Raw genomic sequence first — 40,929 nt, forward strand, 5'->3', positions numbered from 1 at the left:
ATGTAGAGGATGTTACGGTCCTACTGCTAAAGTATTAGATCAAGGAGCAAAAATGATCAGTGCGATTGCATCTGACTACGGTGTAAACGAAGATAAAACAGTTGATCCTGAAACTGTAGCTGATCAATTAGATGATATTGTAGGTACTTTCTACTCTTACACATTACCTGCAGCTTTAGTACCTATAAAAATGCAGAAAGGAGGAGAATAAAATGGTTAAACTTACTATGGAGCCTGTCACTCGTATTGAAGGACACGCTAAAATTACAGTACATCTTGATGATGCTGGAAATGTAGAAGAAACAAGATTACACGTTATGGAATTCAGAGGTTTTGAAAAATTCTTAACAGGCCGTCCTGTAGAAGAATTACCAAGATTAGTACCTCGTATTTGTGGTATTTGTGATGTACAACACCACTTAGCAGCTGCTAAAGCAGTTGACCAAATTTTCGGTTTCGATGATTATGAAATCTTACCTGCTGCATACAGAATGAGAGAAATTATGAACTGGGGTTCATACATGCACTCCCACGCACTCCATTTCTACTTCTTAGCTGCACCAGATTTAATCATTCCTAACGGAACCAGAAAAACAAGAAATGTTTTCCAAGTTATTAAAGATATGCCTGAAATTGCACTTCAAGCAATTAATATCAGAAGAAACGGTTTAGAAATGGTTAGAAAAATAGGTGGTCGTCCTATTCACCCTACCTCATCCACTCCTGGTGGTATTTCTACCGAATTAGATGCTGATACTCAAAAAGACTTACTTGAAAGAGCTAAACAAAACGTAGAATTAGCACAAGCTACTCTTGACTTAGCTATTCCAGTATTTGAAGAAAACATTGACTTAATTTCCTCATTAGGTAACTTCGGTGACACTAGACACTGTGGTACTGTAAAACCTGATGGAACTTGGGATGTATATAACGGTAACATTAGATTCAAAGATAAAGACGGCAGTGACATGTTCGAATACAGAAACGAAGAGTACACTGACTATGTTGCAGAACACGTAAAACCTTACTCCTGGTTAAAATTCCCTTACATTAAAGAAATGGGATACCCAGAAGGTATTTACAGAGTTGCACCATTATCTAGGATTAACGTTTGTGACCAAATGCCTAAAGAAGCACCTCTTGCTCAAGAAGCTCTTAAAGCATTCCGTGATGCATTCGGATACGCTCAAGCACCATTATTATTCAACTATGCTAGACTTATCGAATTATTAGCATCAGCTGAATGTGCTGCAGCAGCTTTAGAAGAAGATTTATCCGGTAAAAAATTCCCAGATGAATTAGAAAGAACTGAAGGTAAAGGTGTAGGTATTGTAGAAGCTCCTCGTGGTACTTTAATCCACCACTACGAATCTGATGAAAATGGATTATGTAATTATGCTAACATTGTTGTAGCTACAATCCAAAACAACCCAGCTATGGAAATGGGTATTCACCAAGTTGCTAAAGATTACATCAAACCTGGTGTAGAAGTTGATGATAGTATTTTCAACTTAATGGAAATGGTTATCAGAGCTTACGATCCATGTTTATCTTGTGCTACCCACTCAATGGATAGCCAAATGAGATTAGCTGAAGTAGATATTGTAGACAGTGAAGGAAACCTCATTAAAAAATTCTAAATTTAAGGGGGTTTTTTATAAATGATAGTATTTAATGAAGATGGCTGTATAAAATGTGGTGCTTGTCAAGGTACTTGCCCTACATCAGCTATTGAGGTAACACCTGAATCTATTATTCACTGTGATACTTGTGGCGACGAACCAAAATGTGCAGATGTTTGTCCACAAGGCGCATTAAAAGTTGAAGATTACGAAATCGCTGAGGGTATCACCCAAAAAAGATTAGTATTCAACTCAGTATTATGTGACTCTTGTGGTAAATGTGAAGAAGTTTGTCCTCAAGAAACAATCACTGTCACAGGCGAAAAATTAAAAGAAGTTGAAGGATTCTGTGTAATGTGTCAAAAATGTGTTGACATTTGCCCAGTAGATGTAATTGGAGTTCCAGGTATTAAAGAACCTGCTGAATATGAGTTAGATCTCAAAGGAAAAGGTCCTGTATACATCAAAGATTGTGTTGGATGTGGAACTTGTGTAGATCCTTGTCCTGTAAACGCAATTACTCTTGAAGAAGTTGGAAGTCCTGTTACTGTAAACGATGACTGTATTAGATGTGGTTTATGTTCACAAACCTGTCCTTGGAATGCAATTTACATTGCTGAAAAAGTACCAGTCAAACGTTCCAAAGAAATCCAATCTTTCACTTTCGATTCCGCTAAATGTATCGGTTGTAACACTTGTGTAGAAGCATGTCCTGGTGATTTCATTGCTGCTAACAGTGCTAGTTTAACTGTTGCAATCCCTAGCGTATGTGCTGCATGTGGTTTATGTGTAAAACTTTGTCCTGTTGATGCATTAGAAATTGATGTAGAATGGGGTGAAGGTGCACCTGTAGATGCAGAAGGTATCGGAAGAGATGTTGAAAAATGTGATTTCGTTGGTGCATGTGCTAACAAATGTCCTACTCAAGCAATTCGTGTAGTTACCAAAACTGGTATGTCATGCCCTGCTTTAGTAGAAACTGATGCAGAACCATCTTTCACAAGTTGTATTAGATGTGGAGCATGTGCTTCCATGTGTTCTAACGATGCATTGAAAGTAGAACAATATGAAATAACTATTGATGGCGAACCTGTTGCTAGAGATAGGATTTCATTCAACCCATCTAAATGTGACCAATGTGGTGACTGTATCGAAGCATGTCCATACGATATGCTCCACGAAACAGACAATCCTAAATTACCAATTGCAGGATTCTGTACTTTATGTGGTCAATGTATGGAAGCATGTCCTGAAGACGCATTATGTTATAAATAGGTGTGAAAACACACCTTATTTATTTTCTTTTTTTTTAAAATTAGTTATATTTTATTCATTACTGTTTTTCCGTTGACTATTGTCATTACTGGCATTCCAATATATTCCATGCCGTCAAATGGTGAATATTCTGCTTTTGTTTTGAATTCTTCAATATTGAAAGTGCCTTCTCTTTTCAAATCAATTATGGTAAAATCAGCATCTTTTCCAACAGACAGTTCGCCCTTGTTTTTTAGGCCATATACTTTTGAGGCGTTTTCAGAAAATATTTTTGGAATCAACTTGAAATCCAGGTTTCCCTTATTGACTTCGGTTAAAAGCAGTGGTACAACAGTTTCCAGGTTTGGTATGCCTGGTGATGAATTCCAAACTCCTTTTTGTTTATCTTCCATTGTGTGAGGTGCATGGTCGGTTCCAATAATTGAATTTTCATCCAAATCATTGATGTTTATGCTGTCCTGTTTTTCTCTTAGTGGTGGATTGGTTTTTATGAATGTGCCATATATATTGTATGCTGAATTGTCTAGCAATAGATGGTGTGGTGTAAATTCCCAACTTACAGCATGTGTTTTGCTTGCATTTTTTGCAAGACTTAATGATTTCCTTGAGCTTAGATGGCAGATATGCAAAGATAAATTATTTCTGATTGCAAGGTCGATGGCTTGTTTAACTGATTCGTCTTCAGATTTAGCAGGTCTTGCATAACTATAATCTATGGCTTGATTTTCATCTTTTTCTTTTAATCTGGCTGTTTCTTCTTCAACAATGGATTTCTTTTCACAATGGGTTGCCACAATGCCGTTGTAATTGGTTTTTTCTTTTAATATTGATAAATTATGAAAGTTCTCTTCAAGGCTCTCATCACTTTCCAAATCCATGAATATCTTGAAGGCTATTGGATTGAGCTTCATCATTTTTTCCATTTCTTCAAGAGTGTTTGTTCCCACCAGAAGTTCAAAATTAACGACGGATTTATCTTCGGCTATCCTGATTTTCTCTTTAAGTGCCTTGTATGTGTTTGTCTTTGGAAGTGTATTTGGCATGTCGAACACTGTTGTGAATCCTCCGTTTGCAGCGCTCAAGCTTCCAGTTTTAAAATTTTCTTTTTGAGTTAAACCAGGATCTCTAAAGTGTATGTGGGGGTCGATGAATCCTGGAAGAACATAATTGTTTTTAACATCAATTGTTTCGCTTGCTTCAAGTGGTGTTTTTGATATGTCGGTAATTTTTCCTTCATCAATTTTAATATAAAATTCTCCAGTTTTATCAACTAATTTGCAGTTTTTAATTACTAAATCCATGTTTTTACTCCTAAAGTGTAGATTGATAATATATTTTGAATTAATAAAACATAAATTTTTTTTAATTTGATGGTTATATGTTAATATATGTCTCAAGTTTCATCTATTCTAAAAAGGGATAAGAAATTGTTTTTCAAAGATTTGGAATGTGAATGCAAAATTTCCGATACCACTTCTGATATTGATTTGGTGGCCGATTTTACTGAGTACAATCCTTTGCATAACGGTCATTATCATTGTATGAAAACAGCAAAACATCATTTTCCTGATTCATTGTTTGTTGCTATTGTGCCCGGACTTTTTGAAAGGAGTGGCCGAGGCATTCCATATATACTTCCAAGGGAACTTAGGGCTGAAATTGCCATTTCTGTCGGTGCGGATGTTGTTGTCGAAGGGCCTCCGATGGGAATCATGGGTTCGGGTCAGTATTCCTTATGTCTTTGCAAGATGTTTAAAGCATTAAACACGTCTTATATTCCAAGAGGTTATAAGAAGGTTGAAGGATTTGATGAAATTTTAAAAAGGATAAATATGGGCCATCACGTTGCTCCCAAACCATATAAGATAGTTGACAAAACTACAGGTGAAATTCTTTTAAGAGATAAACTTGAGGAAGACAATTATGTAATCGCATCATTTGCAAATTCTTTATCAAAAATAGGCTTTGATTATAAAGACAAGTTTCTGTTTGTTGAAAGAATAGGTGGTGTCAGCGGTACATTGATAAGACAAAGCATTCTCGAAGACAATTTTGATGATGTCTTGGATATGATGCCTCAAAAGACTATTGATGTTTTACGGGATGCCATAAAAAATGATTCCATAATCTATGGCATTCGAGATGAGAAATCCATATTGCAGACGGCTAATGATTATGGTTTTGATGAGTTGGCTGGTCTAAATCTATTCAATGAAAAATTGGCAAGCAACATTATTGAAAACAGATCTTTTGATGATATTGCTGAGTTAAAAGAATCAATATTACGCGGATTTTCAACTCATTTTAAGGAACGTATATTAAGCATTTTAGAAAATCCGATTAAAAAAAGTGATATTTCCGAATATATTGACAGGTACCCATCAAATATCCGGATTTTAGGATATAAAAATGAAGAGTGTTTGGAAAGTTTTAAACAAAAAATAAATAATGAAAATATTTCATTATTTTGGAGTTCCGCTTAAAATGTTGTTAATAACATTTTGTGGATTTGTGAGTCCGAATAGAGCATCCATGAATGTTGGATAAGTTGAATGTAATACGAACAAGTAAATCAAGTAATATACAACAATTAAAATGACAATTACTAGAACTACTGTTAATAATATGTCAACAACACCCATTGGCTCTTTTTCATCCTGGTAGTTTAAATTATGTATATTTTCGTTGGATTGTTTGCCGCTTCTGCCCAATATGCCTTTCTTGCTTTCCTTTTCTACAGGTTCAATACCTTGCTCTTTTAAAATTTCGGCTCTGATTCTAGCTTCCATTTCTTCTGGAGTTTCGGATCTTGCTCTTTTTTGGTCTTTAGCAGGAGCTTCACTAGGTTTGTATTCTCTTCTGGTTAATGATCCAAATTGTTCTTCATCTTTTGCAAGCTGTTCGTTTAGAGGAACTTCTTTTTCATCAAAGTATAAATCATCCAAATATTTTTCGTATTTGTCTTCTAAATCCCTTCTAGCACTGGTAGTTTCAGGTTCATAGGAGTGGTCAGGATAGATAAATTCCTCTTCTGTAGCGTTTTGTGTAACAGGTTGTTCTGCGAAGTATTCAACTTCTTTTGGAGAAGGTTGTGGTTCATCTGCGAAGTATTGAACTTCTTTTGGTGCATTTTGTTGAGGCACTTCAGTTTCAGATAAGTAGGATGATTCCAAACCTCCTGCATACTCAATGTTGTCTTTAATATTATATGGTGAATCATCACCGACTTTTTGTGTTTCCTGTGGAGCAGGTTCTTCTGAAGCGTAAATGACTTCTTCTTTGGTGTCATAAATATTTTCAACTGGTTGTTCTTCAATTACTGGTTTTTCAACAGGTGCTTCTTTAACTGGTTGTTTTTCAGTAGGTTCATTGTTTTTATCTAATCCTATACCTACAATCTTTTGTAAACAGTCTTTACAGTAAATTTTGCCTGCAATTTCTAAACCACATTCTTTACAGATTGGTTTTCCACATATCGCACATGTATCAGTACTTTCTCTTTCTGGATGATAATGACATGCCATAATTAAACACTCTCTCAATTTCATTTAAAATAATATTTTAATATATTTTTTTTTATTTATATAAAACTTGCTATTTTTAACTTTTTTTCATGAAAATTTCTTTACAAATGTTTTTTATTTTTTTATTTTTTTGAAGAAAAATTTACTTTTTTTAGAATTTATTGTTATAAATTTGAGCACTTATTCAAAAGTACTAAATATATTATAAAATCTTATTTTTGAGTATTTTCGATAATTTTTTCAGAAACAATTTCGGAAGCTATTAAATCGTCTGCTGTTGTCAGAAAGCTTCCCAAGTTTTTTGAAGTAATTTTGTAATTGATCTTGTTTTGTGATAAGTCTGATTCAAGATAATTTTCATTATCGACTTCCAAACTATCGAATATGAGCTTGGCGTCTTTTTCATTTTTGAAGTTAAATGTAATATTTCCGGATACTTTCATGATATCACTATAAATTAATATAGTTATTATGTTTAAATATAATTTTGTTATTAAATTTCAAAAATAGGGTAACCTTTATTAATAACTAAATTAATATATTTAAGTATTCTATTATATTACGATATATAATTTTTATATAGCTATTTTCAAATTTACTTATTCATAGCTATTTTTTTAATTAAAACATGTTAAACATGTTATTTTTATTTCGGAGGAATAATAATGGTTCGTGCTTATACTAGAAGAGATTATATTAGAAAAACCCCAAATTCAAGAATCGTACAATACGATATGGGAAACTTAAAAGATGAATTCCCAGTTACTGTAAGTTTAGCTGTTAAAAAGCCGGCTCAAATCAGACACAATTCTTTGGAAGCTGCAAGGATCGCTTCCAACAGATTGATGCAAAGAGCTGCTGGTAGAATGGGTTACCACTTAAAATTAAGAGTTTACCCACACCAAATCGTAAGGGAAAACCCAATGGCTACCGGTGCAGGTGCGGATAGGGTACAAAGCGGTATGAGAAACGCATTCGGTAAACCTATCAGCGTTGAAGCTATCGTTAAAAAAGGTCAAAGAATTATCACTATTGACTGTCAAGAAAAAAACTTTGAAGAAGCAAAAACTGCATTAAGAAGAGCAGGCATGAAATTGCCAGTTCCATGTAAAATTGTTGTCGACAAAGGTGAAGATTTAGTTAAATAGATGGTTTTAACTAAACTTTTTTCTACTTTTTTTTTATTATTTTTTTTAATTCGTTGTTTTTTAAAATTTTTTTCATTAAATATTTAAACATTAAAAATCATATTAAAATATAATATTGACTTTTTAAGTATTGTCAATGTAATATATTTTTAATCCAAGAGGTTATATTTCATGTATGTTGTAAAATTTGAGGATTTAAATAAATCCGATATTGGGATTGCAGGTGGAAAAGGTGCTAATTTGGGTGAATTAACTCAAGCGGGCATTCCAGTACCGCCAGGTTTTGTAGTAACTGCTCAAGCTTATGAAAAATTCATGGAAGAGGCTGGAATTAATAATAAGGTCATGAGTATTCTTGAAGAAATTGACATAAATGATACAAAAGCTCTTCAAGCTGCCGCTGAAGAAATCAAGGCTATTATTAATGAAGCTCCTATTCCTGAAGACATGGTTGTATTAATTCTTGAAGCATATAATCAGCTTTGCCAAAAAGTTGGTGAAGATGATACTGATGTAGCTATTCGTTCTTCAGCTACCGCAGAAGATTTACCTGAAGCTTCTTTTGCAGGTCAACAAGATACATTTTTACATGTTTCTGGAAATGAGGAAGTAATAGAATATATCAGAAAATGTTGGGCTTCTTTATTTGAAGCAAGAGCAATTTTCTACAGGGAAGAAAACAATTTTGAACACTCAAAAGTATATATTGCTGTTGTAGTTCAAAAAATGGCAAATGCTGACAAAGCAGGTGTAATGTTTACCGTAAACCCATCAACTGGTGAAGAAATTGCTTTAATTGAAGGATCATGGGGACTTGGTGAGTCCGTAGTGTCCGGAGATGTAACTCCTGATAATTATCAAGTCGACAAAAAAGACAATGATATTATCAATGTAACCATCAGTGACAAAAAGGTAATGTACACTAATGATGAAAACGGTACTAGTGTAAAAGTCGAAGTTCCTGAAGAGAAAAGAAACGAAAGAGTATTGTCTGATGAAGAGCTCATTGAATTAACAGAAATGGGTAAAAGAGTTCAAGCTCATTACGGTGAACCAATGGATACTGAATGGGCATTTGAAAGAGATAACTTATTCTTATTGCAAGCTAGACCTATCACTACTTTAGGTGATGTTGAAGCTAAAGCGGATGATGATGAATCATCTGATTTAGGTGATGTTTTAGTAAGGGGTCTTGGTGCAAGTCCAGGTATGGCCTCCGGTAAAGTTAAGATTGTTTTTGATATTGATGAATTGGATAAAATTAAAGACGGCGACATCATGGTTACAACTATGACCACACCTGATATGGTTCCAGCTATGAGAAGAGCAAGCGGTATCGTAACCGATGAGGGTGGTGTAACATGCCATGCATCCATCATTTCCCGTGAACTAGGTATTCCTTGTGTTGTAGGTACTGGTAGTGCTACAAATACTTTGGAAGAAAATTCCGGAGTCACATTGGATGGTAAAAAAGGTTTAGTATTTGAAGGAATTTCTGAAACCAAAGAAGAAGCTGTTGCTGTTCAAGGAACTGTTGAAGCCGCTCCGATTATTACTGTTACTGAAGTAAAAGCTAATGTAAGTATGCCTGAAGCTGCAGAAAAAGCAGCTGCAACAGGTGCTGATGGTGTAGGACTCTTAAGAACCGAGCACTTGATGTTGACATCAGGTATTCACCCAGGCAAATTCATTGCTGATGGAAGAGAAGATGAATTAATTGATACAATTGCAGAAAATGTTCAGATTGTAGCAGATGCATTCTATCCAAGACCTGTATGGTATAGGACTTTAGACGCTCCAACTGATGAATTCATTACCTTAGAAGGTGGAGAAAACGAACCTAGAGAACACAATCCTATGCTTGGTTGGAGAGGTATCAGAAGAGAACTCGACCAGCCTGAAATCCTTAAATGTGAATTCAAAGCTATTAAAAAGTTACATGAAAAAGGATACACAAACATTGGAATCATGATTCCATTATCCCAAAGTCCTGCTGAATTGGTACAGGCTAAAGCATTATGTTCCGAAATTGGTTTCGAACCTCACAAAGATGTTGACTTCGGTATGATGGTTGAAATTCCTGCAGCTGCAATAATGATTGATGAGTACATTAAAATTGGAATCGACTTTGTAAGTTTAGGAACCAACGATTTAACTCAATACACTCTTGCTGTTGATAGAAACAATGAATTTGTAGCAAAACACTACTCTGAAGAACACCCTGCAGTAATGAAATTAATTGAAAGAACAATTAGAAAATGTGCTGAAGCAGGTGTTAAATGTAGTATTTGTGGTCAAGCAGGCAGCGTACCTCACATTGTTGAAAAACTTGTTGGATTCGGTATTTCAAGTGTTTCATCAAATACTGATGCTATTGCCGATGTGAGAAAAACTGTTGCTAGAGCCGAACAAAAAATTATTCTCGACGCTGCTCGTAAACGTTTAGAATAATTTTATTCTTTCTTTTTTTTTATTTTTATTTTGATTAATTATTTTTAAGTTAGGGTATTTTATGCAAGATGAACCGATAGATAAGGAAACTATTCTAAATGAATTGTCAGAAATCCATAAATTAGATTATAATTATGCAGATGGCAGAATTTTAGGGTCCATGTGTACTGAAGCCCATCCATTTGCAAAAGAAGTTTACTGCAAATTTCTGGATACTAATTTGGGAGACCCTGGACTGTTTAAAGGAACTAAACATATTGAGGGGGAAGTGATTAAATCTATTGGTAATCTGTTGTCTCTTGAGAATCCATATGGAAATATCGTTACAGGGGGCACTGAAGCCAACATTATGGCTATTCGTGCTGCAAGAAATCATGCAAGGAAATATAAGGGCATTGTTGACGGTGAAATAATCATTCCAGATTCTGCTCATTTTTCATTTAAAAAAGCAGCAGACATGTTAAATTTAAAAATAGTTGAAGCTAAGCTTGATGATGATTATAAGATTAATGTCGAATCATTAAGGGAAGCTATTTCAGATAAAACTGTCGCTATAGTTGCAATTGCGGGCACTACTGAATTGGGATTAATTGATCCAATTGAAGAGATTTCGAAAATTGCACATGAAAATAACATCTATTTCCATGTTGATGCTGCTTTTGGAGGATTTTCAATTCCATTTCTAAAGGAAGCGGGTTATGACTTGCCTGTTTTTGATTTTTCTCTGGAAGGGGTTTGCTCAATTACTGTAGACCCACATAAAATGGGCCTGGCTCCTATTCCTGCTGGCGGAATTATCTTTAGAAAAGAGGAATATCTGCAGGTAATGGCAGTCGATTCTCCTTATTTAACTGTAAAAACTCAATCCACAATTGTTGGAACTCGTTTAGGCGCATCTTCTGCAGCCACTTATGCAATCATGAAATATTTTGGCAAAAAAGGATATTCAAAAATTGCCCGAAATTTGATGGACAATACCTATTTTTTAAAAGAAGGTTTGGAAGAAATCGGATATGAACTTGTTTGTGAACCGGAATTAAATATTTTGGCGTTCAACCATCCTAAAATTGAAGCTCATCAGTTTGCAGAAAAATTGGATAATCTAGGATGGAAAGTTTCCGTTGCAAAATGTCCCGTTGCAATTCGCATGGTGCTGATGAATCACATTAAAAAAAGTCATTTAAAAGAATTGTTAGAAGATTTGAAAAAAATCTACTAACTAATCATTCTTCTATATTTTCTACATACATTAATGGATAATTGAGTTCTTCTATAAATTCTATTCTTATAGTTGCCTTGACATTATCCACTTTTGTAAAAATTTTAACGTCCAGCATGTCACCGGTAAGCGAAGTATAGTCAAATTCGGTCATTGACTCTTCAAGTTTGTCAAATCTTATTTTGACTTTCACATCTTCGATTGCAGGCTGCAACTTTAAAGATTCTTCCATGCTTGTTTCTAAACTTTTTTTTGAGTGCTTGTTAACGGGAGTTCCCACAAATTGGTGGAATAAAGCTCCCATACTTATTGCACCCTCAAATATTGCTCTTTCCCGTTTAGTTATATTTGAAAAGTATTTTTCATCCACATCCATGTTTATCCTCCATTCAGCAGGATTATCTTCTCATATATAATCTCCGACGGTATCGGGAAGATACAGAAGAATACCAGCACTAGTGTGATTATCAGGACTGTAGCCAATATGTATCCCCTATTGTCTTTAGGGTAGAAAAAGCTAAATATGAGTCCGAAAACTAAAAATAGTGCTGTTAAGAACAAACCATATGATTCTTGAGGATTATTTTTGATGATTTCTGTATTAATTGGTTGTGTATCAGTTAATTCTCCTTTAACAATCAGCCTATTTTCAGTAGATCCTATAGGGTCGCATGTAATCAGATAAACATTTTTGCCTCCCTCTTGCGCATTAAGTTCGTATGATGCAGGAACTATGAATGAATCCACTACTTTATAATGCAATTCTCCAATTCCAGGCCATTCTAGCATGAAGCTGTCTCCAATGTGTACATCATTAAGCCTTAAAAATGGGGAACCCTGCAATGTTCTATGTCCGAAAATCAGCACATCCCCACTGTCTGGATTATATGAGTCTAATTCATGAAAAACTCCTTGGCTGAGAGATACATTATTTATTTTCTCTTGAACGCCTATTGATGGGATTACAATAGTTGGAGCTTCAACATTTCTTTCAATACTTATTTTGGATGAGAAATAATTAACCTCCCCCATGGCATATAATCCAATTATCAATAGACAAATAATAATAATTATAGTCATGATGCTTGGTTTTTTCATAATATCACTTTTGTTATATCTTTGTCATCTCTATTAATAATAGTTTTCTTAATCATATGTTGAACTTATTTCATTTATCATCCAATCGGGGGCATTGGTTGTAGGAATTGTAAGTACGATATTATCCATATTATTCAGCATAAAATTAACTTTGTCCTGTGGGGTTTCAATTAAAAGCATATATTGGGCATCCAAATCGCCTAAGTTAATTTGCCTTTCATAATTTGACAGTTTTATGCCGTAATTCTTAAGCAGTTCGAAAGTTTCCTTCTCATTGTATCCGTTCATTATGCTGCCTTTTATCATTTCCAGTACATTAGATGAAAATTTTCTTGAATTTTCCTGAGGGTTGGTACTGTTTCCATGTACTGTCATTTTTGATTTCGAGTATTCTGAATCAACCTCTCCGTTTTCTTCATATCTCATTATTGACAAAACTGTGCATCCGCTAATGTCGGGATTTGTGTTGGTTGTGTTTAATTCTTCTCCGGTATCGTTTAGATTGGAATATATGTCTACTATACTTCCAACATTTACCAGTCCTGCACCTGCCTGGAGCCTTGAAACCAATACCGGAACTGAAACTGTATTTGGTTTTTCAAATTTGATTTTTGATAAAATTCGGGCATCGTTTTCATTGACGATTTTTGTTGCATCATTCTGAGACATTATTACATTTTTGCTTTCATTTGAATAGACGGCCATTGTTCTGTTATACTTGTCAATGTTCGATTTTATTGATTTGTGATGATATGATTTCCAGTCCTTGGTGGCAGGGCCGATGATGTCAATTCTTTCGATTTCACCGATGTCTTTTCCGTTTTTAATTTCGTTTTCTAAAGCCATTTCATTCGGTGATGTTGCAAGCGCGCCTGTATAGTACTCGTGAAGCTCGTTTATTTTTGTTGTTTTCTCTAGGGATAGTTCTTTTTGACCAGGTTCATAGATTAAAAAATAGTATGATGAAATTATTAATGTTAATAATATGAAAATGGTTATTATCACGCCTATTTTTCTTTTTCGTTCATTTTCTGTTATGTCCGTATCGTTTGGAGTTAAATAAACTCCAAGTTTATGATTAAACTTTTTCAATAGTGATAGTTCATCGTCTTTTGGTTTTGGTAAAATTTCATTGAATTCTTCTTCAAAACCATTCGGATATAATCTATCTTTTGGTTTTTTATTATTCATTTTCAATACTCCTTTTAATTTTGATGGTTAATTTAATTAATAGGAGTAAATTGATCTCATTTTTTAATTAAATTAATTATAAGGTAGTATAGACAGAATAATAGTAATATTAAAGCGGGCACGTTAATACCATATACTATTGTTGGAATTGGAAGTATTAGCAATATAATCAATATGCAGGATATTGCAATTATTGGCATATTTGAGAATTTCGGATATTTTATATTGCTTATCATTAGAATTGAGACTATTGAAGCCAAAATCAATGCTGAATAAATATTAAATAATCCGCTTAAATATAATGTGGCTAATATAAAGGATATTCCTGGAATCGGAAAGCCAATAAAACCGCTTGTTTTAATATGGTCTGCTATCACATTATATCTGGTTAATCTCAGGATTCCACAGACAACAATTAATAAGCTGACAAGTATTACAATTGTTTGCAACGGCATTGGTGTGGTGTTAAGTGATGTATAAAGGAATACTGCAGGAGCTACACCAAATGATACAATATCAGATAAGGAATCTATATTTTTTCCAAATCCTAAACTGTCATTTCTATTTGTTTTTCGAGCTACCCAACCATCTGCGGAGTCAAACATAATAGCAACAATCATTAATAATGCTGATAATTCAAAAAAATGATTTATGGCAAGTATTATTGATAAAAATCCTGAACTCATATTCAATAATGAAATGAGGTCGGATATTGCTACGAAACTTTGGATATCAGTTCTTTCAATTTCCATATTTTAACTCCGGTAATACTTTTTGTTTCATTTCTTATTAACTTTATCTTGCAAATCGCTTAATTATTATCTATATTTATTTTTAATTATTAATAAGTATTATTTTTTGTCATTTGTGTTTATTTATTTATTCTTTTAAAATTTAATTACATATCAATTAGTTTTTTTCTATTTTAATATTGATTTTAGTAAGTAACCTTTTAAAAATTGAAATTTATTTATTTATTTTCTAAAATAACACTAAACGATAAAATATATATAATAATAGTTTGAAAAAATATTAATTGTTAGACTTTAAAAACAGGTATGTAGTTAACATTTTAAATGATTAATTTTAATTATTTTTTAATTTTAACTCCTATTTTTGAAGTTAATATGACTTAATTAATATAATGTGTGTAGTTCGATGATTGAAGATAATATACGTGTCCTTAGACAAGCTGCAATGGTTACCACTGATGATTCATATAAAGTTGAGAAAAGTTGGTGTATTATTGCAGGAAATGCTGATTTAATAGATGCTATGGCATATAAGGCTATTGCATCAAATCATAATGTCAAAATATTGTTTAGAGAACATGTTATATTAAATGAAGGAAAATTAGATAAAAAATTTGATTTTATCATGCTTTATGGTAATTCAATTATAATAAATGACTTCAAAAAGGATACTAAACAACGTGGAGGAGCTTGTGTCAGTATACCTCCAAAATATTTGGTTGAAGAACCTAATTTGATGGCTTTCGTAGCTCCCGAAATTTCTTTTGCAATCGTGCAGGAATCTCAAACTACTAGTTTCATTAATATTGATATAAGTAATGAAGTAAAATTACCAAACTTCATCAAATCTGCTTTGAAACCGTTTTACAACGCTAATGAAGTTGTATTGTCAACAATCTTAATATCTGTTGATGATGACTTATTTGTAAATAAGGTTCAAAGTATCGCTACATCAAATAGAATTTTCGTTATCGATTTTAAAGACATTGTAACGGAGGATTAATCATGAATATTTTTGGAAAGGATGAGGAAGAACCACAAGTTACTAATACTAAAGTTATTAGTAATAGTTTAGGAATTGATTTAGGAACTTTAAACACTGTTATTGCAAAACCTTCAGGGGACAAATTTGATTTATATCAAATACCATCTGTTGTTGCAGTAAAAAAAGATGACCCATCTGAAGTGTTGGCTGTTGGGGAAGAAGCTAAAAGAATGCTTGGAAGAACTCCTGAGGACATACTCGCTGTAAGACCTTTGAAAAAAGGAGTTATCGAAAATGTTGTTCAAGCACAAGCATTACTCATTAAAGCAATGCAAATTGGTATTAATGAGGGAGAAAGTGTTGGAAGAATAGTTATCGGAATTCCTGGAGATGCATCTGAAGTGGAAAAGAATGCTGCTGAAGAAATTGGTAGAAAAGCTGGTGCTCAAAATATTTTAGTTATCAGTGAAGGATTAGCAGCAGCTATTGGTGCTGGTTTACCTATCGCCGAACCAAATGGTACTATGGTTATTGACATCGGTGCTGGATCAACCGATATTGTAATTATATCTCTTGGTGGTATTAATGACATTGAAACCGTCAGATGTGGTGGAGATGACATTGACAATAAAATAGTGGAAATTGTCGCAGAAAAATATGATGTAGCTATTGGTATTCATGATGCAGAATCCGCAAAAATGGAAGTTGGTATGGTTCACTGTTCCGAACAACTTGAAAATTTAAGTGTTGAAGTTATTGGTAAATCTTTAGAAACTAACCGGCCTAAGAAAGTTGTTATTGACTCAATGTTGGTTGCTGATGCTGTAGAACCATTCATGCAACAAATCGTTGACGGATTAAATGTAATTTTAGAAAGATTATCTCCGGAGTTAATGATGGGAGTATATAACAATGCTGTTGCTGTTGGTGGAAGTTCCAGACTTCGTGGATTAAAAGAAAGAATTTTCGATGAAATTTCTATTCCTGTTGAAATTTCTGAAGATCCTATGACTGTCGTTGCAAAAGGTACTGCTATCGTTGCTGCAGAACCTCTCGCATTAGAACCTGAAGTCCGTCTTAGGGCTATGAAATAAATATTTTTATTTATTTCCTTTTTACTTTTTTTTACTGATTTTTATGGATATCTTGGGTATTGATGAAGCCGGAAGGGGCTCTGTTTTAGGACCTATGGTTATTGCAGGAGTTATCGTCCCTGAAAAAATGGAAAAGGTCCTTGAAAGAATGGGTGTTAAGGATTCAAAAAGATTAACTCCAAACAGACGTACTATTTTATCAAGAAAGCTGAGGAAAATGTTCGAGTATGAAATAGTTGTTATTTCTGCTTTGGAAATTGACCAGATGAGGGCTGATGGAATCAACCTTAATGATATTGAGAAGAATGCTATGAGGGATTTGATAATAAAATTGAATCCTGAAAAGGCGATTGTTGATGCTGTGGATGTAAAGGCGGAAAGATTCCAGAATAATCTTTGTGAATCAACCGGTGTAAATGTAATTGCCGAACATAAGGCAGATGATAAATACATTGAAGTAAGTGCAGCTTCTATTATTGCAAAGGCCGAAAGAGATGCTCAAATTGCAGAAATTAACAAAGATTTTATTAAAATGGGCGGAATTGGTTCAGGATACCCGTCTGATCCTACAACAAAAGAGTTTTTATCTAATTATACTTATGATGAGATGCCAGAATTCGTTAGAAGGTCATGGGCTACGGTTTCAAAAATGAAATGATTTCTTATTTTTTTAAATAATATTTAAGTATATGTATTAATAAATTTATTTTTATAAATATTTTATATAAAATGTAATTAATTAGAGGATGAATATGATTATAGAATATATCGGTCCATTTTTTGACAGTATTATAGATATTTTCACTCAAGGTGGGATTATCACATATATAATTCTTTTTATTGGTATTTATGGTTTGATTATTGCTATTAGAAAAATTGCATACCTTAGGAGAATTAGTAAAGTTGACACTACAGAAATTTTTGGTGTCGTAACTGCTTCTATGGAACGTGGCGGTGCTGTTGAAGCTTTAAAACAAATTAATGGTTTTAAAAACCCTATCTCAAGAATTATTTCTGAAACTTTAAAGATAGGCTATAAAAATAAAACTGAAGTTGAAGAAAGTATGGAACAAATTTTCATTGTTGAAGTGGCTAAAATGACTAAAGGTCTGGATACCATTAAAACTCTTACAGAATTGGCTCCTTTTTTAGGTTTGATTGGTACTGTAATTGGTATTTGGATGACATTCAAGGCATTAGGTGTCCATCCTGATTCTGCAGCTATGGCTGAAGGTATTTATGTCGCTTTAACTACTACAATCATGGGTTTGTTGGTTGCTATTATTTTGCTTCCTCTTCACACATATATCCAAGGTTTAATTGAAGCTGAAATGGATAAAATCGAGCTTGCTACTAAAATGACCAATTGGGGTTATGCTGTAGTTAAAGTTAGAGTTGATTCTAATGTGGAATGCGCTCTTGAGGCTCTTCAAGAAGCTGATGGAGTTGTAAATACTAGGTTAATTTCTGATCCTTATGCTAATATTAAGGTTTCATTCAAGCCAAGTATGTTGAATAAAAGTATTTCAAATATTATTTTAGAGAAATGTAATGTTAATGCTGAAATTACTGAGAGTAAACTAAGACAATAAGGTGATTAAATGGCAATTGATGTAAGAAAGCATAAAAAGAAAGTTCTTGATCAAAAACCAAGCATTAATTTGGTTCCATTTATTGATATTTTATTTACTATACTGATTTTTTTAGTAGTTACAAGTAATTTTTCAGCTGACGTTCAGACTGATGCAACAGATGATGTTACACAGAATGCATCAGGAAAACCGAATGTAACAGATGTTTCTGGTGACCAGGAATATTATGTCGTGCCTGTAGCAGGGTTACATAAAGTTACAGTCAACGGCCAAGATCGCTCGGATGCCATTGCGGGTAGTGCCGTGGGAGTGCAGGCAAAAGTCGTAGATCAAGGTGAAATAAAAATCAAACCAGGTCTTGTTGAAATCACTACTCCACCAGGAGTGCCTCCAGAAGTGGCAGTTCAACGTCCGGAGATTTAAATAGAGGGATAAAAATGTATACGGGGAGAATTTTATCAATTGGTATGAATAATGATGGTAAACCTTTTGTGGCATACCGTGTATCAAGTAGGTCATTTCCGAATAGGCAATGCTTAAAATTTGATAATCGCGCAGCAATTGTTCCAAAGGAAGGTTTTGAAAAGGATATCTACGAGAATACATATATTACATATAATTGTATTCGTATTGTAAAAGACATGGCAATCGTATCCAACGGTGCCCATACTGATGTTATTGCAGACAAGATATCATTGGGAATGAACATTAAGGATGCTATTGCATATTCATTGCTTACTATGGACTATGAAAAGGATGATTATCATACTCCTAGAATTGCGGGTGTTGTTACATCTACCAATAAGAAAGATGAATATGGATGTTATGTTGGAATTGCCAACGATAAAAAATTGTTAGTTGAAGCAGTTCCTTACAGTGAAGCAGTATTCATTTCCACTTACGGTAGTCAGTTACCTGATGTTGTAGAATTTGAGGCGAAAACTGCTGCTGATTCTGCTAAATTTATTTTTGATGAAGGTACTTTTGCTAATTATAAAAAGCCAGTAACTTCTGGAGCAGCTGTTTTTGATGGAGAATGGACTATTGATGTCTATAATCCATAACTTTTTTTATTTTTTTTTAATTTTTGTGTTGATATTATGACAATTGAATTGATTGGTTTAGACAATATTCCCATTGTTGATGCTTCAAGCGATATTTCACAGATAATTAAGGATGCAATAGATAATCAGGGCTGCTCTTTAATTCATGGGGATATTATTTTAATCGCTGAAACTTTAATTTCAAAATCTGAAGGTAATTTCATAAATATTGATGAATTAACTCCGTCCAAAAAAGCATTGGATTTGGCTGAAAAATCTAAAAAAGACCCAAAGTTAGTTGAAGCAATTTTAAATGAATCAAATGAAGTTGTTGAAGTGGGTCCCAATTTCATAATAACTGAAACCAAGCACGGTTTTGTCTGTGCTAATGCAGGTATTGATGAATCAAATGTGGCTGAAGGATTAGCAACTCCAATGCCGATTGACCCTGACAAGTCCGCTTTTGAAATTCGCGAATTTTTGGAAGATGAATTTGGCGAAGAAATTGCGGTAATAATTACAGATACTCAGGGAAGGGCATTTAGGTTCGGAGCTATTGGAACTGCAATTGGATGTTCAGGAATTTCCCCTCTCTGGAGAAGGGTTGGAGAAAAGGATTTGTATGGTCGTGAATTGGAAACTACTGAAATTGCAACTGCTGATGAATTGGCTGCTGCAGCATCCCTTATTATGGGACAAGCTGATGAAGGTCTTCCTGTTGTTCTTATTAGAGGATTCAATAGTTTTGACACTTTAAGGAATGTTGACTCTAATATGAATTCCATTATCATGCCGAAAGAATTTGATGTATTCAGAAAATGAGTTTGATATTATGATTACTGTTTTATCCGGAGGCACAGGTACTCCAAAATTACTGCAAGGGCTAAAAGAAATTGTTGATCCATCTGAATTGACAATTATAGTTAATACTTTGGAAAATGATTATTTTTCCGGTGTTTATGTATCTGCAGACATTGATACCGTTTTATACACCATGACTGGCATGATTAATGATGAATTTTGGTATGGAGTTAAGGGAGATACTTTCATTACTCATGAACGTCTTGAAGAGATTGGATGTCCTGAGTTGCTTAGAATCGGAGATATTGATAGGGCAACTAAGATTCAAAAGACTCAACTGATGAAAGAATATGGTCTTACAAAGGCGGTTGAGATTCAGGCTGAAAAAATGGGCATTGTGTCTAAAATAATTCCTATGAGTGATGAAAATTCAGATATTAAGATAATTACAGATATCGGTGAATTGGAATTTCATGACTTTTTAATAAAATATCAATCCCAACCTGAAGTTCTTGACGTCAAATTTTCCAATGTTTCACCTGCACCAGGGGTTGTTGAATCAATAAAAAAATCCGATGCGGTTATTATTGGCCCGTCCAATCCCATCACTTCAATTTCACCTATATTGTCATTGGATGGTGTAAAAGATGCTTTGAAAGATACTTATGTTGTTGCAGTATCTCCAATTATTGGTAATGATTCAGTTTCAGGTCCTGCAAGCAAGTTTATGAAAGCGTTGGGTATTGAAGTTTCATCAGTTGGTGTGGCATCATTATATGAAGATTTTCTAGATAATTTTATCATTGATAACAAAGATGATGATAAAAAACAACAAATAAATCAAATAGTTAATAAGGTAACAGTTACAAATACTATAATGAATAATTTAGGTGCTAAAAAAAATCTGGCACAAATTATTATGGGTAGTATTCTTTAATTAAAAGAGGCGAATATTAAATGATACAAATGACATTAATACAAATTGACAATTACGGGCCGTGGACTGTAACTCCAAGGCCACGTACTGAATCTGATTTACAAATGCTTCAAGCTAGTTTATTTGCTGATTTAAATAATCATTTCGGTAATAAGAAAGGTTTAGTATTCTTTACCCGATTTGATAATTTGCTTGCAATTTCAAATGGTCTTGATGAGGAAGATCATTTAAGAATCCAAAGGTCAATCAGAAACAGATATCCTATTACCATAAGTATGGGTGTTGGAGCTGCAAAAACTCCTCATGAAGCTCAAAAATTAGCAACTATTGCTCTTCAGAAAGCAGGTAGTGCACAATCTGGTGAAAGAAAGGAAATTTTAGCTATTGACAGTTTAGTCAGCGAAGAAGACAGTTATGTTCAAGCAGCACATATTGACATTAACAGTGTAACTGAAACATTAACTGACATTGAATCTGCTTTTGATACAAGTTTCATGGTCAATAAGGCTCAACATTATTTGATGACTAAATTAATTAAGAAAGGAGCATTATTATTCTTCATTGGTGGAGATAACTTCATGTCACCATGCAACGGTTTATCCGAAAAGGAAATCGAAGAAATCATGGTTGAAATTGATGAAGAAATTGGAATTAAACTTAAAGCAGGTATCGGCAGAGGTAAAAATGCTGAAGATGCGGCATATATGGCAGATATTGGTCTTGAAGAAATCAGAGCAAATAACAATGAAATGTGGACCTGGGTAATTGAAAAAGAATACTAAGTGATTTTATGATGAAGGTAGTTGCGCCAATGGCGGGAATTTCAGATTCCGAATTTTTAAATCGTGTTATTCCATTGGGTTTTGATGTGGCTACTTTAGGCGGATATAGTTTGGATGAACCAACTATTGAGGCAAGTAAAAGAATTATTGAAAGGGGAAGAAAGGAATTTGATTTTCCTTTAAATGAGATTTATTCATACATTGAAAATGAAGTTGAATCTATTAAAAAAGTTCATAGTGATGTAAAAGTATCTGCAAACGTTAGGGCAACAACTCCACAACCTATTATTGAAGTTGGTAAAATTAAAAAGCTTGATATTGTTGAAATTAATTGTCATTGTCGCCAAGATGAAATCAGGTCTATTGGTTGTGGACAGGAAATGTTGTTGAATCCTGATTTGGGAAATTTTATATCTGATGTTGTTGATGATGTCGAATGTGAAGTTTCAGTTAAGATTAGGGCTAATGTTGATGGGATTGATACGGTAGAAATCGCTAAAGTAATTGATGATGCCGGTGCAGATTATTTGCATATTGATGCTATGAAAAAAGGTATTTTTGATGCTGATTATGACCTCGTAAAAGAGATTTGTGACAATACGAATATTAAAGTAATTGGAAATAACTCCATGAACTGTGAAAAGAATATTAAAAAAATGATTAATTCTGGCGTTTATGGATTTTCAATAGCGAGGGCAGTTATTTCGGGCAATCTGGATTTTAATATTTCTCAATTTTAATATTTTTAAAACAATTGTTATTAGAAAGTATTATTAATAGTTTATAATATAAATTATGTCAATAGGTGATTTCATGGATTTTATTACACTTAAGAATATTACAAAAAATTTCGATGGTGTTGATGTTCTTAAAGATATTAATTTGAAGATTAGTGAAGGGGAAACTTTAGGTATTTTAGGACGTAGTGGAAGTGGAAAATCTGTTTTAATTAACATGCTTAGAGGTACATTGGACTATAAGCCTGATGCAGGTAATATCATAATGAACCTTGCTGTCTGTCCTGATTGTTTGGCTGTGGACTCTCCATCTCATATTGGTGAAAGATGCAGTTGCGGTGGAACTCTTGAAGCTAAAGAAGTTGATTTCTTCAATGCTGAAAGAAAGTTATTTGCAAGTATCAAAAGAAGAATAGCTATTATGTTACAACGTAACTTCGCATTATATGATGAAGAAACTGTAATCGAAAATGTAATGAGGGCAATGCCTGATGATATGGATTATGAAGAAGGTTTATATTTTGCTTTGGAGTTACTTGAAATGGTTCAAATGAATCATAGGATTACCCATATCGCTCGTGACTTAAGTGGTGGGGAAAAACAGAGAGTTGTACTTGCAAGGCAATTGGCTAAGAAGCCAATGACATTTTTAGCTGATGAACCGACTGGTACATTGGACCCTCAAACTGCGGTAAAATTACACAATACTCTAAAAGAAGGGGTAAAAGATGAAGGAATCACCATGCTAATCACTTCTCACTGGCCAGAAGTAATGACTGAACTTGCAGACAATGTTATTTGGTTAGAGGATGGTCAAATCAAAGAGGAAGGCGAACCTAATACTGTTGTTGACCACTTTATGGAAACAGTACCAATTCCTGAAAAACCGGAAATTCCGGAATTTGGTGAAAAACAGGTTATTCTTGAAGATGTTAAAAAACATTACTACTCAATAGAAAGGGGAGTAGTAAAAGCGGTTGACGGAATTAGCCTAGACATCAATAAGGAAGAGATTTTCGGTATTGTCGGTTTAAGCGGTTCTGGTAAAACTACTACTACAAGAATGCTGATGGGACTGACTGAACCAAGTAGCGGTGACATTCAAATTAAGCTTGGTGATGAATGGATTGACATGACTAAAGTAGGTCCACTTAATCGTGGCCGTATCATGCCTTATATTGGTTTATTACATCAAGAATATTCATTATATCCTCACAGAACTATTTTAGGTAACTTGACTGATGCAATCAGTTTGAATTTGCCTGCAGAATTCGGTAAGATTAAAGCTACACATGCATTGACCACTGTAGGATTTTCTGATGCAACAGCAAATGCGATTCTTGACAAGTATCCTGATCAGTTAAGTGTAGGTGAAAAACATAGGGTTGCTCTTGCTCAAGTTTTAATTAAAGAACCAAACCTTATTGTTTTGGACGAACCGACAGGTACTATGGATCCTGTCACTCGTGTAGTTGTAACTGATTCTATTTTGAAAGCACGTACTGAATTGGAACAGACATTCATTATCATCTCTCACGATATGGACTTTGTACTGGATGTTTGTGACAGGGCTGCTTTAATGAGAGGAGGAAAAATATTGGATATTGGTACTCCTGAAGAAATAGTTCAGCAATTAACTCCTGATGAAAAAGAAGATATGCTCAAAGAAAGATAATCTTCTTATTCATTTAATATTTTTTTTATTTTTTTCCATTCCGGACAATGTATGTCCATTAATTTTTTAAATTTTTTCCCATGATTGAATTCTATCAGATGACACAGTTCATGTATCATTACATATTCAAGACAAATTGGATCTTTTTTTGCTAATTTTAAATTTAATGTTATTCTTTTGTCCTGATATCTGCAATTTCCCCAGTTTTTCATATTTCTCACTTTTACTTCGGAGGGTGTTTTTCCAACACGTTTGCTGCATTTTTCTAAAACAGGAGGTATTGCTTTTTTAAGCTCTTTCCTGTATAATTCATTTAATATTTTTTCACGGGTTTCCTTTCTGCTTCTTTTTGGGACTGGAAGATAAATGATATTTTTGTCATAATCAACAACTGTTTTTTTTAAATCCTCTTTGGAAACCAATTGCAGAGTGTATTCTTTTCCCCAAAGGTAGTGTGTTTCACCGCTTTTGTATTTCAGCGGAGCATTGATTTCATTGCTTATAATCAGTTCCTGTTTTTTCAAAATCCAATCCTTTCTGTCTCTGACGAAATTAACAATTTCTTCATGGGGCAGAAAATGTGGTGCTGAGATTATGATTTCTCCATTTGGCGGTAAAACCCGAAGATACATATTTTTAATGTTTTTTCTGTGTAATTTTATGGTTAGGTCGTCAATTTTTACTTCTTTTGTAATCATAGGAATCTGGTTGATGTTTGTATTTTAAATTTATATTACATTCTTTAATGCTTAAATAGTTTTCTTACAAAAAAGATTATATATTCATTGTTTAAATAAATTATATTAATATTTTATATTAACTACTTATTATTGAATAATTTAATTTATTGGAGGATTATTATGACTTGGGAAGATGCGCCGTCTCATATTTGTAGGGGTGGTGATATAAGAGGACTCGCTTTTTGTTGTCCGCCAGTTAAACCATGCCCAGTTTTAAATGCATTACAGGAAATTAATTTAACTCCTCAGGAGTTCATTAACATTAAAGTTCAATTTGGAAAAGAAACCAGATTAGGTGAAGGAGCAGGGACCTGTTTCGGGTCACTTGTATGGTGTTGTAAACCATCAAAACCTTGCCCATTGAGAGATATGACTTTAAAGAATATGGGAATGAGTCATGAAGAGTACTTGGATTTAAAGAAACAATTGTCAGAAAGGCTGGTTGGAATTAAAAAGCCTGATCCTGATGAAAGGGCTGAAGCATTGGCAGAAACATTTCATGTTAGCAAAATTGAAGCTATGAATGTTTTGACTGAATGCAATAATGATTTAAGGGCTGCAGTTAAAGTATTGCATTCCCGTTCACTTGAAAAATCTGATTAAAATGGATTGGACTTCTCTATATTTAAAAACATCTGATTTGAATGTATTTATTTTAGGCACAGGGGAAGTTGCAACCCGGAGGGCCAATAAGTTTTTAGACCACGGGGCCAATGTAAAATTGGCTGGAAACACCTTATCTGAAGATTTGTGTGATAAGGGTGCGGTTTTATGTTCTGTTGATGATGTTGATGAAATGGTTTCATGGTCGGATTTGGTTGTAGTGGCCAGTGGTGATGAAAAGTTGTGCGAGCATGTTTCAAATATTGCTCAAAATAAATTGGTTAATAGGGCTGATTTACCACAAAAGGGAGATATTATTGTTCCTACAAGCTTTGAAATTGGAGAAATTGAAATATCTATTTTTACAAATGGCAAAAGTCCATTAATGGCTCGTCAATTGCGCAAAAAGATTCAATCTATTATTACTGAAGAGGATATTCTCGAAATTGAACTTCAGGATTATGCACGTTCAATTTTAAAAGAGGTAATTGATGACCAAAAGCAACGCAGAAAGTATCTTTATGATATTTTTGAAGATGAAAGGATTAATGACTTTATTAAAGATAGAAAAATTGAAGAAGCTAAAATGTATATTAATAACTTGATAAGGGGATTAGAGTGATACTTAATTTAAGGGTAGACCATAAAATTGCGGATATTCAATCAATGGAGAATATTTCAAAGGATATTGACGACTTATTTTGGAATTTGCAGGAAAAATATTCCGTTGGTGAATATGTTGAAATTTCCACATGTAACAGAAAAGAGTATTATATTAAAAACGATAATATTTCCGAGGATGATGAATTATTGTCTCATGAAAATCAAAGCATTATAATTGAATATGGCAATTCTGCAGTTATGCACCTCCTGCGTATGACTTCCGGTTTGGAATCAATGATTGTTGGTGAGGACCAAATCCTGGGTCAGGTTAAAGATGCTAAACACAAGGCAATGAAGGAGCATCACTGTGGTAAAGCATTGGATGCTGTTTTTACAAAAGCTATTCATGTTGGTCAGGTCGTTAGAAATAAAACCAATATCAATAAGGGATCTGTTTCAATTGGGTCTGCTGCAATCGATTTGGCTGAAAAACACATGGGAAGTTTGGATGATAAATCTGTTCTGGTTATCGGTGCGGGCAAAATGGGAAAATTGGTCGCCAAAGCACTTGCTGAAAAAGACTTGAATGCTATTTTTGTTGCCAACAGAACTTATTATGTTGCTGTTGAGCTTGCCAAGGATTTGGGTGGTGAGGCCATATTGTTCAGTGAACTTGAAAAATATTTGGCAACAGCCGATTTGGTCATCAGTGCAACAAGTGCTCCTCATGCAATAATCACTAAAAAACGTTTATTGGGTATTGAAAGGGATTATGATGATTTGATGATGGTTGACATTGCAAATCCCCGCGATATTTCAGAAGATGTTAGTGAATTGGGTGTTAAATTGTTCAATATCGATGACTTGAGGGAGATTGCTGATGAAAATACTAATCTCAGAATCAAGGAATTTGGTCAGGCAGAAAACATCATCGATGAAGAGTTCATTTTACTTAAAGAATCCTTTAAAATAATGGAAGTTGAAGAAACACTCGCCAGTTTAAGGTCATCTATGGAAGAGATAAGACAACGTGAAACTAAAAAAGCATTAGTTAAGTTGGCTGATGTAGATGGTAGCGCAAAAATTTTAAATAATTTAACAAATTCCATTGTCAATAAGATATTTTTCGATATTTCTAAAAATGTTAAGGATGCTGCAAAAGATGAAAATAAGGAAGTTATTGCAGCTGCGGAATATCTGTTTAATTCAAAGTAATTATTCAAACATTCCTTTAACATCTAAATTTTTAATTTTACAGGATTGCATTGAATATTCAATGTGTTTCATAGTTAATGTATTGTCATCATTAGCTATAGCATTATGAAGAGCAGTTTTAAGTATTTTTTCTTTAATGTCTCTTCCTGACATTCCTTTAGTCATTTTGGTAATCTTATTCATGTTCAAATCATATTCTAAAGGTATGGTCTTGAGATTTTTTTCTAATATTTCCTTTCTCTCTTCATCATTTGGCAGGATGAATTCAATTTCCTCTTCGAATCTGCTTCTGACTGCATAATCGAGGGATGTTGGATTGTTGGTAGCTCCAATAGTTATGACTGATTCGTTTTCACTGATTCCATCCATTTCGGTCAAGAGTGAATTTACTATTTCGGATACGTCTCCCCTTAATGATTGAAATGACCTGTGAAGTGCAATTGCATCAATTTCATCAATGAATATTATTGAAGGTGTTTTTTCACTGGCCTTTTTAAACAAATCATGAATTTTGGATGCACTGTCACCGACATGTTCTCCAATTAATGAAGTTGCTTTTATTAAATGAAGCGGTACTTCAAGCTCATTGGCTAATGCCTTTACAAGCATGGTTTTGCCGGTACCTGGAAGTCCGTAAAATAAAATGTTTTTTGGAGCCCATGGTCCAAACTTATCCGGGTCGTCAAGATATTTGATTAGAACCTTGACTTTATTTTTAGCATTTTTCTGTCCGACAATGTCTGAAATTTTCATTGACTTGTCTATTTTAATTTCGTCTGTAATATTGTTTATTTCTTCATCGATGAGCTTGATTTTAGTATTTTCAGAAATTATTGAGCCGTCAGGTCTTGCAGTTATAATTTCAAAACCGTAATCAGGTATGATTTTTTGATCAAAAAGATAGGAATTTTCTTTTACTTCTAATCCTAACCATTGTTCACGGGCATATTCTTCAAATAATTTTGAATTGGTAATCTCAAAATCGTTTTCCATTAAATTAAAATCGAATGGATAGCCGACAGCTTTCAGAACAACACATTCGGCATATTCTTTATTTTCATTTTCTTTTTTTGCCGATTTTTGGGTTGGAGATTTTAGTTCTTGTTTTTTGTTATCTGTTTTCAATAAATCAGCTCCCGGATTTTATAATTTTTAACATTTCTTTTTTTTGTATGTTTTATTATTTATATTAGTCGTGATAAATTTAAAAGTGGTGATAATATCATGAGTTTTAGAACTAGGAGAGTATTGCTTAGCGCCCCATTCTATGCGGTATTTCAATTTTTCCTTTTAAAATACATGTTTTTACTGATTTGTGAAGTAAATGATATTTATTTTGCTTGTGCAGGTATTTTAATTGGTTTGATGCGTTGCATCCCTGTATTTTTCGAAGAAAAAAAGTCAACCGTTGGCGGAAGATTTATTCAGACTGTTGACGGTATATGGATGTGGGCTTCCTTAATGTTTTTAATTGATGTCGTAATGATTTATATGTTCAATACTTTTGTGGCTATTCCGAAGTTTGTTATTTGTCTGTTACTAGCTATTGTTCCTGTTCTGGGCGTTTATAATTATCATAAGGCTCACCAGCTGGTTGTCAAGGAGAGAGTATTGGAACTGGAAAATCTGACTCATGATATTAATATTGTTCATTTGTCTGATGTTCATTTCGGGTCTGTAAGGCATAAGCAGATTATTTCACAAATTGCAGATAAATTAAAAGAATTGGAAGATACCTGCAGTTTGGCAATCATTTCAGGTGATTTGGCGGATGGCTCTTCAGTTGTGGAATTCGATGACTTTGACGGATTAAAGAATGTTGAAATGCCGATAGTTTTCACACCAGGAAACCATGATTTCTATATTGGAATCGACAGTGTTGTTGAGGCATGTAAAAATGCAGGAATTATAGTTTTGGATAATGACAAACTAGAATTTGAAAATTTGAATATTTATGGTCTGACATATAGTTTTGATGATATTCTGATGCCGACCTCTGATGAAATAAAAAATAATTTAAATCCTAATTCAGTAAATATTATTAATTATCATGTTCCTTATCGCTGGGACGAATTTTCATCGATGGGCTTTGACATTCAATTGTCAGGGCATACTCACGGAGGACAATTTTATCCTGTAGTCCAGATTGCAAATATCCTGTTTAAATATAACAAGGGGCTTTTTGCAAACGAATCCGGAAAATATATTCATGTTACGACTGGTGTTGGATCAATGGACACTCCGATGAGATGGGGAACTGATTCTGAATTAGTAATTTTAAAATTAAGAAGAAAATAGATATTGGGTGTTTGGTAATGGTTGGATTTAATTATTGCATGAATTGCGGCTCTAAAGTGAGTCCTCTTGACAAGTTCTGTGCAAACTGTGGCGCTAAACTTGAAGAACCTGATGGGGAATTCATTCAGGATGAAGATTTCTTTTTGAAGTATGATATAAAAATTGAAAACTTAAAAAAAGAATATGATTTAAAAGTAAACCGGGCAATTGAATTAATTCAAAAGCAATTTAATTCATCAGAAAACAGTTATAGGGTATTTATTTCGACAATCAATGAAAGCAATAATGTTTTCTACAACAATATTGAAGTTTCATCAGATATTATAAAATTGGCCACCAGACCCTCTGAAAAAATTAAAAAAGAGCTGGAAATTAAGATTTATACATTGGAAAAAATCATCGACAAATTAGAGGATTTCATCGATGAATTAATTATCCACATGTCTGATGAAAGTGAAAAGGAAGTAAAGACCTTAACCCGGGAATTGGATGACCTAATAGATTCCGTTAAGGATTATTAAATCATCTCTTCATATATATTTTTCATCTTCAAAGAATCCAAATCCCTCTCTGGTGTTTCACAGATGATGTTTGCTTTCCATCCGTTGTCGATTAAATTTGATAGCAAATCTTTCACGTCAGGTCCGTATTCATCGCTTTCTTCGAGGGTATGATGTTTTACTTCGCCACCCCTACCATATTCTATGGTGGTATAATGGCAATGCAGGATGTCAATGTCCAAATTGTCTTCAATTGTTGAAAAAATACAATTGTAATCTTCTTTTTTATTCAAAAATCCACGACCTCTGGCATGGACATGAGCAAAATCAATTGTAGGTTCAAAGTGGTCGAATGTTGCACATAATTCAACAACTTCACTAACGTTTCCGAGCTGTGTTCTTTTTCCAGTGGTTTCTGGAGCAAATGTGTAATTTTCAATTCCTTCAGCTTCAAGCTCCTCAAATAATCTGTTGACAGTATTTTTTGATATTTCCATTGCTTTAGCAGGTTTTCTATTTAGGTATGCTCCGGGATGGAAAACCAATCTGTAAGCACCCATCCATTCGCCTGCACGGGCGGCGGCTATTAGATGGCCGATGCTTTTATCAAGTTTTTCCTCTTCTTTAGCGCAGAGGTTGATATAATACGGTGCATGCATTGAAACCAAAATGTCATGTTTTTCAGATTCTTCTTTAAGTGTGGTTGCAGCTTTTTCGCCAATTCTCACGCCATAGGGTGATTGGTATTCATAGGAATCAAGATTTTCTTCTGAAATGTATTTTGGAGCTTTATATGCTGCACCTTTATAATTGATAGGACTCCCTGCAGGTCCAAAAAGTACATTATGTTTCATTTAAATCAGTTAAAAAAATAGTAAAAAAAGGGGAATTTAGAATATTCCCATAGCTTTGTTAGTTTTTGCAATTGATTTTTCGTTATCGCTTTCCATTTCAAGAAGTGCACGAATAGCGTCAATGTTTTCTGGAATTACGTCAGATTCCTGATGCACTGCTTGCATATAGAATAATTCATTATCTACAACATTGATGGATTCTCTCCAGACTGGAATTTCATATAAATCGTTTCTGTTTCTTCCAAGTTCTTTAGCATATTCCATTAACTCAGCAGTGGAACCTAAACCTTCTTCTGCAGAAACAACAAGCACTCTTGAACGTTTTTCCAAAGCTTCAATGATTTCTTCGGTTTCAACATCGTTGTTTATTTCAACCATGATGTTGTGTTGGTGCATTAGGGTAGTAGGCACGAGCAATGCCATGGTTGTTACATCAATGCCTTTCATTACGGTTTTTACATCCGGCCCGTGGTGGGACGGTACTTTTGGAGGATTTGGAACAATTGCGTTGATTGGTCCTTTTTTGATTTCGGAAGGGTCTGATCCTCTTCTTACCATTACTGCCCTAACTTTTTTAATGTCTGCAATAGGGTCAATTGTAGATAGTGTACGGGTTAATCCGGTGGTGTTACAGGATACTACTCTTGTGTAGTCTGCACCATAGGAGTCATCATAATTACCAAAAGCATTAAATGAAAGGCCTGTTAATTCGTGGTCTTCTCCACCTTGATAAATTGCTTTTACACCTGCTTTTTTATACATTTCAAGGTTTTGAGGACCTATACTTCCAGGAGTACAGTCAACAACAACATCTGCTTCTTGAATCATTTCTTCAACAGTACCGGCTATTTCAATTCCAGCATCTTTGAATAATTGTTCTCTTTCTGGAATTCCAATGTATAATGGGTAGCCTTTTTCTTCAACAGCGGTTCTTGCTTCATAGTTTGGTCTAGTTTTACTTACACCAATAACTTTCATATCATCTTGAGCGGCAACAGCGTCAGCCACTCTTTTACCGATGGTTCCATAACCATTAATTGCAACAGTTTTCATTTTAATCCCTTTTTTAAATTATAATAATTGAATATTATATGGATTTAAATCTGTTGTTTAACTTATATAAAATTTGATGATTAATTTTTGGAAATCTTGATTTGGATTAATCGCTCTGGAAGCAATTTTGATTTTTCAATAACTATTTTAATTATAAGTCATTTAGAATAATTTATATGAATTATAAAATTGATGGTGCCGGTGAAGCGATAGTTTTTATTCATGGTCTTTCGGATAGTTTATTGTATTGGGAATTTTTAGCTAATAATCTTAAAAAGGATTATCAGGTATTGAGAATTGATTTAAGAGGTCATGGTGAAACTGAACGTGGAAATAATGAAATTACAATAGATTTGTTATGCGAGGACTTAAGAAATCTTTTGGATGAGCTGTATATTGAAAATATTAATTTGGTGGGATTTTCTTTGGGTAGTGCTGTTGCTCTTGACTTTACAATCAGATATCCTCAGATGGTTTCTTCGTTAGTGTTGATGTCAGGTTTTTATAAGCCTGATGAACAATCAAAAGATATTTTAAGTCAGTTTAAAAGTGCATTAAACAGCAGTTTTGATGAGTTTTATGATTTATTGTTTTCTATGAGTTTATGTTCGAGTGTAATTGAAAATAACAGAGAAGAATTGGCATTTTTAAAAAAATTTGCTTCACAAACTGCAGATATGGATGCTTACATCCAATCTGTTGATGCCTGCCTGAATTTTGATGTGGAAGATAAATTGTCACAAATTGATCCTCCAACATTAATTTTGGCAGGAAAATATGATGAAATATTACCATTAAGTTCACAGCAAGATTTGAAAAACAATATTAAAAATTCAAAACTGGTAGTCTTTGATGATGTGAAGCATAATCTGTTGGTTGGAAAAAATAAAGAGAAAATATTGTCGATTTTAAAAAGTTTCATAAAAAAAGAAAGGTAAGTAGAATTATTCTACTTTGAATCCGGCTTCTTCAACAGCGTCATTTATGTCAGCATCGCTAACATCGTCAGACATGGTAATTGTGGTTATTCCAGAATCCAAATCCGCCTTAGCATCTTCGATTCCGTCAACATCTTTCAAACATAATTCGACAGCATTAACACATGAAGGACAGTGCATACCAACTACTTTAATTTCTTTTTCAGCCATAGTAATTCACCTAATTATTGATATTTAATATTTTACTTTTGATTTATTTAAAGTTTTTTTTACACCTATCTGTAATTTATTGTAGTCCTTATTTGAAATTTTATAACGAACTAGCGTTGAAGAATAGACGATTACAATAATTGACCCGATATTGTGGATTAATGCACCTTCAATCGGATTTAAAACTCCCAAAATCGCCAATGCCATAGCTAAAATATTCAAAACCAATGCAAATCCTATTCCTATATTTATTATTTGCACTGTTTTTCTGGCTATTCCAATCAGATGGGGAATGTCTCCTATATTGTCGTGGATTAATGCAATGTTTGCTGCTTCAACGCTGATGTCACTTCCAATATCGCTCATTGCTATTCCGACATTGGCCTTCCTTAGTGAAGGAGCATCATTTAATCCGTCTCCAATCATGGCGACTTTATGTCCGAGTATCTGTTCCCGTTTGATATATTCAGTTTTATCTTCCGGAAGGCAGTTGAACTTGACGTTTCTCACTTTGACTTGATCGGCAATGAATTTTGTTGTTTTTTCATTGTCTCCGCTAAGAAGTGCTGTTTTGATTCGCATCCTTTTCAGATTTGTTATTGTCTGTCTGGAATTTTTACGCAGGGTGTCTGCAAGATGTATTTTTCCAAGAATTTCGTCGTCTTTTGATACAAATATTTCAATCTCTCCGTTTTGAGGTTCTTCGTTGTATTTTGAGGGGATGTTTTCCTCTTTTATGAGTTTTTTGTTTCCTGCAAGTATTCTTGAATTGTTTATGGTACCACTAACTCCCATTCCTATATGTATTTTAAAGTCGTTGACTTCTGCAAGTTCGATGCCGGTGTAGGATTTGACTATTGCCTTTGCAATGGGGTGTTCGGATTTTGATTCAAGTGATGCAAGTAAATGAGTCATTTCGTCGAGTTTGTCTGAGATGACATTGACAACTTTCGGCTCGCCGTTTGTCAGGGTTCCTGTTTTATCAAAGACAAGTTCGTCAACATGGGCCAGCTCTTCTAAAGATTCTCCATCTTTTACTAGGATGCCGTATTTTGTTAAATTTCCGATGGAAGCCATGATTGCAGTGGGTGTGGCCAGTATTAATGCGCATGGGCAGAATACCACAAGGATTGTAACTGATCTGCTTATTTCAAATGTATATAAATATGTCAATATTGCTGCTGTAAATGCTATTACGACGATAATTGCTGCCCATTTGTCTGCAGTTTGGACAATTTTTGCATTTTCTGGCTTTGATGATTCAACCAATCTTATTAGCTTTTGAAGAGAACTGTCTTGGCTGATTTTTGTTGTTTTCATTGTAAATGAACCATAAAGATTGGTTGTTCCACTAAAGACTTCATCGTTTTCTTTTTTGTCTGCTGGAACGGATTCTCCAGTTAATGCTGATTGGTCTATTGAGGTTTCACCATTTAATATTATTCCATCGGTTGGAATACTTTCACCGGGCAGTACCTTTAAGATATCTCCGATTTCTATATTTTTAACAGGTATTTTTTCTTCAATTCCATTCTTGACTCTTGTTGCGACTTGAGGTGTCATTTTAACGAGTTCTTCAATTCTTCCCTGTGTTTTTGACACAGTATAATCTTCTAAAAATCCTCCTATTGCCATGATTGTAGCAATTTCTCCTGCAGCAAATACTTCGCCTATGATTATTGATGCAATAATTGCAATTGAGACAAGTAAATCTGCAGTTAGGTCAAATTCCATTATCATTCCTTCAATGCATTCTTTAAAAATTGGTATTCCACATAAAAGTACGGCAATCCATGAGATGTAATCTAGAGATAGAACGAAACTTGCAATAATGCTTATTGCTGAAACTGCAATTTTCAGGATGTCCATTTTTTCATCTTTTGTAAATTTCATTTTAAACAGCCCCTAGGTATAGGTATACCCCCATAGGTATTTAAAGTTATTTTAAAAAAAATTAAAGTCTGGAGTAATACTCCATTATTGAAGAAATATCTCCCAATGCATCATCAGAATTTCCATTTTCAATAGCTTCTTTAACACAATGTTCTAAGTGTCCTTCCACAATAATGTGTCCTACTTTATGTAATGCTGATTTGGATGCATTTACCTGCATCAATATTTGTTCACAGGGGATATCTTCATCAATCATGCGATCAATTGCATTTATCTGACCTATAATTTTTTTAAGTCGTCTATGTAAATTTTCACTGTCCATACATTCTTTCATAATAACACTACCTATACCTACAAGGGTATATAATTATCATCATATATAAATTTATCCAACTTTTTTCCATTTGGAATTGATTTTTTTGTGAATAAAATTAACAAAATATTTAAATTATTTAATATACATATATAATTCAAAGGCGATATTATGGACATCGTAAAAACATATAATGATAAAGAATTAACTATCGAAGTTGGAGATCGTATAGATACAGTAACAGCACCAGATTTTGAAAATGAAATAATGGATGAAATGGGTAAATTCGACTCATTAATTCTTGATTTGAATAATTTGGAGTATATTTCCAGTGCTGGATTAAGAGTATTAGTTTTAGTTCAGAAAAAATTACAACCGGACAACATTCCATTTGTTATAATTAATGTTAATGACACTATCAAGGAAATCTTTTCAATGTCTGGTTTTGATAAAATTTTAACAATTAAATAATTATTTTGATTTAAATTAGTTTAATAAAGTTCCTTTATTAATCTTTATCTATTTTTGCTTTTTGTTTTTAAAAATTAATGATATGCAGATATTTTGGCATATGATTATATTTTAGTTATTATTTTTCTAATTTCCAGTTTAATTTATGTAAAAATAGTAATTCTAATTTTTGGAAATGATTTTAAAAAAATAAAAAAAAAAGGGAGGAAAAGTTCAAGTCTATGCTTGATTTTCCATTTCTTCAAATTTAGCTGGGAAATATGTGTCTACTACATATTCAAGCCCATATTTGGAGAAAGATTGCTGTTCTGCTTTTTTACCAATTTTAAGCATCTTTTTAATTTCTGTTTGCCAGAATTCGCTTTTATACCTTGGGTCTTTAGAAAGCTCTTTGAGTCTCATCACATCAACGTCTTTGAGTTTATCTGTAGGTAAATCATAGTTGATAATGTCGGATGCGGTTACTCCGATAAATTTGGCATCTGGAGTAGCAAGCTGATGATTAACGTGAGCTAATTTTGCACTTCCGGAAATAATTACCTGTGCAATGTGGAATCCCCAAGGGTCTCCGTCGTTACAGATGTAGACTGGTAATCCAAGTTCTTCATTAACTCTTTTAAGGAATCTTCTTGTTGCACGAGCGGCCTGTCCTTTAAGCCCAACAATCAATGTATTAAATCTTTTGTGAGCATTTTCCTGTACTAACCTGTGAAACATTCCCATGGTTTCCACAGCCAGTACCTTATCGACATTGCATTCGAGGAAGTTTACTTGGTCAATTGTTGGTGAAATTGTATATCCTGATTTTCCAACTTTTGCAGCATTAATTTCAACTTCATCGAATAGGGTAATGTCCCCATAAACGGATGCTCCGTCTTCTTCAGGCATTAGACCTAACTCTTCACGTGTGGTTCCGAGTGTAACTTCCAGGTCTTCTCCAACAATGTTTGATTCTTGCTGTGTTTTAAAGCTTATTCCCCAACCTTCTGAAACATAATACATTTCCCTGATGGTAGCGGTTTTTTCACGGGCTACAAGATCTTTACAAAAGTTACCTACATAAACCATTTGGCCCAATTTTCTAATCTGTTTCACATTACCTAAAGATCTCTTTCCGTATCTGTCACCTAATACATAGTATCTTTTTGCATCGTCATAAACAATGTTTCCAGTACCTCTAGAAGGAACTCTAATGGAAGGGACTTTCTTTTCCTCAATTTTTTCGATAATTTCTTGGCCTAAACCTGTAAGCTTATTAAGAGTGTATTCTTTTCTTACTTCTTTGTGTGATTTGCCTTCCTGTTCAACCTTAGTCATCTAATCACCTATTCTTCTAGCTCCTCATCTTCATCTTCTCTGAAGCTGTCTAATGTTGAATTTTCACCTTTGACGGTGTGTCCGAATTCATCAACTTCTTCCATGATGATTGCATCAAGTTCTTCTTCTTCCTCTTCCTCTTCAACTTTTTCTCCAAGTAATTCAGCAAGCGCTCTTTTTGTAACTTTTGCTAAAACTTCATGATATTCTGGGACTCCAGTTTCTCCAAGTTTTGCAGCTTCTTCGATAATTACAGGAACGTATTCTTCAAATACTTTTGAACGTTTTTCTTTTTCTTTCGCTGCTCTTTTAGCCCTAATGTGCTTTTGAAGTTTACGGGCTAATTTCATGGTTGATTGTCTGATTTCGTGAACTATTTCAGGTTCTGGAGATACACTTTGTTTACCTGTTGAAAGATAAGGCACTTGTGTTGAGATAATATTTACGAATAATGTTAATGGTGTATTGTCCATATCTTTAAGTCCATAACGTTTCCAATCAATGCTTTTAAGTGCTTCTGTAATAGCACAGCTTCCGGCATCGAAGGTTAATGGAACTCTGTTTGCAAATCTCATGATTTCGGATTTTCTTTGTTCGTTCACAACTCTACCAGCATCTCCTCCGTATGCAAGCCCTGCTTCAATAATGAATGATACACCTCCGGCATAAGTAACCGGTTTTCTTGTTATTGTAGCTACAAATTCAGGTTTTAGAATTTGTTTCATACCTTTTTCAATCTGATCTGAACCGATTGGTATGAGTCCGTCGGTTGGAGGAGCCATGAATTTCATTTTCTTAAAGCATTGAACGATAGCTTCCGCTTCCTGGAAAGTCATGTCTTTTGGACGTTTGTTCATGTCGATTCCGGTAAGTTCAGCGATTTCATCAGCTCTTTTATTGGACATTCTTGACATTGATGAAGTTAGCATACTTTTATATCTTCTGCTGTCGGTATTTTTAGCCATTGTCATTAAATCGTCGGCACTTACACCTTTAGGGTGTGGCAGTACTTCTTTTGGTTGTACTGGAACAACATCTGCTGCTCTTTTGAAGATATATTTGTGTCCTGATGGGTCTCTGAAGGTAATTTTTGCATGAGGGTTTCCAATCATGGTTCTTCTGATGTATTCAAAAGCACCTTGTTCTGCAAGAGAGTAGGAAACATCTTTGAATTGCAATTCAATACATACTCCAGTACTTTCTCCAACATAATCTTCTCTTTCCATTAAAATTCCGCGGTTGTTTTCAACATCCATCTGGAATTTCATTTTTACCCCTTTAATTTCATCTCCTTCTTTGTAACATGAAATTACACGTGCAGGTTTACCTGTAGTCATTTGTGATAGGAGAACACAACCACTACAACCTAAACCTTGTTGTCCTCTTGATTGGATGTTTCTGAATTTTGATCCTGCAAACATCATACAGTATACTTGCATTACATAATCCTCAGGAATTCCAGGTCCGTTATCCTTATGCCTTAAAATGTAATGCTCTTTGTCAACACGTTTCAACTCTATGTCAATATCAGGCAATATTCCAGACTCTTCACATGCGTCAAAACTGTTTGTAATTAATTCGTGAAAAACAATAGTTAATGAACGAATTTTACCGGTAAATCCAAGCATCTGCTTGTTTTTTCTAAAGAACTGGGATGGGGTTAATCTTTGAAAATCCTCTTCCCAATCAAGTCCTAATTCTTGTTGAGCCAAAATCTTTTCCTCCTTTAAATAATATATGTTTAAATTTATTATAGTTAGTATACTTAAATCAAATCAGAGAGCATTTGGAAAGTAATAATTATACAGTGCCCTGCCTAACTTGTTTAAATATGTGGTAAAATAATAATTTAAAAACATGTAAAAAATATAGTATTTGTACTATGTTATCTATATATGGTGGTTAAAGTATATAATAGTTTGCAATTACTAATGTAATTTTTATAGTTATCTTTCATTAGAATTGTTGTGCTTGTGTAATATTTATTTGATATGTAAAAAATCAGCCAAAAAAATTAGGAGTAGGAGGTACTTGCCCCCTAATAATCGTTTTCATCAAATTCGATTCCGTCTTTGAATTCGATTTTATCGTCTTCAATTCCAACCAAATCTTTGAATTCTTTCATTTTTAGAGTTTCCTTTTTATGCTCTAGGAATCCATAAACTGATTTGTGTCTGGAACCGTTTAAAATCATTTCAATTGCTTCTTTTGCAATCATGATGTTGTCCATTTCACCTATTAATGAAACGGTTTTTCCATAGACTGCCATGTCAACTTCAGCCATTTCCATAATTATTTCACGTGTTTTCCCGTCTTTTCCAATAATTCTGCCTTTGTGTCTTGCAAGGGCTTTTTTTGATTTTCCTATGTATAAAGGTAGGCTGATTACTTCAAGATAAATGTCATCACTAACTAATTTAAGTGCAACTTCTGGATTAAATCCACGTGCTACTGCTTTAACAATATGGTTTGCATTCCATACTCCTAATGGATCTTCCATGTTTTCTCCAGGTGTGATATAAACTGTGCCTTCATCACTATCAATGTCTAGGATGGTTCCGGTAGCTTTTTCAATGGATTTTTTAACATTACCATTGCTTCCAATCAATGCTCCTACTCTATTTTGAGGTATTTTCAAATAATCTGTTTCTGGCATAATATCACCTTTTTTTAGTTAATAATATTTTTTTAATCTATTTTATTTAAGAATTTCTAAAAAAGTGGTTAGATTTTAGAGTTTCATTGTTTTTAAATCTTTGTATTGAAGTTAGTCAGTGAAATTTGGAATTAATAGGGGTTGTATTGAAATGATGTTTAGATTCATGCTATTTTAATTATAAAAGTAAAGAATCAATTTAATTTAGTTTTTAATAAGATTTCTTCACGATTAATTTTGGACTGTGCTTTTTTTATTCTAACCTTTACTTTTTTTCATCAATTTTCAATTTTCTTGCTCATGATTTGCATAAACTTAAATAAAATAATTACATTATTTATAATTGATGGGAAATAATATTTTTAATAATTTGACTGATAGGCATGCTGCTATTACTGATGGTGTTTTTGCAATCGCTATGACAATTCTTGTTTTGGAATTTGCGGTTCCAACCTTTTCGGAAATATCATCAGGTGTTGCTTTGAACGAATATTTTATAAGTTATCTGGCACCGTCTATTTTAATATATTTCATAAGTTTTTATATTGTATATAATTTCTGGGAGAACACAGTCATTCTTTTTAATTTTAATAAAATAAACTATGGTATATTAACACTGAATATGCTTACAATGGCTTCTGTTTGTTTAATCCCATTTGCAACAGGATTTCTTTTTAAATTTTACAATTATACTAATGTAAACTTATTCTTTTCATTATTGGTACTTGTTATCAGTTTATTATACATATTGATATTTATATTATTAATTAGGAATAACTTTAAGGGATATTTCGAAAAAAAAGATGAAATAAAAAACTCTCTTCAGGATGATGGGATGGAATTGCCTAATTTAAAATTATACGTTAGGGGAGTCACATTAACATTGTTCTATATCTTGTTGGCGCCGGTTTTCACTTCATTAATATCCATTGTATTGGCATTCGTATCTCCATTATTAAGTGTTCTATCCTTTTTATTGACTTTGCTTTTTGTATTTGTAATTCGTATGAAACGTATTAGCAAAGATAGTCTGGAAAATCTTGATTTGACTGATGATGAAAAAGAATTTGTTGGCAATCTTCGAAAAAGCATTTATGGCGAATGAAGCGATTTGTTGTTTAAATAATTGTATCTAATAAGGAATTCTAATTATCTGTGGATACTTTTAAAACTTAGATCTAATGGGGAAATAGAATCATTAATTTAAATATTTAAATATTTTATCTACATCCTTATCAATAATATCATCATGTGTTGAATTAATATTGATAAACTCATAATCTGAAGCCATTTCATCTAATTCTTCTTTATATTTATTAACTGTACTTAAATAAATAAC

Annotated in this window: 42 protein-coding genes and 1 pseudogene; 26 read left to right on the top strand and 17 right to left on the bottom strand. The window is 33.6% G+C overall.

Annotated elements, in window-relative coordinates; genetic code table 11:
- From QZV68_RS06185 to QZV68_RS06195, 3 genes and pseudogenes are all read left to right on the top strand, one after another.
- Positions 1-211: pseudogene (locus QZV68_RS06185) on the top strand (F420-nonreducing hydrogenase); the annotation flags it as partial.
- 1 nt (position 212) lies between these two features.
- Entirely contained in the window at positions 213-1,640 is a 1,428-nt protein-coding gene (locus tag QZV68_RS06190) for a Ni/Fe hydrogenase subunit alpha (RefSeq protein WP_296879607.1), read from the top strand.
- A 21-nt stretch (positions 1,641-1,661) separates the two neighbouring features.
- Complete coding sequence (locus QZV68_RS06195; protein WP_296879609.1) at positions 1,662-2,897, top strand: 4Fe-4S binding protein; 1,236 nt, start codon at positions 1,662-1,664, stop codon at positions 2,895-2,897.
- A gap of 44 nt (positions 2,898-2,941) precedes the next feature.
- Here QZV68_RS06195 and QZV68_RS06200 read toward each other — a convergent pair whose 3' ends face one another.
- Positions 2,942-4,198 (bottom strand): dihydroorotase family protein, encoded by a 1,257-nt coding sequence (locus QZV68_RS06200; protein ID WP_296879611.1) that lies wholly within the window; start codon positions 4,196-4,198, stop codon positions 2,942-2,944.
- An 87-nt stretch (positions 4,199-4,285) separates the two neighbouring features.
- Between QZV68_RS06200 and QZV68_RS06205 the strand changes: the two genes are divergently transcribed.
- A complete protein-coding gene (locus QZV68_RS06205; protein ID WP_296879613.1) occupies positions 4,286-5,380 on the top strand; it encodes a nucleotidyltransferase family protein in 1,095 nt (364 codons plus the stop codon).
- Here QZV68_RS06205 and QZV68_RS06210 read toward each other — a convergent pair.
- Positions 5,360-6,445 (bottom strand): hypothetical protein, encoded by a 1,086-nt coding sequence (locus QZV68_RS06210; RefSeq protein ID WP_296879615.1) that lies wholly within the window; start codon positions 6,443-6,445, stop codon positions 5,360-5,362. The genes QZV68_RS06205 and QZV68_RS06210 overlap by 21 nt on opposite strands.
- A gap of 188 nt (positions 6,446-6,633) precedes the next feature.
- Positions 6,634-6,864, bottom strand: coding sequence for a KEOPS complex subunit Pcc1 (locus QZV68_RS06215; RefSeq protein ID WP_296879617.1), 231 nt, complete (start codon positions 6,862-6,864; stop codon positions 6,634-6,636).
- A gap of 222 nt (positions 6,865-7,086) precedes the next feature.
- Between QZV68_RS06215 and rplJ the strand changes: the two genes are divergently transcribed.
- The 3 genes from rplJ (at position 7,087) to mfnA (ending at position 11,239) form a co-directional block, all read left to right on the top strand.
- Positions 7,087-7,569 carry a 50S ribosomal protein L16 gene (rplJ, locus tag QZV68_RS06220; RefSeq protein WP_296879619.1) on the top strand — a complete coding sequence of 161 codons (483 nt, stop codon included), beginning with the start codon at positions 7,087-7,089 and terminating at the stop codon, positions 7,567-7,569.
- Between the two features lie 171 nt (positions 7,570-7,740).
- The gene (gene ppsA / locus QZV68_RS06225; protein WP_296879621.1) at positions 7,741-10,020 is read left to right on the top strand and encodes a phosphoenolpyruvate synthase; all 2,280 of its coding nucleotides are present in this window, start codon (positions 7,741-7,743) and stop codon (positions 10,018-10,020) included.
- 61 nt (positions 10,021-10,081) lie between these two features.
- The gene (gene mfnA, locus QZV68_RS06230) at positions 10,082-11,239 is read left to right on the top strand and encodes a tyrosine decarboxylase MfnA (protein ID WP_296879623.1); all 1,158 of its coding nucleotides are present in this window, start codon (positions 10,082-10,084) and stop codon (positions 11,237-11,239) included.
- Positions 11,240-11,243: 4 nt separating this feature from the next.
- Here mfnA and QZV68_RS06235 read toward each other — a convergent pair whose 3' ends face one another.
- From QZV68_RS06235 to QZV68_RS06250, 4 genes are read right to left on the bottom strand one after another with little or no spacing between them, the layout of a single operon-like run.
- On the bottom strand, positions 11,244-11,615 hold the full coding sequence (locus QZV68_RS06235; RefSeq protein WP_296879625.1) for a dihydroneopterin aldolase family protein: 372 nt from the start codon (positions 11,613-11,615) through the stop codon (positions 11,244-11,246).
- Between the two features lie 2 nt (positions 11,616-11,617).
- Complete coding sequence (locus QZV68_RS06240; protein WP_296879626.1) at positions 11,618-12,337, bottom strand: sortase; 720 nt, start codon at positions 12,335-12,337, stop codon at positions 11,618-11,620.
- A 48-nt stretch (positions 12,338-12,385) separates the two neighbouring features.
- Complete coding sequence (locus QZV68_RS06245) at positions 12,386-13,528, bottom strand: DUF515 domain-containing protein (RefSeq protein WP_296879628.1); 1,143 nt, start codon at positions 13,526-13,528, stop codon at positions 12,386-12,388.
- Positions 13,529-13,584: 56 nt separating this feature from the next.
- On the bottom strand, positions 13,585-14,280 hold the full coding sequence (locus QZV68_RS06250; protein ID WP_296879630.1) for an archaetidylserine synthase: 696 nt from the start codon (positions 14,278-14,280) through the stop codon (positions 13,585-13,587).
- 406 nt (positions 14,281-14,686) lie between these two features.
- On the opposite strand from QZV68_RS06250, the gene QZV68_RS06255 reads away from it, so the two are divergent.
- The 11 genes from QZV68_RS06255 to atwA all read left to right on the top strand — a co-directional run bounded on the left by QZV68_RS06255 (position 14,687) and on the right by atwA (position 23,926).
- Positions 14,687-15,283, top strand: a complete 597-nt coding sequence (locus tag QZV68_RS06255; RefSeq protein ID WP_296879632.1) for a hypothetical protein — start codon at positions 14,687-14,689, stop codon at positions 15,281-15,283.
- A 2-nt stretch (positions 15,284-15,285) separates the two neighbouring features.
- Complete coding sequence (locus QZV68_RS06260; RefSeq protein ID WP_296879634.1) at positions 15,286-16,359, top strand: rod shape-determining protein; 1,074 nt, start codon at positions 15,286-15,288, stop codon at positions 16,357-16,359.
- A gap of 43 nt (positions 16,360-16,402) precedes the next feature.
- Positions 16,403-17,017, top strand: a complete 615-nt coding sequence (gene rnhB, locus QZV68_RS06265; protein ID WP_296879636.1) for a ribonuclease HII — start codon at positions 16,403-16,405, stop codon at positions 17,015-17,017.
- Positions 17,018-17,111: 94 nt separating this feature from the next.
- A complete protein-coding gene (locus tag QZV68_RS06270; RefSeq protein ID WP_296879638.1) occupies positions 17,112-17,951 on the top strand; it encodes a MotA/TolQ/ExbB proton channel family protein in 840 nt (279 codons plus the stop codon).
- A gap of 9 nt (positions 17,952-17,960) precedes the next feature.
- Positions 17,961-18,374, top strand: a complete 414-nt coding sequence (locus QZV68_RS06275) for a biopolymer transporter ExbD (protein WP_296879640.1) — start codon at positions 17,961-17,963, stop codon at positions 18,372-18,374.
- Between the two features lie 14 nt (positions 18,375-18,388).
- Complete coding sequence (locus QZV68_RS06280; RefSeq protein ID WP_296879642.1) at positions 18,389-19,015, top strand: IMP cyclohydrolase; 627 nt, start codon at positions 18,389-18,391, stop codon at positions 19,013-19,015.
- 36 nt (positions 19,016-19,051) lie between these two features.
- Positions 19,052-19,816, top strand: a complete 765-nt coding sequence (locus QZV68_RS06285) for a coenzyme F420-0:L-glutamate ligase (RefSeq protein WP_296879644.1) — start codon at positions 19,052-19,054, stop codon at positions 19,814-19,816.
- A 10-nt stretch (positions 19,817-19,826) separates the two neighbouring features.
- Positions 19,827-20,732 (top strand): 2-phospho-L-lactate transferase, encoded by a 906-nt coding sequence (gene cofD / locus QZV68_RS06290; protein ID WP_296879646.1) that lies wholly within the window; start codon positions 19,827-19,829, stop codon positions 20,730-20,732.
- A 20-nt stretch (positions 20,733-20,752) separates the two neighbouring features.
- On the top strand, positions 20,753-21,514 hold the full coding sequence (locus tag QZV68_RS06295) for a GTP cyclohydrolase III (protein WP_296879648.1): 762 nt from the start codon (positions 20,753-20,755) through the stop codon (positions 21,512-21,514).
- Positions 21,515-21,543: 29 nt separating this feature from the next.
- The gene (locus tag QZV68_RS06300; protein WP_363137084.1) at positions 21,544-22,254 is read left to right on the top strand and encodes an MJ0144 family RNA dihydrouridine synthase-like protein; all 711 of its coding nucleotides are present in this window, start codon (positions 21,544-21,546) and stop codon (positions 22,252-22,254) included.
- A gap of 73 nt (positions 22,255-22,327) precedes the next feature.
- Positions 22,328-23,926, top strand: coding sequence for a methyl coenzyme M reductase system, component A2 (gene atwA / locus QZV68_RS06305; RefSeq protein WP_296879652.1), 1,599 nt, complete (start codon positions 22,328-22,330; stop codon positions 23,924-23,926).
- Between the two features lie 5 nt (positions 23,927-23,931).
- On the opposite strand, the gene QZV68_RS06310 is transcribed toward atwA, so the two are convergent.
- Positions 23,932-24,624 carry a M48 family metallopeptidase gene (locus QZV68_RS06310; RefSeq protein WP_296879654.1) on the bottom strand — a complete coding sequence of 231 codons (693 nt, stop codon included), beginning with the start codon at positions 24,622-24,624 and terminating at the stop codon, positions 23,932-23,934.
- A gap of 162 nt (positions 24,625-24,786) precedes the next feature.
- Between QZV68_RS06310 and QZV68_RS06315 the strand changes: the two genes are divergently transcribed.
- From QZV68_RS06315 to hemA, 3 genes are read left to right on the top strand one after another with little or no spacing between them, the layout of a single operon-like run.
- Positions 24,787-25,269 carry a methanogenesis marker 9 domain-containing protein gene (locus tag QZV68_RS06315; RefSeq protein WP_296879656.1) on the top strand — a complete coding sequence of 161 codons (483 nt, stop codon included), beginning with the start codon at positions 24,787-24,789 and terminating at the stop codon, positions 25,267-25,269.
- Position 25,270: 1 nt separating this feature from the next.
- Positions 25,271-25,891 carry a bifunctional precorrin-2 dehydrogenase/sirohydrochlorin ferrochelatase gene (locus QZV68_RS06320; protein WP_296879658.1) on the top strand — a complete coding sequence of 207 codons (621 nt, stop codon included), beginning with the start codon at positions 25,271-25,273 and terminating at the stop codon, positions 25,889-25,891.
- Entirely contained in the window at positions 25,888-27,087 is a 1,200-nt protein-coding gene (gene hemA / locus QZV68_RS06325) for a glutamyl-tRNA reductase (protein ID WP_296879661.1), read from the top strand. The genes QZV68_RS06320 and hemA overlap by 4 nt, the downstream gene beginning before the upstream one ends.
- On the opposite strand, the gene QZV68_RS06330 is transcribed toward hemA, so the two are convergent.
- On the bottom strand, positions 27,088-28,212 hold the full coding sequence (locus tag QZV68_RS06330; RefSeq protein ID WP_296879663.1) for an AAA family ATPase: 1,125 nt from the start codon (positions 28,210-28,212) through the stop codon (positions 27,088-27,090).
- 99 nt (positions 28,213-28,311) lie between these two features.
- Here QZV68_RS06330 and QZV68_RS06335 point away from each other — a divergent pair, with 99 nt between their 5' ends.
- Both QZV68_RS06335 and QZV68_RS06340 read left to right on the top strand, forming a co-directional pair.
- Complete coding sequence (locus QZV68_RS06335; RefSeq protein WP_296879665.1) at positions 28,312-29,385, top strand: metallophosphoesterase; 1,074 nt, start codon at positions 28,312-28,314, stop codon at positions 29,383-29,385.
- 17 nt (positions 29,386-29,402) lie between these two features.
- Positions 29,403-29,906, top strand: a complete 504-nt coding sequence (locus QZV68_RS06340; protein WP_296879667.1) for a zinc ribbon domain-containing protein — start codon at positions 29,403-29,405, stop codon at positions 29,904-29,906.
- On the opposite strand, the gene QZV68_RS06345 is transcribed toward QZV68_RS06340, so the two are convergent.
- Both QZV68_RS06345 and QZV68_RS06350 read right to left on the bottom strand, forming a co-directional pair.
- Positions 29,903-30,739 (bottom strand): TIM barrel protein, encoded by an 837-nt coding sequence (locus tag QZV68_RS06345; RefSeq protein ID WP_296879669.1) that lies wholly within the window; start codon positions 30,737-30,739, stop codon positions 29,903-29,905. The two genes, QZV68_RS06340 and QZV68_RS06345, sit on opposite strands and share 4 nt — an antisense overlap.
- 36 nt (positions 30,740-30,775) lie before the next feature.
- Positions 30,776-31,792 carry a phosphorylating glyceraldehyde-3-phosphate dehydrogenase gene (locus QZV68_RS06350; protein WP_296879672.1) on the bottom strand — a complete coding sequence of 339 codons (1,017 nt, stop codon included), beginning with the start codon at positions 31,790-31,792 and terminating at the stop codon, positions 30,776-30,778.
- Between the two features lie 176 nt (positions 31,793-31,968).
- Between QZV68_RS06350 and QZV68_RS06355 the strand changes: the two genes are divergently transcribed.
- Positions 31,969-32,730 (top strand): alpha/beta fold hydrolase, encoded by a 762-nt coding sequence (locus QZV68_RS06355; protein WP_296879674.1) that lies wholly within the window; start codon positions 31,969-31,971, stop codon positions 32,728-32,730.
- 6 nt (positions 32,731-32,736) lie between these two features.
- Here the strand turns inward: QZV68_RS06355 and QZV68_RS06360 are convergent, their stop codons facing one another.
- The 3 genes from QZV68_RS06360 to QZV68_RS06370 all read right to left on the bottom strand — a co-directional run bounded on the left by QZV68_RS06360 (position 32,737) and on the right by QZV68_RS06370 (position 35,167).
- Positions 32,737-32,940, bottom strand: a complete 204-nt coding sequence (locus QZV68_RS06360; RefSeq protein WP_296879676.1) for a heavy-metal-associated domain-containing protein — start codon at positions 32,938-32,940, stop codon at positions 32,737-32,739.
- A gap of 24 nt (positions 32,941-32,964) precedes the next feature.
- The gene (locus tag QZV68_RS06365) at positions 32,965-34,833 is read right to left on the bottom strand and encodes a cation-translocating P-type ATPase (RefSeq protein WP_296879678.1); all 1,869 of its coding nucleotides are present in this window, start codon (positions 34,831-34,833) and stop codon (positions 32,965-32,967) included.
- A 61-nt stretch (positions 34,834-34,894) separates the two neighbouring features.
- Positions 34,895-35,167 (bottom strand): metal-sensing transcriptional repressor, encoded by a 273-nt coding sequence (locus QZV68_RS06370; RefSeq protein ID WP_296879680.1) that lies wholly within the window; start codon positions 35,165-35,167, stop codon positions 34,895-34,897.
- 150 nt (positions 35,168-35,317) lie between these two features.
- On the opposite strand from QZV68_RS06370, the gene QZV68_RS06375 reads away from it, so the two are divergent.
- Positions 35,318-35,617: an STAS domain-containing protein gene (locus tag QZV68_RS06375; protein WP_296879682.1), complete on the top strand. Its 300-nt coding sequence runs from the start codon at positions 35,318-35,320 to the stop codon at positions 35,615-35,617.
- Positions 35,618-35,836: 219 nt separating this feature from the next.
- Here the strand turns inward: QZV68_RS06375 and QZV68_RS06380 are convergent, their stop codons facing one another.
- From QZV68_RS06380 to QZV68_RS06390, 3 genes are all read right to left on the bottom strand, one after another.
- A complete protein-coding gene (locus QZV68_RS06380; RefSeq protein ID WP_296879684.1) occupies positions 35,837-36,934 on the bottom strand; it encodes a DNA topoisomerase IV subunit A in 1,098 nt (365 codons plus the stop codon).
- A gap of 8 nt (positions 36,935-36,942) precedes the next feature.
- Entirely contained in the window at positions 36,943-38,646 is a 1,704-nt protein-coding gene (top6B, locus tag QZV68_RS06385; protein WP_296879686.1) for a DNA topoisomerase VI subunit B, read from the bottom strand.
- Positions 38,647-38,972: 326 nt separating this feature from the next.
- Positions 38,973-39,590, bottom strand: a complete 618-nt coding sequence (locus tag QZV68_RS06390) for a KH domain-containing protein (protein WP_296879688.1) — start codon at positions 39,588-39,590, stop codon at positions 38,973-38,975.
- A gap of 346 nt (positions 39,591-39,936) precedes the next feature.
- Between QZV68_RS06390 and QZV68_RS06395 the strand changes: the two genes are divergently transcribed.
- The gene (locus tag QZV68_RS06395) at positions 39,937-40,695 is read left to right on the top strand and encodes a TMEM175 family protein (protein WP_296879690.1); all 759 of its coding nucleotides are present in this window, start codon (positions 39,937-39,939) and stop codon (positions 40,693-40,695) included.
- Positions 40,696-40,929 lie beyond the last annotated feature (234 nt).

This window comes from uncultured Methanobrevibacter sp. (genome assembly GCF_902801725.1).
Classification (GTDB): Archaea; Methanobacteriota; Methanobacteria; order Methanobacteriales; family Methanobacteriaceae; genus Methanocatella.

Excerpts from the sequence above, each read along its gene's own strand:
- QZV68_RS06250 (WP_296879630.1), bottom strand. The coding sequence starts at position 14,280 with ATGGAAATTGAAAGAACTGATATCCAAAGTTTCGTAGCAATATCCGAC.
- QZV68_RS06245 (WP_296879628.1), bottom strand. The coding sequence starts at position 13,528 with ATGAATAATAAAAAACCAAAAGATAGATTATATCCGAATGGTTTTGAA.
- QZV68_RS06365 (WP_296879678.1), bottom strand. The coding sequence starts at position 34,833 with ATGAAATTTACAAAAGATGAAAAAATGGACATCCTGAAAATTGCAGTT.
- QZV68_RS06335 (WP_296879665.1), top strand. The coding sequence starts at position 28,312 with ATGAGTTTTAGAACTAGGAGAGTATTGCTTAGCGCCCCATTCTATGCG.
- QZV68_RS06235 (WP_296879625.1), bottom strand. The coding sequence starts at position 11,615 with ATGGATGTGGATGAAAAATACTTTTCAAATATAACTAAACGGGAAAGA.
- QZV68_RS06280 (WP_296879642.1), top strand. The coding sequence starts at position 18,389 with ATGTATACGGGGAGAATTTTATCAATTGGTATGAATAATGATGGTAAA.
- QZV68_RS06200 (WP_296879611.1), bottom strand. The coding sequence starts at position 4,198 with ATGGATTTAGTAATTAAAAACTGCAAATTAGTTGATAAAACTGGAGAA.
- rnhB (WP_296879636.1), top strand. The coding sequence starts at position 16,403 with ATGGATATCTTGGGTATTGATGAAGCCGGAAGGGGCTCTGTTTTAGGA.
- QZV68_RS06300 (WP_363137084.1), top strand. The coding sequence starts at position 21,544 with ATGGCGGGAATTTCAGATTCCGAATTTTTAAATCGTGTTATTCCATTG.
- QZV68_RS06240 (WP_296879626.1), bottom strand. The coding sequence starts at position 12,337 with ATGAAAAAACCAAGCATCATGACTATAATTATTATTATTTGTCTATTG.
- QZV68_RS06310 (WP_296879654.1), bottom strand. The coding sequence starts at position 24,624 with ATGATTACAAAAGAAGTAAAAATTGACGACCTAACCATAAAATTACAC.
- QZV68_RS06340 (WP_296879667.1), top strand. The coding sequence starts at position 29,403 with ATGGTTGGATTTAATTATTGCATGAATTGCGGCTCTAAAGTGAGTCCT.
- QZV68_RS06350 (WP_296879672.1), bottom strand. The coding sequence starts at position 31,792 with ATGAAAACTGTTGCAATTAATGGTTATGGAACCATCGGTAAAAGAGTG.
- QZV68_RS06215 (WP_296879617.1), bottom strand. The coding sequence starts at position 6,864 with ATGAAAGTATCCGGAAATATTACATTTAACTTCAAAAATGAAAAAGAC.
- QZV68_RS06355 (WP_296879674.1), top strand. The coding sequence starts at position 31,969 with ATGAATTATAAAATTGATGGTGCCGGTGAAGCGATAGTTTTTATTCAT.
- QZV68_RS06395 (WP_296879690.1), top strand. The coding sequence starts at position 39,937 with ATGGGAAATAATATTTTTAATAATTTGACTGATAGGCATGCTGCTATT.
- QZV68_RS06375 (WP_296879682.1), top strand. The coding sequence starts at position 35,318 with ATGGACATCGTAAAAACATATAATGATAAAGAATTAACTATCGAAGTT.
- QZV68_RS06260 (WP_296879634.1), top strand. The coding sequence starts at position 15,286 with ATGAATATTTTTGGAAAGGATGAGGAAGAACCACAAGTTACTAATACT.
- QZV68_RS06190 (WP_296879607.1), top strand. The coding sequence starts at position 213 with ATGGTTAAACTTACTATGGAGCCTGTCACTCGTATTGAAGGACACGCT.
- rplJ (WP_296879619.1), top strand. The coding sequence starts at position 7,087 with ATGGTTCGTGCTTATACTAGAAGAGATTATATTAGAAAAACCCCAAAT.
- ppsA (WP_296879621.1), top strand. The coding sequence starts at position 7,741 with ATGTATGTTGTAAAATTTGAGGATTTAAATAAATCCGATATTGGGATT.
- mfnA (WP_296879623.1), top strand. The coding sequence starts at position 10,082 with ATGCAAGATGAACCGATAGATAAGGAAACTATTCTAAATGAATTGTCA.
- QZV68_RS06255 (WP_296879632.1), top strand. The coding sequence starts at position 14,687 with ATGATTGAAGATAATATACGTGTCCTTAGACAAGCTGCAATGGTTACC.
- QZV68_RS06295 (WP_296879648.1), top strand. The coding sequence starts at position 20,753 with ATGATACAAATGACATTAATACAAATTGACAATTACGGGCCGTGGACT.
- QZV68_RS06320 (WP_296879658.1), top strand. The coding sequence starts at position 25,271 with ATGGATTGGACTTCTCTATATTTAAAAACATCTGATTTGAATGTATTT.
- QZV68_RS06285 (WP_296879644.1), top strand. The coding sequence starts at position 19,052 with ATGACAATTGAATTGATTGGTTTAGACAATATTCCCATTGTTGATGCT.
- QZV68_RS06345 (WP_296879669.1), bottom strand. The coding sequence starts at position 30,739 with ATGAAACATAATGTACTTTTTGGACCTGCAGGGAGTCCTATCAATTAT.
- cofD (WP_296879646.1), top strand. The coding sequence starts at position 19,827 with ATGATTACTGTTTTATCCGGAGGCACAGGTACTCCAAAATTACTGCAA.
- QZV68_RS06380 (WP_296879684.1), bottom strand. The coding sequence starts at position 36,934 with ATGACTAAGGTTGAACAGGAAGGCAAATCACACAAAGAAGTAAGAAAA.
- QZV68_RS06270 (WP_296879638.1), top strand. The coding sequence starts at position 17,112 with ATGATTATAGAATATATCGGTCCATTTTTTGACAGTATTATAGATATT.
- QZV68_RS06195 (WP_296879609.1), top strand. The coding sequence starts at position 1,662 with ATGATAGTATTTAATGAAGATGGCTGTATAAAATGTGGTGCTTGTCAA.
- atwA (WP_296879652.1), top strand. The coding sequence starts at position 22,328 with ATGGATTTTATTACACTTAAGAATATTACAAAAAATTTCGATGGTGTT.
- QZV68_RS06210 (WP_296879615.1), bottom strand. The coding sequence starts at position 6,445 with ATGAAATTGAGAGAGTGTTTAATTATGGCATGTCATTATCATCCAGAA.
- QZV68_RS06205 (WP_296879613.1), top strand. The coding sequence starts at position 4,286 with ATGTCTCAAGTTTCATCTATTCTAAAAAGGGATAAGAAATTGTTTTTC.
- QZV68_RS06360 (WP_296879676.1), bottom strand. The coding sequence starts at position 32,940 with ATGGCTGAAAAAGAAATTAAAGTAGTTGGTATGCACTGTCCTTCATGT.
- QZV68_RS06275 (WP_296879640.1), top strand. The coding sequence starts at position 17,961 with ATGGCAATTGATGTAAGAAAGCATAAAAAGAAAGTTCTTGATCAAAAA.
- QZV68_RS06315 (WP_296879656.1), top strand. The coding sequence starts at position 24,787 with ATGACTTGGGAAGATGCGCCGTCTCATATTTGTAGGGGTGGTGATATA.
- QZV68_RS06370 (WP_296879680.1), bottom strand. The coding sequence starts at position 35,167 with ATGAAAGAATGTATGGACAGTGAAAATTTACATAGACGACTTAAAAAA.
- QZV68_RS06390 (WP_296879688.1), bottom strand. The coding sequence starts at position 39,590 with ATGCCAGAAACAGATTATTTGAAAATACCTCAAAATAGAGTAGGAGCA.